Source organism: Streptomyces sp. NPDC050211 (assembly GCF_040656035.1).
GTDB lineage: Bacteria > Actinomycetota > Actinomycetes > Streptomycetales > Streptomycetaceae > Streptomyces.
Genome location: NZ_JBFALC010000017.1, coordinates 75,307 through 131,375, shown reverse-complemented (window position 1 = coordinate 131,375; position 56,069 = coordinate 75,307). Strand labels below are relative to the sequence as shown.

Genomic DNA, 56,069 nt, shown 5'->3' with positions numbered 1-56,069 from the left:
ACAGAACGGGGGGTTTTGATGTTTGCAGCCCTGAGTGAACACGACATCGCTCCCCGCACGGCCGCGGCGCAAGGCGGTACGGTGGGGCGTGAAGGATGCGGCTACGCGGTCCGAGGAGGGAGCCACCGATGATTCTGCTCCGTCGCCTATTGGGTGACGTGCTGCGTCGGCAGCGCCAACGCCAGGGCCGTACTCTGCGCGAAGTCTCCTCGTCCGCCCGAGTCTCACTCGGCTATCTCTCCGAGGTGGAGCGGGGGCAGAAGGAGGCTTCCTCCGAGCTGCTGTCCGCCATCTGCGACGCGCTGGACGTACGGATGTCCGAACTCATGCGGGAAGTGAGCGACGAGCTCGCACTCGCCGAGCTGGCCCGGTCCGCTGCGGCCACTTCGAGCGAGTCCGTACCCACGTCGGTACGTCCGATGCTGGGTTCCGTATCGGTGACCGGTGTGCCACCGGAACGGGTGACCATCAAGGCGCCCGCCGAGGCCGTGGACGTGGTTGCCGCGTGAGTCATGCGCCTTGGCGCATGAGCTGACGAAGTGTGTGAAGCCCCGGTCGGGGCTCCGCCGGGAAGATCCGGGGGAGCGCTGCCGGGGTTTTCTCGTCCCTTGCATGTCCCTTTTGGTCCGTTTGCCGGTGTCGGGTGGGGCGGTCATGGTGGAGAGATGTGACGGGGCGACCAACGGAGGTTCGGATGTACGTCGTCAAGAGCCCGCTGTCCGACGCGGATCTGAAGACCGTGTCCGAGGCGCTGCAGGGCGCCCTCGTCGACCTGGTCGACCTCGCCCTGGTGGCCAAGCAGATCCACTGGAACGTGGTCGGCCCGCGCTTCCGCACCGTCCATCTTCAGCTCGACGAGGTGGTGGCCCTGGCCCGGACGCACTCCGACACCGTCGCCGAGCGCGCCTCGGCCCTGGGTGTCTCGCCGGACGGGCGCGCGGCGACCGTGGCGGTCGGCAGCGGCATCGGTCCGGTGCGCGAGGGCTGGGTCACGGACAGCGACGCGGTGTCCACACTGGTCGATGCCCTGGGTGCGGTGATCACTCGTATGCGGGAACGGATCGGGGCGACCGCCGAGCCTGATCCGGTCAGCCAGGACATCTTCATCGGGATCACCGCGGACCTGGAGAAGCATCACTGGATGTTCCAGGCCGAGAACGGGTGACGTGCTGGTGCTTGCAGGATGTTCCGCGCCGCAGCTCTGTGACGTGGTCGTGCTCTGAGGATGATCCGGGCCGCGAGCTTGAGGGTGCCGTGCCTGACGGGGCGCGCCTCCTGGGTGTGACGGCATTGGCCTGTGCTGCATCCGTGTGCCGTGGGTGCGCCCTTCCGGCGGGTGAGGCGGCCCCCTAGCGTCGGGCTGGAGGTGCTGCCATGACGGGGTCGATAGTGCGCTGGGGGGCAGCCCTCGGGCTCGGGGCGCTGTGGTGGTGGGCCGTGCTGCGGCTCGCGCTGGCGCCCGATGCCGGGGTGCTGGAGGGTGCCGTCGCCGCCGGGGGATGGGGGCTGAGCCTGCTGCCGGTGCACTGTGTGCCGAAGGCGCGGGCGGCAGGCGCCGTGCGGGCCGGGCGCTGGCGCGAGGCCTGGCGGGTGGCCCTCGCTACCAGGGCATCGCCACCCCGCCGTTAGGGCGCAGGATCTGGCCCGTCGTGAACGCCGACGCGTCCGACGCCAGATGCAGGACCGCGTGGGCCACGTCCTCCGGCTCGCCGACCCGGCCCAGCGGCGACCTCCGGGCCATCAGCGACTCGGTGTGCGCCTGGGCCTCGTTGTCGTGGCGGTCTGTCATGGGGGTGCGGATCCAGCCCGGAGCGACCGCGTTGACGCGAATGCCGTGCCGGCCGACCTCGGCCGCCAGAGTCTTCGTCAGCTGGACCACGGCCGCCTTGGCGGCGCCGTAGCAGAGCAGACCGGGGCCGCCGGTGTCGACGGCTCCCGACGCCATGGTGATGATGCTGCCCCTGATCTGCTGGGCGAGCATCAGCCGGGCGGCCTCCTGGCAGGCGTACAGCACGCCTTTGAAGTTGACGTTCAGTACGCGGTCGAGGTCTTCGTCCCTGGTGTCCAGGACAGGGCTGCTGTGCATGATTCCGGCGATCGCGGCCATGACGTGCAGATGCTCGCAGGAGTGGACGGCCTGCTGGAGCTGTGTGCGGTCGGTGACGTCGAGGGCGTGGGTGTGGGCGGTGCCGCCTTTGTCTTTGATCAGGGTCGCCGTCTCGTGCAGGCCCTGTGCGTCGCGGTCCGCGCAGTGCACGGTGGCTCCCGCCTCCGCGAGCAGGACCGCCGAGGCCCGGCCGATTCCGCCGGCGGCCCCGGTGACGAATGCGGTGCGTCCGGTGAGGTCGTACGCCTTGACGGGCATGAAGGGACGGTACGAGGGTTTCTGACGGGTCGTCAATTAGTAGAGCGGGGCCGGGTTCCGTCGCATCGGCCGGTTTGTTCAGTCGTACGAGGGTGGGTTCCGTCTCCTGCGAGCGGTGCCGGGCGCCGGGGCGGGGCCGGCCTGGCACGTCGGGCACCAGTACGTGGGGCGTTCGCGGCGGCCGTCGCCCTGGTCGGCCACGCGGATCGGGGTGTGGCAGCGGAGGCAGGGGCGGGGTGCGCGGCCGTACACGAAGAGGTCCTGGCCGCGGAGGCCCGTGGTGGCGCGGACAGGGCGGTCGCGGTTGGCCTCCAGGAGCTTTTTGGCGAGGGCGGGCAGGTGGGCGGCGTGCTCGCTGGGGAGGGCGCCGATGGGGAGCCAGGGGGTGGCGCCGAGCAGGAAGCAGAGCTCGCTCTTGTAGACGTTGCCGATACCGGCCAGATTGCGCTGGTCGACCAGGGCCTCGCCGAGCGGGCGGGCGGGGTCCGCGAGGACGTTGACCAGGGCGCGGTCGGGGTCCCAGTCCGGGCCCAGGAGGTCGGGGCCGAGGTGGCCCACGGCCCGGTGCTCGTCGGTCGTGCGGAGGAGCTCCAGGACGGGGAGGCGGTAGCCGACGGCTGTGTGGGCGGTTGCGCCGAGGATGGCGCGGATCTGGTGGGCGGGGCCGCCGGTCCAGCGCTGGCCCTCGTCGAACACCTTCCAGGAGCCGTCCATCCGTAGGTGCGAGTGGAGGGTCAGGCCGCCTTCGATGCGGGCGAGCAGGTGCTTGCCGCGGGGAGCGACCTCCAGGACGGTGCGGCCGGTGAGGTCGGCGGTGGCGAATTTGGGGACCCGGAGTTCGCTCCGGGTCAGTATCTGGCCCGCGAGCGCGCCGTGCAGGCGCCTTGCGGCTTGCCAGACGGTGTCTCCTTCGGGCATGTGGTCCGTTTCTCCTTCGGGGGCCTCGTCCTTGACGGGGTTGCCTTGGTGCGCCGACGAGGGGTGCCGTCGTGGTGCTCTGGTGAGAGCTGCCGTCGTGGTGCTCTGATGCCGTGCCCGTGCGTGTGGGTGGGTCAGGCCCGCAGCCTGAGGCCCCTGGGGGTGGCGATGAAACCGGATCCTTCCAGGAGGCTGCCGAGGGGGGAAGTCAGGGCCGAGGCGCCGTTGACGCGTTCCACGGTGACCGTGCCGAGGGAGCCCGCGCGGGCCGCCGCGGCGAGCGCGTCCGCGGCCTCCCGCAGGCGTGGGTCGTCCGTGGCCGCGCTGTCCGGGGTGGAGGGCCAGGCCAGGAGCGTCTTGCCGCCGCGCTCCATGTAGAGCGTCAGCTCGCCGTCGACGAGGACCACGAGGGAGCCCGCCTTGCGACCCGGCTTGTGCCCGGCGCCGGTCGGTGGCTCGGGCCAGGGAAGCGCGGCACCGTACGCGTTCGCGGGGTCGGCGGCGGCGAGGACGACGGCTCGGGAGTCGGAGGTGGTGCGGGTGCGGTGCGGGGTCGTACGGGGTGGGGGGAAGTCGCGCGGTGATGTGTACTCGTCGCGGGAGCGGGGGGAGTTGGGGCGGGAGGCGTGGGAGCGGGGGGTGCCGAAGCCGTCTTCGAAGCCGGGGGTTCCGAAGTCATGGCCGGGAGCAGAATCGTGGTGACGGCCGGGGGTGGAGCCGTCGGTTTCCTCGAAGCCGTCCGCTGTGGAGCCGTCGGGCGCGTCGAAGCCCTCCGGCGTGAAGCCGTCCAGCGGATCGAAGGCACCGGGCGGGAAGTCGTGGGAGGCGGCGTGCGGCTGGGGCGGGAGGGCCTCGCCCCGTTCTCGGGCGGACGCCACCGCGCGGAGGCGGTCGATCGCGCCGTCCATGGCGAACTGGGCGGCGCCGAGGCCCTCCACCACGTAGCCGCGCCGTGCCTGGCCGCTGTCCTCGAAGGCGGACAGGATGCGGTACGTCGCCGAGAAGCCCCCCTCGACGCCTTCTGCGGAGACGGCTCCCCGCGTCACCACGCCGTGCCGGTCGAGGAGGGTCCGGGCCAGGGCGTGGGCGCGGACGGTGGGGTCGGCCTCGCGCTCCGGCAGCAGGGACCAGCGGCCGGCGACCGTCGGAGGGCCGGTGCGGGAGGCGGGGCGGGCAGCGGCGGTCAGCGAGCCGTAGCGGCCGCGCGGGATCGTGCGCTTGGCGCGGTGGGCCGTGGAGCCCGCGGTACGTCCCGAGCCCAGGAGGGAGCGCATGGGGGTGAGGGTGTCGTTCGTCAGACGGCCCGACCAGGCGAGGTCCCAGATGGCGTCGGCCAGTTGGGGGTCCGTGGCGTCGGGGTGGGTGGTGGCCCGGACCTGGTCGGCGATCTGACGGAAGAACAGGCCGTAGCCCCCCGAGAGGGCGTCCAGGACGGACTGGTGGAGCGCGGTCAGTTCCAGGGGGTGCGGGGGCGGCAGGAGCAGTGGGGCCGCGTCCGCGAGGTAGAGGGACACCCAGCCGTCCTTGCCGGGGAGCGCGCCCGCGCCGGCCCAGACGATCTCTCCGGCGGTGGTGAGTTCGTCGAGCAACGCGGGCGTGTAGTTCGCGACGCGGGACGGCAGGACGAGCTTCTCCAGAGCCGATGCCGGTACGGACGCGCCCTGCAACTGCTCCACGGCACGCACCAGTCCGTCGACGCCGCGCAGTCCGTGGCCCTTGCCGATGTGCTGCCACTGGGGCAGGAACTGGGCCAGCGCGGGCGGCGACACCGGCTCCAGTTCATGCCGCAGCGCGGCCAGCGAACGGCGCCGGAGACGGCGCAGGACCGCCGCGTCACACCACTCCTGACCGATACCGGCGGGGTGGAATTCGCCCTGTACGACACGGCCGTTCGCCGCCAGGCGCTGCAACGCGCCCTCGGTGACCGCCACGCCAAGACCGAAGCGGGCCGCCGCGGTGGCCGATGTGAACGGACCGTGGGTGCGGGCATACCGGGCGAGAAGGTCGCCGAGCGGGTCCTTGACCGGCTCGGTGAAGGCCTCCGGGACGCCGACCGGCAGCGCCGTGCCCAACGCGTCACGCAGGCGGCCCGCGTCCTCGATCGCCGCCCAGTGGTCGGCGCCGGCGATCCTGACCCGGATGACGCGGCGCGCGCCGGCCAGCTCCTGGGCCCACTGCGGTTCGGCGCCCCGCTCCGCCAACTCGGCCTCCGTCAGCGGGCCGAGCAGGCGCAGCAGGTCGGCGACGCTCTCGGCGTCCTTGGCGCGGCGGTCCTCGGTGAGCCACTGGAGTTCCTTCTCCAGCTCGGTGAGAACCTCTGCGTCGAGCAGCTCGCGCAGCTCCGCCTGGCCGAGCAGCTCGGCCAGCAGTCGCGAGTCCAGGGAGAGGGCGGCGGCGCGGCGCTCGGCGAGCGGGGAGTCTCCCTCGTACAGGAACTGGGCCACGTACCCGAAGAGGAGAGAGCGGGCGAAGGGGGAGGGCTCGGGGGTGGTGACCTCGACCAGGCGGACCTTGCGGGCCTCCAGGTCGCCCATCAGCTCGACGAGTCCGGGGACGTCGAAGACGTCCTGGAGGCACTCGCGGACCGCTTCCAGGACGATCGGGAACGAGCCGAACTCGCTGGCCACCTGGAGCAGTTGGGCGGCGCGCTGGCGCTGCTGCCACAGGGGGGTGCGCTTGCCGGGGTTGCGGCGCGGCAGCAGCAGCGCGCGGGCGGCGCACTCGCGGAAACGGGACGCGAACAGCGCCGAGCCGCCCACCTGGTCGGTGACGACCTGGTCGACCTCGCCCTTGTCGAAGACCACGTCCGCCGCGCCGACCGGCGCCTGTTCGGCGTCGTACTCCGTGCCTGCTTTCATCGGTGCCTGGTCGAGCAGGTCCAAGCCCATGATGTCGGCGTCGGGCAGGCGCAGCACGATGCCGTCGTCGGCGTGCATGACCTGGGCGTCCATGCCGTACCGCTCGGAGAGCTTGGCGCCGAGCGCCAGCGCCCAGGGGGCGTGCACCTGGGCGCCGAAGGGGGAGTGGACGACGACCCGCCAGTCGCCGAGCTCGTCGCGGAACCGCTCCACGACGATCGTGCGGTCGTCCGGGATGTGGCCGCAGGCCTCGCGCTGTTCGTCCAGGTAGGACAGGACGTTGTCTGCGGCCCAGGTGTCCAGGCCCGCGGCGAGCAGACGGAGGCGGGCGTCGTCCTTGGGCAGGGAGCCGACCTCGCGGAGGAACGCGCCGACCGCGCGGCCCAGTTCGAGCGGGCGGCCCAGCTGGTCGCCCTTCCAGAAGGGGAGCCTGCCCGGTACGCCCGGCGCGGGGGAGACCAGAACGCGGTCGCGGGTGATGTCCTCGATGCGCCAGGAGCTGGTGCCGAGGGTGAAGACGTCCCCGACGCGGGACTCGTAGACCATCTCCTCGTCGAGCTCGCCGACCCGGCCGCCGCCCTTCTTGGGGTCGGCTCCGGCGAGGAACACCCCGAAGAGGCCCCGGTCGGGAATCGTGCCCCCCGAGGTGACGGCGAGACGCTGGGCGCCGGGGCGGCCGGTGATCGTGCCGGCGACGCGGTCCCACACCACGCGCGGACGCAGCTCCGCGAAGGCGTCGGACGGATAGCGGCCCGCGAGCATGTCGAGCACGGCGGTGAACGCCGACTCCGGGAGCGAGGCGAAGGGTGCGGCCCGGCGGACCGTGGCGAGGAGGTCGTCGAGCTGCCAGGTGTCCAACGCCGTCATGGCGACGATCTGCTGGGCGAGGACGTCCAGGGGATTGGCCGGCACCTTCAGCGACTCGATCGAGCCGGTGCGCATGCGCTCGGTGACCACGGCCGCCTGGACGAGGTCGCCGCGGTACTTCGGGAAGACCACGCCGGTGGAGACCGCGCCCACCTGGTGTCCCGCGCGGCCCACGCGCTGGAGGCCGGACGCGACGGACGGCGGGGATTCCACCTGGACGACGAGGTCGACGGCGCCCATGTCGATGCCGAGTTCGAGACTGGAGGTGGCGACCACGGCCGGGAGCCGGCCTGCCTTGAGGTCCTCCTCGACGAGAGCGCGCTGTTCCTTGGAGACCGAGCCGTGGTGGGCGCGGGCGATGACGGGTGGGGCGCCCTGGGCGGCTCCCGATCCGCCCATGAGTTCGGCGGGGGCGTGGTGCTCGTCCAGGGGTTCGCCGGTGGCCCGCTCGTAGGCGATCTCATTGAGCCGGTTGCACAGCCGCTCCGCGAGGCGGCGGGAGTTGGCGAACACGATCGTCGAGCGGTGGGCCTGCACCAGGTCGGTGATGCGCTCCTCCACATGCGGCCAGATCGACGGGCGTTCCGCCCCTTCGCTGCCATCGGCCACCGGGGAACCGCCCAGTTCGCCCAGGTCCTCGACCGGGACGACGACCGACAGGTCGAACTCCTTGCCGGACTTGGGCTGGACGATCTCCACCTTGCGGCGGGGGGAGAGATAGCGGGCCACCTCGTCGACCGGGCGGACCGTGGCGGAGAGGCCGATACGGCGGGCGGGCCTCGGGAGCAGCTCGTCGAGGCGCTCCAGGGAGAGCGCTAGGTGGGCGCCGCGCTTGGTGCCGGCCACCGCGTGCACCTCGTCCAGGATCACCGTCTCGATGCCGGTCAGCGCGTCGCGGGTGGCCGACGTCAGCATCAGGAACAGGGACTCCGGGGTGGTGATCAGGATGTCCGGGGGGCGGGTGGACAGGGCGCGACGCTCGGCGGCCGGGGTGTCGCCGGAGCGGATGCCCACCTTGACCTCCGGCTCGGGCAGGCCGCGGCGCACGGATTCCTGCCGGATGCCGGTCAATGGACTGCGGAGGTTGCGCTCGACGTCGACCGCCAGGGCCTTCAGCGGAGACACATAGAGGACACGGCAGCGCTTCTTCGGGTCGGCCGGCGGGGGTGTCGAGGCGAGCTGGTCGAGGGCGGCCAGGAAGGCGGCCAGGGTCTTGCCGGAGCCGGTGGGGGCCACCACCAGCACGTCCGAGCCCTCCCCGATGGCCCGCCACGCGCCCGCCTGGGCCGCGGTGGGCGCGGAGAAGGCCCCCGTGAACCAGCCGCGGGTCGCGGGGGAGAAGCCGTCCAGGGCTCGATGTGCGGAGCTGACCATGCGTCCATCCTGCACCCGGCCACTGACAATCGCTCTGACCTGCGACGACATAACCGGCGGCGGGCTGGGCGGGGGCCTGGTGAGAATGGGGGCATGGCCGGATCGGGTGAGCGGGCGCGGCACTGGCAGTACGCGGAGCTGCCCGGTGTCGATCTGCTGCGGGCCCGGTACATCCACAAGACCTTCGTGCGGCACACGCACGAGAACTTCGTCATCGCCGCCATCGCCGAGGGCGTCGAGGTGTTCCACCACCGCGGTGCCGACGAGTACGCGGGCCCCGGCGCGCTCGCGCTGGTCAACCCGGACACCGCGCACACGGGCCGTGCGGGCGTGCCCGAGGGATGGCGGTACGGCGCCGTCTATCCCTCTCCGGAGGTCGTGGCCGAGATCGCCGCGGAGACCACGACGATCCGCGGTACCCCCGGCTTCATCAGCCCCGTGGTCGACGATCCGTACACCGTGAGCCTGGTGCATCAGGTGCTCCGAGCCGCCGACGAGGGCAACGCGCTGGCCGCCGACACCCTGTTGAGGGTCGCGGTGACCCGGCTGCTCAGGCTGAACGGCGGGCTGCTGCCGCGGCGAGACCCGCGGACGGCTGGCGCTCGGATCGCGGCACGCGCGCGTGCCGTACTGGAGGAGCGGATGGCCGAGCCGCCGACTCTGGAGCGGCTGGCGGCCGAGTTCGGATCCAGTCCCTTCGCCCTGCTTCGGGCTTTCCGGGACGCCTACGGGATGCCGCCGCACGCCTGGCTCACCGACGCGCGTGTGCGGCGGGCGCGGCGCCTGCTGGACGCGGGTTCGACGCCCGCCGAGGCGGCCGTGGCGGTGGGGTTCACCGATCAGCCTCACCTGAACCGTCACTTCAGCCGGATCGTGGGGGTCCCTCCGGGGGCGTACCGGCGTGAGCGCAAGAACGTACAAGACGCACAGCAGGGGCTGCGCCTACCGTCCCAGGCGTGGCAGACCAGACAGCTCTCCCCGAGATACGCGCCGGAGCAGAAGACAGGGCCGACGCCGCCGTCGTCCGCGACGCCCTCGGAGTCGGGGTCGCCGTAGGACTGTCCGGGTTCGCCTTCGGGGTGACCTCGGCCGGAAGCGGGCTCACGCTCCTGCAGACCTGTGCGCTGAGCCTTCTGGTGTTCACCGGCGCGTCCCAGTTCGCGCTGGTGGGGGCACTGGCGGCGGGCGGCAATCCGCTCACGGCAGCCGCGGGTGCCTTCTTCCTCGGCGTGCGCAACGCCTTCTACGGGCTGCGGCTGTCGCAGTTGCTGGCACTCCCGCGCGCGGTGCGGCCGTTCGCCGCTCAGTGGGTCATTGACGAGACGGCGGCCGTGGCGCTCGCGCAGCCGACCCGACACAGCGCCCGTATCGGCTTCGCCGTCACCGGACTGACCCTGTACGTGCTGTGGAACCTCACCACGCTGCTCGGCGCGCTGGGAGCCGAAGCCATCGGCGACACGGACGCGTGGGGGATCGACGCGGCAGGGCCGGCCGTCTTCCTGGCCCTGCTCGCGCCGATGCTGAAGTCCACCACCGAGCGGGCCGTGGCCGCTCTCGCCGTCCTCCTGGGCCTTGGCCTACTGCCCGTCCTGCCCGCCGGGGTGCCGGTCCTGGCAGCCGCGCTCGCGGCACCGGTGGTGCTCTTCCTGGAGGGGCGGCGCAGGGGCACCGTGCGCGACGAGGCGGAAGAGGAGGCCCGTTGAACATCTGGATCGCGATCGCCGCGACGGCCGTGGGCTGCTACGCCGTCAAGCTCGCCGGACTGCTCGTGCCCGCGGGAGCCCTCGAGAGGCCGCTCGTCAGGCGCCTGGCAGCCCTGCTGCCCGTCGCCCTCCTCGCCGCGCTCACGGCCCAGCAGACCTTCGCCGACGGCCGTGCTCTGGTGCTGGACGCCAGGGCCGCCGGTCTCGCCGCAGCCGCTGTCGCACTGGTGCTGCGCGCTCCGTTCCTGTTGGTCGTCGCGGCGGCCGTGGTGGTGACGGCCGGGATGCGCGCCGTGGGCGGGTGACCGGGCTCAGCCGATGGTCCGGCCGTACGCCCTGAGGGTGCGCAGTGCCTCGATCGTCACCATGGGGCGTGCCTCCAGTGCCGTGCCCGGTGCCCACTGGCGCCAGGTGATCGGCCAGCCGCCGTCCTCCTGCTGCCGGCTCGCCAGGTGGTCCAGGGAGCGTTCCATCTCCTCGTCCGTGAACCACGCGCGCGAGAGAGAGTTCGGGGTCCTGGCGTAGTCGTACGGGAAGTGATGCTCGCCCGGGGCGTAGCCGGGCGCGACCGGGAAGGCGTCGAGGTGCTCCGGGTCCAGTGCCGCGAGCCGGTTCTCGCGCACCAGGCGGCCGAGACGGTCGGCGGCCGCCTCCGCGCGCGGGCGGTCGGGCGCGGAGTCCAGGAAGGCCACGGCCGCCTCGATCTCGTACGGATGGGACTGCTTCAGGGACTCGACCGTGTGCCAGCAGAAGTCCGTGGCCCGGAACAGCCAGGCGTGCCACACCTCGTTGCGGTGCAGCAGGCCGACCACCGGTCCGGTGGCCAGGAGTTCGCTGGGTGGGTCGTCGACGATCGGCACGAACGGAGCAGTGGGGTAGCCGCGCTGGGCGGGATGGACGGACGGCAGTGCGCCGTCCGGAGTGGAGACGGACGTCAGATAGCGGCACACGCGCTCCACCCGCTGCCCGGCGCAGCGTGCGATGGAGTCCAGCACGCGCAGGGCGTGACCGGTGTGCAGGGGCTGGCTCACGGGGCCGCGCAGATCGGGTTCCAGCGCGTGGCCGTAACCGCCGTCCTCGTTGCGGTAGGCGTCGAGCGCGGTCTCCACGGGGTCGGGGCTGCCGTTCAGGAAGTGGTGGGCGAACAGGCGCTGTTCCAGCACGCGCGCGGTGAGCCAGACGAACTGCTCGGCGCGGAACAGCGGGGAGTGCGCCGGGGGCGTCGGGGGGAGTGGGGAAGCTCCGGATTCGGCCATGCGACAGACCGTAGGGCGCAACGCGGTCCCGGCGAGGGCTCCCGGCCGAGGCCCACTCTCAGGGGCGGGATACTGGAGTCATGCGGTTGACGGTCTTCTGGCAGCGGATGGCTGACCACTTCGGTCAGGGATACGCCGATACGTTCGCGCGCGACCACGTCATGGCGGAACTCGGCGGGCGCACGGTGTACGGGGCGCTCGATGCCGGCTGGGAGGCCAAGGACGTATGGCGCGTGGTTTGCGCGGTCATGAACGTGCCACAGGACAGGCGCTGACAGGTCACGAAGATCGCAGGACGGGGTTCGATTGTCGGTGCCGTGGGCGAGACTTGCTCCGTGGCACGCACTGACGAGACCGGCCAGGTCACCCCGCAGGCATCCCCGTTGGGCACGACGCCGCCCACCCGGCCCCCGGCCGGCGGCGCCGGGTCGAACGCCCGCATGCCGCGCTGGCTGCCGCGCGCCATGCTGCTCGCGCTTGCCCTCTTCGCCGTGTTCCAGCTGGGCAGTTGGGCCTTCCATGAGCTCACCGGCCTGCTGATCAACATCCTCATCGCGTTCTTCCTGGCCCTGGCCATCGAGCCCGCGGTGAGCTGGATGGCCGCGCGCGGGATGCGCAGGGGACTGGCCACCTTCCTCGTCTTCTTCGCCGTGATGATCGCGGCCGCGGGGTTCGTCACGCTGCTCGGTTCGATGCTCGCGGGGCAGATCATCAAGATCGTCGAGGACTTCCCGAACTATCTCGACTCCGTGATCAACTGGGTCAACGCGCACTTTCACTCCGATCTGAAGCGGGTGGACGTCCAGGAGGGCCTGCTCCGTTCCGACTGGCTGCGCAGCTACGTGCAGAACAGCGCCACCGGGGTCCTGGATGTATCCACCCAGGTCCTGGGAGGCCTGTTCCAGCTGCTGACGATCGCGCTGTTCTCGTTCTACTTCGCCGCGGACGGCCCCCGGCTGCGGCGCGCGATCTGCTCGGTGCTGCCGCCCGCCCGGCAGGCCGAGGTGCTGCGCGCGTGGGAGATCGCCGTCAACAAGACCGGTGGCTACATCTACTCACGCGGACTGATGGCGCTCGTCTCCGGAGTCGCGCACTACATCCTGCTCCAGATACTGGACGTGCCGTACGCGCCCGTGCTCGCCGTGTGGGTGGGCCTGGTCTCGCAGTTCATCCCCACCATCGGCACCTATCTCGCGGGCGCCCTGCCGATGCTGATCGCCTTCACCGTCGATCCCTGGTACGCGCTGTGGGTGCTGATCTTCGTCGTGATCTACCAGCAGTTCGAGAACTACATGCTGCAGCCCAAGCTGACTTCGAAGACCGTCGACATCCACCCCGCGGTCGCCTTCGGCTCTGTCGTCGCGGGGACCGCCCTCCTCGGTGCCGTCGGCGCGCTGATCTCCATCCCGGCGGTCGCCACGCTGCAGGCGTTCCTCGGGGCCTATGTGAAGCGGTACGACGTCACGGACGACCCCCGTGTCCATGGGCATCGGAAAGGGCAGTCCGGGCCCGGCCTGTTCATGCGGGCGCGTGAGCTGTGGGCGGGCAGGCCCGGGACGAGCACTGACTCCCGGACGAGCACTGACTCCCGGACGAGCGCTGACTCTCGGACTGGCTCTGACGCCCGGACGGAGCGCTGAATCCCGGGCGGATCCGTCGCATTCGGGGCGTTGTCGGGCCGTGAACGTAGGCTCGGAGGTGTCACGTGGTGCGCTTGACACGAAAATCGAACATCCATTCTTATGGAAGCTCCGGCGAGGCTCTCGACGGGGATTTCCATCGGGTTTGGATGGAGAAGTGCCCGAGTTATCCACAGGCCGGACGGGCGTCGGGGCGCATTGTCAGTGGCAGGCGTTAGCGTCTTTGACGTGAAGCGATCGACTCAAGCAAACCGGGTGGAACCCATGGCAGGTACCGACCGCGAGAAGGCACTGGACGCCGCGCTCGCACAGATTGAACGGCAATTCGGCAAGGGCGCGGTGATGCGCCTGGGCGAGCGGCCGAACGAGCCCATCGAGGTCATCCCCACCGGGTCGACCGCGCTCGACGTCGCCCTCGGCGTCGGCGGCCTGCCGCGCGGCCGCGTGGTGGAGGTGTACGGACCGGAATCCTCCGGTAAGACCACGCTGACCCTGCACGCGGTGGCGAACGCTCAGAAGGCGGGCGGCCAGGTCGCCTTCGTGGACGCGGAGCACGCCCTCGACCCCGAGTACGCCAAGAAGCTCGGTGTCGACATCGACAACCTGATCCTCTCCCAGCCGGACAACGGCGAGCAGGCACTGGAGATCGTGGACATGCTGGTCCGCTCCGGCGCCCTCGACCTGATCGTCATCGACTCCGTCGCCGCGCTCGTCCCGCGCGCGGAGATCGAGGGCGAGATGGGCGACAGCCACGTCGGACTGCAGGCCCGTCTGATGAGCCAGGCGCTGCGGAAGATCACCAGTGCGCTCAACCAGTCGAAGACCACCGCGATCTTCATCAACCAGCTCCGCGAGAAGATCGGCGTGATGTTCGGCTCGCCGGAGACCACGACCGGCGGCCGGGCGCTGAAGTTCTACGCCTCGGTGCGGCTCGACATCCGTCGCATCGAGACCCTGAAGGACGGCACCGACGCGGTCGGAAACCGCACTCGCGTCAAGGTCGTCAAGAACAAGGTCGCGCCGCCCTTCAAGCAGGCCGAGTTCGACATCCTCTACGGCCAGGGCATCAGCCGCGAGGGCGGCCTGATCGACATGGGCGTGGAGAACGGCTTCGTCCGCAAGGCAGGCGCCTGGTACACGTACGAGGGCGACCAGCTCGGCCAGGGCAAGGAGAACGCGCGCAACTTCCTCAAGGACAACCCCGACCTGGCCAACGAGATCGAGAAGAAGATCAAGGAGAAGCTGGGCGTCGGCGTACGCCCGGAGGAGCCGGCCGCCGAACCGGGCGCGGACGCCGCGGTCTCCGCCACGGCTGACGCCGCGAAGACGGTGCCCGCGCCGGCTGCCGCCAAGGTCACCAAGACCAAGGCCGCGACCGCCAAGAGCTGACGCCGTGACACGACGAACCGACTGGGCCGAGTACGTCTACCCGGAGGCTCCGCGTGAGCGGCAGAGACCGGGTGACGGAGGCTCCTGCGCGGCGGACGACCGCGGGGACCGCGACGGGGCCGTGCTGTACGACCACGTGGAGCGGTACGGCACGGGCGGGGAGTACGGCGCCGAGCCGGGCGGTGCGGCGTGGCCGGACGGGGGAGAGCCGCCGGACGGTGGCGCGGTGTCCGGCACGGGTTCGGCGGGCCGTTCGCGCCGCCGTGGCCGGTCTCGTGGCGCGGGCGGTGGGGCTCGGGACGGAGGCAGTGGGGCTTGGGACTCGGGCAGTGAGGCTTGGGACGCGGATGGCGGGGGCCGCGACATGGGCGGCGGAGCTCGCGCCGGGGGTGGTGGGCGCGGGCGCCGACGGCGTGGTCGCGTGGAGCCGTCCGGTGAGGACGAAGGTGCCTTCTCCTCGTCGAGGGCCGAGCGGGAGGAACCTTCAGGGGACCCGGTGGAGCGGGCGCGGGCGATCTGTCTGCGCCTGCTCACCGGGACCCCGCGCACGCGAAAGCAACTCGCGGACGCCCTGCGCAAGCGCGAGATTCCAGACGACGCCGCCGAGGAGGTGCTGTCGCGGTTCGAGGAGGTCGGGCTGATCAACGACAGCGCGTTCGCGGACGCCTGGGTGGAGTCCCGGCATCACGGCAGGGGCTTGGCCCGGCGCGCTCTCGCCCAGGAGCTGCGGACCAAGGGCGTCGACTCCACACTGATCGACGCGGCCGTGTCGCAGCTCGACTCCGAGCAGGAAGAAGCGACCGCACGCGAACTCGTCGCCCGCAAACTGCGCGCCACCCGCGGCCTCGACCGCGACAAGCGACTCCGCCGCCTCGCGGGCATGCTCGCCCGCAAGGGCTACCCCGAGGGCATGGCCCTACGGGTGGTCCGGCAGGCGCTCGAAGAGGAGGGCGAGGACACGGAGTTCCTCGGCGATGCGGGGTTCTGAAGAGGAACGGGTTCTGAAAGCGACGAGTTCTGAAGGGGGCTCTCCGCGGGGGAGGGCTCCTGGCACGTCGGCCCAGGACACGGTGGACGCGCGGGGGCGCCCATCGCGTCCAGGGCCGCACATGCCGTACCAACTCGCCCAGCGGTTCCGCGTGATGGACGGCATCGCATGTCGCTCAACCCCGCCGCGACGTCACCGGAAGCCCCGCATGCCGCCAAGCCTGGAAACCGCCCACCAGATCAGTGGCCCGCCGCAACCCCAGCCGATGCAGGGATGCGACCGCCAGACTGGAGGCGTATCCCTCATTGCACACCACGACCACACGCAGGTCATGGCTCGTGGCCTCGGGTGCCCGGTGGCTGCCCTGGGGATCGAGGCGCCACTCCAGTTCATTGCGTTCGACGACCAGCGCGCCCGGAATCAGACCGTCCCGCTCGCGCAGGGCCGCGTACCGGATGTCCACCAGCAGCGCCTCACCGGCCTGGACGGCGTCGTAGGCGTCCTGCGGCTCGATGCGGTCGTAGCTCTCGCGGATCCGCTGCAGCAACTCGTCGATGCCGACCGGCCGTTCGCTCGTACTGCTGCCGCCGCTCACTGCCAGTCCTCCGGGCGCTCGACCTGCTCCAGGCGCAGGATCGGCCCGGTGCGGCTGTAGCGGCGGATCTGTGGCAGGGGCGGGTAGTAGGCGTGAACGGAGATGGCGTGCCGGTCCGGCGACTCGTTGAGGACTTCGTGGACGTGGTGGTGGCCGAAGGAGCGGCCCTGGCCGGCCGGCAGTCGGCGCTCCCGGTCCACGTCCTCGCTGAGTTCCAGGGTCTTCCAGCCGTCGGTGGGGAGCCGGGCGGCGAGCGAGTTCTCCTTGAGCTCGCCGGCGGCGGTCAGGAAGGCACCGACCGAGTCGGCATGGTCGTGCCAGCCGGTGCCTGTGCCGGGCGGCCAGCCGATCAGCCAGGCCTCACTGCCGCCGGGCCCCTCCAGACGCACCCAGGTGCGGCCTTCGGGGTCGAGTGGAAGCGAGGCGATCAACACGGCGTCGGCCGCTGTGCGCCGTACGAAATCGAGAAGGTCCGCCTGGGTGGGCGCAGTAGGCGCTGAGGCAGGGACAGAGCTGGAGAGAGAGGGGGAGACAGACACGTACACCGTCCTGATGAGCGTTCGCGGGAGCGCGCGGCTGCATTTCGGCGGCGCGCGCAGGTGAAGAGGGATGCGAATTCAGCAGGACCGGGTACACATGCAGCCCGCATAGCGGACGAGGTCCATATGGACCCTCCGCCACAGGTGCACACACGTGTCGATCACGATGCGGAGTACACCATCTCGGTGTGGACCGGTCAACTCACCGTCACTATGTGGACCGGACGGCGCCGGGTGCCGCTCAGCGCGACCCCGCCGTGGCCTCCGCTTCTGCCTCTGCCCCCGCCCCCGCCTGTACCGGCCCGCCCAGTGTCGCCTCGGCCGCTGTGTACAGGTCGGCCGGGCGCACGCCGTTCAGCGCGGTGACCAGGTGTCCGTCGGGCCGCACCAGCAGCACCGTGTGCGCGGCCGCTCCCGGGTAGCTCTCCGTGACCAGCAGCTCGGCCGGGTGAGGCAGCGCCGTCACCGCTGCCGCCAGCCGGGGCATGATCCCGGCGGTCACCCAGTGCCGCCGCTCCCACACGCCCGTGCCCGGCGCGACCAGCACGACGAGCAGCGCGCCACGGCCGAGCCGGTCCCGCAGCCGTACGAAGGAGCCGTCCTCCGCGGTGACCCGGACGTCGGTGACCTGTGCGCCGGGCAGTGTGTCCACGACGGTCTCGCCCTCGAGGGGCCGGGGCGCGAGCGGTGAGCGGTCGTACGCCCCCCTCGCGCCCAGTGCTCCCTGCCCCAGGTGGCCGTCGGTGAGCAGGGCGTCATGGCCCCGGGCCGATCCGGGGACGTACGACCGCAGCCCTCCGCCACCGCGCACCAGGGGCAGAGCCTGGTCGGCGGCGCGCAGCCGGGCGGCGACGATGCCGCGCCGCTCGGCCTGGTAGCTGTCGAGCAGTGCCTCGTGCGGCCCGTGGTGCCAGGCCAGCGCCAGCTTCCAGGCGAGGTTGTCGGCGTCCCTCAGCCCCTCGTCCAGCCCGTGCGTGCCCAGCGCGCCGAGCAGATGGGCGGCGTCCCCCGCGAGGAAGACCCGGCCCGCCCGCCACCGCCGGGCCAGGCGGTGATGGACGATGTGGACTCCGGTGTCCAGCAGCTCGTACGGCGGTGTCGAACCGCCCGTCCAGCCCGCGAGCGTCTCCCGGACGCGGGCCACCAGCAGCTCCGGCGTGACCAGGTCCTTGCCGGGCGGCAGCAGCCAGTCCAGCCGCCAGACACCGTCCGGCAGCGGGCGCCCGGTCACCTCCCCGCCGGAGGGTCCCGACGTCCGCCACGGCGGCATCCGATGGAGCAACGCTTCATCGGGCCACGGAAGTTCCGCACGCAGCGCGGCCACGGCGTGTCGCTCCACCGCCGTACGGCCGGGGAAGCGAATGTCCTGGAGCTTGCGCACGGTCGAGCGCGGGCCGTCGCAGCCGACCAGATAACTGCCGCGCCACCATGTTCCCTTGGGGCCGCGGGTGTGGGCGGTGACGCCTGAAGGTTCCTGCTCGATGGTGTCGAGGCGGCTGTCCGTCGCGATGTTGACCAGCCGTTCGCCGGTGACGGCCGCGCGCAGGGAGGCCGTCAGCACGTGCTGTGCGATGTGCAGCGGGGCGGCCAGCCTTGTCTCGGTCTCGGTCTCGGTCTCGGTCTCGTCGAAAGTGACCGCCCGCATCACCTGCTTGCGGCGCATCGACCGCCATCCGGCCCAGCGGCAGCCCGCCTCGGCCGACGGGACACCAGTGAGGCGCTCCACAAGGGCGGCGGTGTCCTCGCGCAGCACGACCGTGCGTGCGGGACGCGGTTCGTCCTTGCCCGGGCCCTCGTCCAGGACCACCGACGGCACTTCCTGACGCGCCAGCGCAAGCGCGAGCGTGAGCCCGACAGGCCCCGCCCCGACGATGATCACCGGGTCCACGGCGCGGCGCCCCCTGCCCGCAGTGGTGTCCTCAGGGACGTGTGTGAACAGGAAGTTGGAGCAGGGTGCACGATCACAGAACGTATGCAACCTATTGCTGGTGCTTGCGTCAAGTGACGGAGGGCAGTGGCGATCAAGCCACTGCCCTCCGTGCGGTCGTGCCACTTGACGGTTGATCAGATGCCGCCCCCGAAGCCGCCGCCGGCGCCGGTCCCGTAGGAGCCGCCCACCTCGGCCGCGTTGAGCTCCTCCACGTCGTCCTTGCCGAGCACCGCACCCGTGCTGCGCTTGCTGCGCCGGAGCCTCTGCTCCAGCCAGCCTGCGAAGCTCGTCAGGATGAAGTTCAGGACGATGTAGATGGCCGCCACCACGATGAAGCTCGGGATGACGGTGGCGTAGAACGCCGCCATGGTGCCGCGCGAGTTGAGCAGCTCGGTGAAGCCGATCATCACGCCACCGAGCGCGGTGTCCTTCACGATGACGACCAGCTGGCTGACGATGGCCGGCAGCATCGCGGTGACGGCCTGCGGCAGCAGGACGCTGGTCATCGTCTGGCCCTTGCGCAGTCCGATCGCCTGGGCCGCCTCCGTCTGCCCCTTGGGCAGGGAGAGGATGCCGGCTTTGACGATCTCGGCGAGGACCGAGGCGTTGTAGAGCACCAGGCCCGTGACGACCGCGTACAGCGGACGGTCTTCGGAGCTGACGTCCGTGTAGCTGGAGTAGAACTGGTTGGCGAACAGCATCAGCAGCAGGACCGGGATCGCCCGGAAGAACTCGACCACCGCACCGGCCGGGATCCGTACCCACCGGTGGTCGGACAGACGGGCGATGCCGAAGAACGCGCCCAGCGGGAGGGCGATGATCATGGAGAGCCCCGCTGCCTTCAGGGTGTTGGCGAGGCCGGGCAGCAGATACGTCGTCCAGGCTTCGGACTCGGTGAACGGCTCCCACAGGGCCCACTCCAGCTGGCCCTTGTCGTCCAACGTCTTGTAGATCCACCACGCGAGCAGGGCGAGGAGGACGAAGAACACCACCGAGAGAATGATGTTGCGCCGCTTGGCCCGGGGGCCGGGAGCGTCGTAGAGGACCGAGGTCATCGCTTCACCGCCAGTCGCTTGCTCAGCCAGCCGAAGAAGAGGCCGGTGGGCAGGGTCAGAACCACGAATCCGAACGCGAAGACGACGCCGATGAGCACGACCTGCGCCTCGTTCTCGATCATTTCCTTCATCAGCAGGGCGGCCTCCGCCACACCGATCGAGGCTGCCACGGTGGTGTTCTTGGTCAGCGCGATCAGCACGTTGGCCAGCGGGCCGATCACCGAACGGAAGGCCTGGGGCAGCACGATGAGCCAGAGGATCTGGGCGAAGCTCAGCCCGATGGCACGGGCCGCCTCGGCCTGCCCGACGGGCACGGTGTTGATGCCCGAGCGGATCGCCTCGCAGACGAAGGCCGCGGTGTAGGCGATGAAACCGAGGATCGACAGCCGGAAGCTCAGGGCCTCGAAGTCGTCGGCGGCGCCCAGCGTCACCCTGAAGATGTCGGCGAGGCCGAGTGAGGCAAAGACGATGATGACCGTCAGCGGGATGTTCCGGACGATGTTCACGTACGCGGTGCCGAACCCGCGCATGAGCGGGACGGGACTGACCCGCATGGCCGCCAGCACAGTGCCCCAGATCAGCGAGCCGATGGCGGAGAGGACGGTGAGTTGCACCGTCGTCCAGAACGCCCCTAGGACGTCGTAACCTTCAAGAAAATCGAACACGATCTCCCGCGCTTCCGGGTGTAGAGATGCCCGGGTGCGCCGCCCCGCCGGGCGGCGCACCTGTCAGGCGCTGCTTCAGCTCTTGATGTCGCCGATCTTCGGGGCAGGCTCGTTCTTGTAGTTGGCCGGGCCGAAGTTCTCCTTCACCGCCGTGTCCCAGGCGCCGTCGCTGACCATCTTCTCGAGGGCGGCGTTGATCTTGTTGACCGTCTCGGTGTCGCCCTTCTTGACGCCGATGCCGTAGTTCTCGTTGCTGAGCTTGAGGCCCGCAAGCTTGAACTGGCCCTTGTACTGCTCCTGCGCCGCGAAGCCCGCGAGGATCGAGTCATCGGTCGTCACCGCGTCCACGGCGCCGCTCTGCAGACCGGCGATGCACTCCGAGTACGTGCCGTACGAGCGCAGCTGGGCCTTGGGGGCGATCTCGTCCTTGACGTTCTGCGCCGAGGTCGAGCCGGTCACCGAGCACAGCTTCTTGCCGTTGAGGTCGGTGGCCTCGGTGATGTCCGAGTCGGCCTTGGTCAGCAGGTCCTGGTGGGCCAGCAGGTAGGGGCCCGCGAAGTCGACCTTCTGCTTGCGCTCGTCAGTGATCGAGTAGGTGGCCGCGATGAACTGCACGTCGCCGCGGGCCAGCATGGTCTCGCGGTCGGCGCTCTTGGCCTCGACGAACTCGATCTTGTCGGGCTCGTAGCCGAGTTCCTTCGCCACGTACGTGGCCACGTCGACGTCGAAGCCGGAGAATTCGCCGCCGGCTTCCTTCAGGCCGAGACCGGGCTGGTCGTACTTGATGCCGACCTTGATCGTGCCGCCGCCCCCGGCGGTGGAGTCCGACCCGGCGTCGCCGTTGCCGTCGTCGCCCCCACAGGCCGTCGCGGTCAGGGAGAGGACGAGCGCAGCCGCGGCCGCTGCGGTGACCTTGCGGAGCTTCATGGTGAACATCCCTTGGTGTGATGAGGAGAATGCCGTTTGGTGCGGGTGACGCAGCTCGTCGCGCGGGCGCGACGGGTGGGGGTCAGTGGTGGAGGATCTTCGACAGGAAGTCCTTGGCACGGTCGCTGCGCGGGTTGCTGAAGAACTGGTCCGGCACAGCTTCTTCGACGATCTTGCCGTCGGACATGAAGACCACCCGGTTGGCGGCCGAACGGGCGAAGCCCATCTCATGGGTGACGACGATCATGGTCATGCCGTCGCGGGCGAGCTGCTGCATGACCTCGAGGACCTCGTTGATCATCTCCGGGTCGAGAGCCGACGTCGGCTCGTCGAAGAGCATGACCTTGGGGTCCATGGCGAGGGCGCGTGCGATGGCGACACGCTGTTGCTGGCCACCGGAGAGCTGCGCGGGGTACTTGTCGGCCTGGTTGGCCACCCCGACCCGGTCGAGCAGCGCGCGGGCCTTCTCCTCGGCCTTCTTCTTGTCCGCCTTGCGGACCTTGATCTGGCCCAGCATCACGTTCTCGAGCACGGTCTTGTGCGCGAAGAGGTTGAAGGACTGGAAGACCATTCCGACGTCGGCGCGCAGTCGGGCGAGCTCCTTGCCCTCCGCGGGCAGCGGCTTGCCGTCGATGGCGATCGCACCGGAGTCGATCGTCTCGAGGCGGTTGATGGCGCGGCACAGGGTGGACTTCCCGGACCCGGAGGGCCCGATGACCACGACGACTTCGCCGCGGGCGATCGTCAGGTCGATGTCCTGGAGTACGTGCAACGCGCCGAAATGCTTGTTGACGCTCTTCAGGACGACCAGGTCGCCGGTTGCGGCCACATCTTCCTTGGCCACCGATACTTTGGTCATCGCACTCAGGCTCCGTCCTCCTCGGTTTCCGGAGGACAGTAATAACCCTACGCGACCTGCGTCTCTACATCTGAGGGGAATCTGAGCATCACGATCCGATAGCAATCGGACACCTGTCGTAGCAGTTGTGACCTGGGCGGGTTTCTTCCGGGTAACGGATACGCCGCGCAACCGGAACCCTCTTGACGCCGTCCTCATCCATCAGCGTGACTGCAACGTGCGCACGCGCGCGTGCCCGCGTTTTTCTACACACCCTCACCGTACGGCCGATGAACTGAAGGGAGCCGGGATGAGACTGCTCCTCGTCGAGGACGACAACCACGTCGCCGCCGCTCTGTCCGCGGTCCTGGCCAGGCACGGCTTCGACGTGACGCACGCCCGCAGCGGCGAGGAGGCTCTCCAGGCGCTCGTTCCCGAGGGCGCCGGTTTCGGTGTCGTACTGCTCGACCTGGGCCTGCCCGACCAGGACGGCTATGAGGTGTGCGGCAAGATCCGCAAGCGCACCAGCATCCCGGTGATCATGGTCACCGCGCGCTCCGACGTCCGCTCCCGCATTCACGGCCTCAACCTGGGCGCCGACGACTACGTGGTGAAGCCGTACGACACCGGAGAACTGCTCGCCCGTATCCACGCCGTCAGCCGGCGCACCGTCCACGAGGACGCCGCGGCCGGCGGCGAGAGCGTGCTGAAGCTGGGCTCCATGCACATCGACCTGCCCACGCGACGGGTCAGTGTGGACGGTTCGGTTGTCCAACTGACCCGCAAGGAGTTCGACCTCCTCGCCCTGTTGGCCCAGCGCCCCGGGGTGGTCTTCCGGCGTGAGCAGATCATCAGCGAGGTATGGCGCACCAGCTGGGAGGGGACCGGGCGCACCCTGGAGGTGCATGTCGCGTCCCTGCGCGCCAAGCTGCGCATGCCGGCCCTGATCGAGACCGTGCGCGGCGTCGGCTACCGGCTCGTCGCCCCCACCTCGTAGCGGGCAAGGTGCGCACTCGTCTCCTCCCGCTGCTCATCGTCCTGATGGCGGCCGTACTGCTCGCCCTCGGCTTCCCGCTCGCCGTCAGCGTGGCCGGAGCCCAGCAGCAGAAGGTGGTCGTCGACCGGATCGACGACACGGCACGCTTCGCCGCTCTCGCCCAGTTCGTCACCGACACGCCCAGCGGGCGGACCGGCACGACGGTCGTCGACGAGCGCCAGGAGGTCCTCAAGCGCGAGCTGCTCAGCTACTACGAGGTCTACGGCATTCGTGCCGGTGTCTTCTACCGCAACGGCACCCCCATGGCCAGTGCGCCGACTAGTTGGGACCAGCCGGAAAAGGGTGAGGTGCGTGATGCCTTCGGTGAGGCGCTGCTCAGCCGCCGCAGTCACGACCCGCGGCAGGTGTGGCCCTGGCAGCGCAATCGGCTGGTCGTCGCGTCCCCGGTGATCAGGGACGGTGACGTCGTCGCCGTCGTCGTCACCGACTCGCCCACCGGGCAGATGCGTTCGCGGATCCTGCACGGCTGGCTGATCATCGCCGCGGGCGAGAGCGCCGCGATGCTGCTGGCGGTCGGCGCGGCGCTACGCCTGACCGGCTGGGTGCTCCGGCCGGTACGGGTCCTGGACTCCACCACCCACGCGATCGCGAGCGGCAGCCTGAAATCCCGGGTCGCGGTGGCCGGCGGGCCGCCGGAACTCCGCAGGCTGGCCCGGTCGTTCAACGAGATGGCGGACAACGTCGAGGGCGTCCTGGAGCAGCAGCGCGCCTTCGTCGCCGACGCCTCGCATCAGCTGCGCAACCCGCTCGCGGCGCTGCTGCTGCGGATCGAGCTCCTCGCCTTCGAGCTGCCCGAGGGCAATGAGGAGATCGCCTCCGTCCAGGCCGAGGGCAAGCGGCTGGCCCAGGTCCTGGACGACCTGCTCGACCTAGCCCTGGCCGAGCACGTCGAGGCGGACCTCAGGCTCACCGACATCGGCGAGCTGGCCGCCGAGCGCGTCGCGGCCTGGTCGCCGACCGCCGAGGCCAAGGGCGTACGGCTGGTGGGGGACTGCCCGCCCACCACGGCGTGGGTCGACCCCGTCACCCTGTCCAGCGCGCTGGACGCGGTGATCGACAACGCGGTGAAGTTCACGCCGAAGGACGAGCGGGTGGAGGTGACCGTCACGGCCAACGGCGACACCGCGACCGTCGTCGTCACCGACAACGGCCCCGGCCTCACGGACGAGGAGCTGGCCCGCATCGGCGACCGCTTCTGGCGCAGTGGCCGCCACCAGAACATCAAGGGCTCCGGCCTCGGCCTGTCCATCACGCGTGCGCTGCTGGGGGCGGCAGGCGGCTCGATCTCGTTCGGCCATCACGAGCCGCGGGGACTGACGGCGACGGTGACGGTGCCGCGGTCGGAGCCGGTGTCCTAGCGGGTCCTGCTGATGGTGGGCCCTACGGCTTGACGGACCGGTAGTAGCGCCGCGCGCCCTCATGCAGCGCCAGCGGGTCCGTGTAGATCGCGGTGCGTACGTCGACCAGCTGGGCCGAGTGGACGTGGTTGCCGATGCCATCACGGCTGTTGATCACGGTGCGGGTCAGCCAGTCGGTGAGCCGGGGATCCATGTCGGCCCGGGTGATCAGCAGGTTGGACACGGCCATCGTCGGCACGGCGTTGCCCTTCTGGATGCTGGGGTAGGCCGACTCCGGCATCTCGGTGGCGCGGTAGTAGCGGGTGGCGCCGCCCATCGCGTGCACCTTGGCGACGAGGTCGGCGTCGATCGGCACGAACCGGTAGGCCAGGCTGTCGGCAAGATTCAGCAGGCCCTCCGTCGGCAGCCCGCCGGACCAGAAGAACGCGTCGATCTCGCCCTTCTCGAGCCGGGCGGGCCCGGTGTCGATGCCGTCGGACAGCGGCGTGATGCCTTTCTCCGGGTCGATACCCGCCGCCTCGAGCACGCGGTTGGAGATCAGCCGTACGCCCGAGTGAGCCGGCCCTATGGCCACCCGCTTGCCCCGCAGGTCCGCCACCGAGTCGATGCCCGAGCCCGGACGGGCGACGAGCTGCACGTAGTCGTCGTACAGCCGCGCGACACCGCGCAGCCGGTCGGCGCCGGGCCTGCCGGCCAGCTCGTACGTCTCCACGGCGTCGGCAGCCGCGATCGTGAAGTCCGCCTTCCCGGTCGCCACGCGCGCGACGTTCTCCTGCGAACCGTCGCTGGTCGTGAGCCGCACGTTCAGGTTCGGCATGTCCTTGTCCAGCTCGGTGCGCAGCAGCTCGCCGTACTTCTGGTAGACGCCAGCGGGTGTCCCGGTGCTGAACGTGATCGTCCCACCGGGCGGATCCTCCCCGAGCGGCAGCAGCCACCACAGGAGCAGCCCGAACGCGACAAACCCGGCAGCCGCGCCCTGCAGGGCCCGGCGCCTGTCGATACGGGGGAAGACCTGGGACATGCGGGCGATCCTGCCAGCACGGATGCGGTGCTGACCAGCGCCGGGGTCACAGGTGGGGCGACGGCGCCGCCCCCAGGGACTGTCAGTGGCGGTCGCTACAGTTCCCCGCATGAGCTCTTCGCCCGCCGACCTGGTCCGTGCCTTCCATCGCGCCGTCGGGCTGGACGCCCGCAGTACCCCGACCGAGGTGTCTCCCGAACTGGCCGCCCATCGGGGCGAGTTGCTCGCCGAGGAGGCCGCGGAGGTCGCCGAGGTCTCGGTCACCGGCCCGCTCGACCGGCTCGCGCACGAGCTGGCGGACGTGGTCTATGTGGCGTACGGCACGGCGCTCGTCCATGGGATCGACCTCGACGCGGTGATCGCCGAGATCCACCGCTCCAACATGAGCAAGCTGGGCCCCGAAGGCCACGTCGCCCGCAGAGCCGACGGCAAGGTCCTCAAGGGCGAGCACTACGAGGCACCGGACGTGTCGGGGGTACTGCGCCGCCAGGGGTGGGCGCCCGGCGCCGCGTGACGGCAGGGGCGCGCTGCCGTGTACTGCGGCCCCGACGAACCCCGGCCCCAACCCCTCAGCGGCCCGTCCCCGTGTCCAAGGCATCCGCCGCAGCGGTCGCCCCCGGCGATTCCGTCGCCGTAGGCGGACTCTCCCGTGCGTCCCGGCGCTTGGCCCGACGGCCGCCCCACCACATGGCCACCGGCTCGGTGTAACGCGCGGTCAGCGGCCCGAGGACGACCAGGATCAGGACGTACGCCGTCGCCAGTGGGCCCAGGGACGGTTCGATGCCCGCGCTGACCGCCAGCCCGGCGATGACGATCGAGAACTCGCCGCGGGCCACCAGGGCGCCGCCCGTGCGCCAGCGGCCCTTGACGGAGATGCCGGCGCGGCGGGCCGCCCAGTAGCCGGTGGCGATCTTCGTCGCGGCGGTGACGAGGGCGAGCGCGAGGGCGGGGAGCAGGACGGGCGGGATGCTGGCGGGGTCCGTATGCAGCCCGAAGAAGACGAAGAAGACGGCGGCGAACAGGTCACGCAACGGACTCAGCAGCGTGTGCGCGCCCTCCGCGACCTCCCCGGACAGCGCGATGCCGACCAGGAACGCGCCCACGGCCGCGGAGACCTGGAGCTGCTGCGCCACGCCCGCGACCAGGATCGTCAGCCCGAGCACCACCAGCAGCAGCTTCTCCGGGTCGTCGCTCGACACGAACCGGGAGATCACCCGCCCGTACCGCACCGCCACGAACAGCACCAGCCCCGCCGCGCCCAGCGCGATCGCCAGCGTCACGCTGCCCGCCAGCAGCCCGGCCCCGGCCACCAGCGCGGTGACGATCGGCAGGTACACCGCCATCGCCAGGTCCTCCAGAACCAGCACGCTCAGGATCACCGGGGTCTCGCGGTTGCCGACCCGGCCCAGGTCGCCGAGCACCTTCGCGATCACCCCGGACGACGAGATCCAGGTGACACCGGCCAGCACGACGGCGGCCACCGGACCCCAGCCCAGCAGCAGCGCGGCCAGGGCACCCGGCAGGGCGTTCAGGGCACCGTCGACCAGCCCGGCCGGGTAGTGGGACTTGAGGTTGGTGACCAGATCGCCGGCCGTGTACTCCAGGCCGAGCATCAACAGCAGCAAGATGACGCCGATTTCGGCACCGGTGGCGATGAACTCCTCGCTCGCGCCCAGCGGCAGCAGCCCGCCCGTGCCGAAGGCGAGACCGGCGAGCAGGTACAGCGGGATGGGCGAGAGCCGGAAGCGGCCGGCGAACCGGCCGAGCAGGCCGAGGCCGAGGATGATGGAACCGAACTCGATGAGCAGGACCGCGGAGTGCACCCGTTCACTCCCGCCCGAGTATCGCCGCGGCCGCGTCGACGCCCTCGCGGGTGCCGACGACGATGAGCGTGTCACCGCCCACGAGCCGGAAGTCCGGTGCCGGGGACGGGATCGCCTCGGCCCGCCGCAGCACCGCCACGACGGACGCGCCGGTCTCGGTCCGCATCCGGGTGTCGCCCAGCACGCGCCCGTTCCAGCGTGAGGTGGCGGCCACCTCGACCCGCTCGGCGACCAGCCCCAGGTCCGAGGTGTAGAGCAGGCTCGCACTGTGGTGGGACGGCTTGAGCGCATCGATCAGCGAGCCCGCCTCGGCGCCGGTCAGCCGGAGCGACTGGGCGCAGGAGTCGGGGTCGTCGGCCCGGTACACGCTCACCGTGCGGGCGCCGTCGCGGTGTGCCACCACCGACAGATGGCGGTTCTCTCGCGTCATCAGGTCGTACTGGACCCCGATGCCCGGCAGCGGCGTGGCCCTCAGGCGTGGAGCGGACACGTTTCTTCTCTTTCTCTCGTCCCGGTTCTTGCTCTCGTCCCGGTGCCGGCCGGCTTGATCGGCTTCAGACCGACGCCGCCATGCTGTCACTCGCACATACGGTGGCGACATGGGTGTTGTGACGGATATACGTGGCCGCGGGCGGTCGGCGAGTCTGGTACGGGCACAGAAGTGCCGACGGATCGGACGGAGCGGAGCCGGGAACGTGTCGCTGTTCTGGCGGATCTTCTCGCTCAACGCCGCGGGCCTGATCGTGGCCGCCGCCCTGCTGCTGGGCCCGGTCACCGTCTCGACCCCCGTCCAGCCCGCCGAGGCCCTCGTCGTCGCTGCCGGACTGGCCGTGCTGCTGGCCGCCAACGCCGTCGTCCTGCGCGTCGGGCTGGCCCCGCTCCAGCGGCTGGGCCGGGCCATGGCCACCGCGGACCTGCTGCGCCCGGGCGCCCGCGCGGTGGTCGCCGGTCCCGCGGAGACGGCAGAGCTCATCACGACGTACAACACGATGCTCGACCGCCTGGAGGCCGAGCGCGCCGCCGGTGCCGCCCGTGCGCTGTCCGCGCAGGAACGGGAACGCCATCGCATCGCCCGGGAACTCCATGACGAGGTCGGCCAGACCCTGACCGCGGTCCTCCTCCAGCTCAAGCGCGTCGCCGACCGCGCACCCGAGGACCTGCGCGCTGAGGTCGGCCAGGCCCAGGAAGCCACCCGCGCCGGCCTCGACGAGATCCGCCGCATAGCCCGCCGGCTGCGCCCGGGCGTCCTGGAGGAGCTGGGCCTGTCCAGCGCCCTGCGCTCGCTGGCGACGGAGTTCACCGCGCACGGTCTCGCGGTGCGCCACCACATTCCCGGCGACCTGCCCGCCCTGCCCGAGGAAGCGGAACTCGTCGTCTACCGCGTCGCCCAGGAGGCCCTCACCAACACCGCCCGGCACGCCGGAGCCGATCGCGCCGAGATCCGGTTCCGGCGGATCGCGGACGGCGTCGAGCTGGTCGTGGGCGACAACGGCAAGGGCGTCGGTACGGCGGCGGAGGGCGCCGGGATCGGGGGCATGCGCGAACGGTCGCTGCTGATCGGCGCGGACCTCGCCGTGCGGCCGGGGTCCGAGGGCCGGGGGACGGACGTACGCCTGTGCATACCGGCCGGAGGCCGCTGATGTCCGCATCGGAACACCGAATTCCCGCATCGGACCACGGCATGCCGGCATCGCACGACCGCATCCGCGTCCTGCTCGCCGACGACCACACGCTCGTACGCCGTGGTGTGCGGCTGATCCTCGACGGCGAGGACGATCTGACGGTCGTGGCGGAGGCCGGCGACGGCGCCGAGGCGGTCGCGCGGGCCCGTGACACCGAGGTGGATCTGGCCGTCCTGGACATCGCCATGCCGCGGATGACCGGCCTGCAGGCGGCCCGCGAACTCTCGCGCCGCATGCCGGGGCTGCGGATCCTCATCCTCACGATGTACGACAGCGAGCAGTACTTCTTCGAGGCCCTGAAGGCGGGGGCCAGCGGCTATGTCCTGAAGTCCGTCGCCGACCGGGACCTGGTCGAGGCGTGCCGGGCGGCGATGCGCGACGAGCCGTTCGTCTACCCGGGCGCGGAACGGGCCCTCGTCCGCTCCTACCTGGACCGTCTGCACCGGGGCGACGACCTGCCCGCGCGGGCCGTCACCGACCGCGAGGAGGAGATCCTGAAGCTGGTCGCCGAGGGGCACACCTCCAAGGAGATCGGCGAACTCCTCTTCATCAGCGCGAAGACGGTCGAACGGCACCGGGCCAATCTGCTGCAGAAGCTGGGGATGCGGGACCGGCTGGAATTGACGCGGTATGCGATACGGGCGGGGCTCATCGAGCCCTGAGCGCTTAGGTATGGACTAAGTCCGGGCGCCGCGTCATCATGACGCTGCCATGACAATGCGGATGCGCTTCCTCAAGGCGGCACTGGTCGCCGTACTCCTCCTGGTGCCTCTGACGTCCGTCCCCGCACAGGCGGCCGAGGCGGACTGGACGGGTCCGCTCAGCACCCGCGGCCGCTGGATCGTCGACGCCGACGGCGACCGCTTCAAGCTGCGCTCCGGCAACTGGCACGGCGCCAGCGGCACCTGGAACGGCTCGGGCAGCACGGCGGACGACGCCAACCACCACGCCGGCGAGAACTCCGGCCGGATCCCGCTCGGCCTGGACCGCGCGCCCATGGCCGAGATCATCGCCGGTTTCCAGGAGATCGGGATCAACAGCATCCGCCTCCCCTTCTCCAACGAGATGATCCACGACACCGTTCCCGTCACGGACGACGCCGTCGCGGCCAATCCGTCCCTGCGCGGAAAGACACCGCTCCAGGTGTACGACGTCGTAGTGCGCGAACTCACCGGCGCCGGACTCGCCGTGATCCTCAACAACCACACCAACACCACCCGTTGGTGCTGCGGAGTCGACGGCAACGAACGCTGGAACGCCAGCCAGTCCGCCGGAACCTGGGAGAACGACTGGCTGTTCATGGCCCGCCGCTACCGGGACAACGATCGTGTCGTCGGCGCCGACCTCTACAACGAGGTCCGCCGCAACATCTGGGACGACCCCAACTGGGGCCTCGGCGAGGGCCACGACTGGTTCGCCGCCTCCCAGCGCGTCGGCGACCGCATCCTGACGGAGGCCAACCCCGACCTGTTGATCATCGTCGAGGGCATCAACTGGACCGGCATCCCCGTCGACGGCTTCGCGCACGAACGCCCCACCCTGGAGCCCGTACGCCGCCTCTCGCACACCCTCGTCGACTCCGGAAAGCTCGTGTACTCGGCCCACTTCTACGACTACACGGGCCCGAACCACAGCGGGGCGACCGGGACGGGCGAGACCAGCGACCCGCGCTACCGGGACTTCAGCCCCACCGAGCTGATCGACGTGCTGAACCGCCAGGCCTTCTTCGTCACCGCCGAACAGGACCAGCACTTCACCGCACCGCTCTGGATCAGCGAGTTCGGCATCGGCGGCCGTGACGAGACGGGTGCCAAGCAGCGCGCCTGGTTCGAGAACTTCGTCGACCAACTCATCCGAACCGACGCCGACTTCGCCTACTGGCCGCTCGTCGGCTGGCACGAGGACCGCAAGGGCAACGGCTGGGCCCTGCTGCGCTGGGACGCGGCGGGCCACCGGATGGGCGTGTACGACGGTGACGACTGGCGCGCGGCGGCCTGGACCCGGCTCGTCCAGGCGCAAGGGCGTACGGGCCACGTCGCGCCGGTCGCGGAGTGGTCGATGCTCAGCCCCGACCACGGTGACTTCGTGCAGTCCCGGCGGATGCGGGCGCTGCCCGACTTCGACTCCGGTGCCCGCAAGGCGGTCTGCCCCGACGGACAGCGGCTGCTCGGCATCGCCCACACCGGCAACCGTGGCCTGTGCTCGGACATAGGGTCCTCGTGGGGCGCGGCCGGTCATGAGGTGGTCGTCAACGAACGGCATGTGACGCCGGGCAACGACTGGGCCTCCGGCTACACCAAACTCCAGTGCGCCGACGGCGACTTCCTGATCGGGTACAGCGCGCGCGGGGCGGCCGTGTCCTCCGCCCTGTGCGCGGTCGGCTCCATCCCGAGCACAAGCGGCCGTACGGTCTGGTTCGACCGGGGCGACAACCGGGGATCGGCCCCCAAGGGCGGCGATTTCGCCCAGGGCCACTACAAAGGGCAGTGCGCGGACGACGAGTACGCGGCCGGGATCGCGTTCACCGGCCGGGTGGGGTCGGCTCGAACGCCGGACGCGCTGTACTGCCGGAAGGTGAGCTGAGCAGCGGCAGCGGGTCGAAGGCGTGGTGCTGCCAGAGGAGGCGTGAGGTCTCTTCCGGGTAGCGGGTGACGGTCGGCCGGGCGTCGTAGAGCTGCACCAGGCGCTGCTCCGTGTCGTACGTGGGCCAGCCGGGGTCGCCTTCTGCGGCGAACCGCGTCCACGCCGCGCGCATGCGTGCGGACAACGCCTCCGCCTCGGGGGACGGGCCGTCGCCGAGCAGCATGGCAGGCTGGCCGCGGTCCAGGTTCCCGAAGACGAGCGGTACGTCCAGGCCGTGGCAGGCGCCGAGGACGCCGCCCATGCCCGGGGCGGGCCAGGTCAGCTCGTAGACGTGCGCCCGGCCGCCCACGGCCTGCTGCTCGTGGGCGAGGCGGAGGCTCGGCATGCGGAACAGCCAGTCCGAAAGGACCAGTTCGTGCAATGCGTCGGGGCCTGCGTCGGGGAAGCCGTCGCGGAAGCGGCGCGTGCCGTCCGGCCCCGGGGCGAGCATGTGCAGCGCCGCCTCGGCCTGCTCCTCCGTGACCTGACCGAGCGTTCCGTCGAGCAGGCTGAGCAAGCGCTGCTCCTCGCGCGCGTGCCCGACGAGGAGGTCGATGCCCCGGCCCGCGCCGTCGGCCAGGGCCTGCCAGGGCGTCACGGGAAGGACGTCGCCGTCGACGACGGGCGCGTACATGATCGACCGGTACGCGGCCCGGCCCCACCGCTCGACCGACGCGGGCATCCGGGCGATGACCGCGTCTCCGGCGGCGGCCAGCAGCTGCGGGTCCACCGTGGACAGCTCGGCGGCCGTGGGACGCAGGCCCAGCTCGGACGCGCATGCGGCTGCTATGTCCGCGGCGAGTTCCGGTGAGAAGAACGTGCCCTGCACGCTCTGCGCGACCGCCCTCCGGAAGAGCCCGGCGGCATGCGGCATGGCCAGCAGCGCGGCGACGGAACCGGCGCCCGCCGACTGACCGAAGACGGTGACACGGTCGGGGTCGCCGCCGAAGCCCCGGATGTTGTCGCGCACCCACTCCAGGGCCGCGACCTGGTCGAGCAGTCCGCGGTTGGCCGGTGCGCCCTCGATCTGCGTGAAACCCTCCACGCCGACCCGGTAGTTGAAGGTCACCACGACGACGTCCTCGGCGAGACGCGCACCGTCGTACTCGGGAAGGCCGGACATGCCGAACGTATAGGCGCCGCCGTAGATCCACACCATCACCGCACGCCCCGCACCCGGGTCCGGCTCGGGCGTCCAGACGTTGACCGTCAGCCACTCGTCGCCCCGCGAGTCCGCCGCGGTCGTGTCCATGCCCTGCGGGGGCGGCGGCCCGAAGTCCAGGGCGGGCCGCACTCCGTCCCACCCGCGCGCGGGCTGAGGTGCGGCGAATCGGAGGGCGTCGACCGGCGGTTCGGCGAAGGGGATGCCGCGGAAGACCGCCACATCGCCCTCCTGGATGCCGCGCACCGTGCCGGCGGTCGTGCGCACCAGTACGGGCTGAGGTTCGGCTACGGGCTGAGGCTCGGGCGAGGCGAAGGCCATGCACGGATCATTCCGGCGTGCCGCGCGGTGTGCCATTCATTTACGGCGGCCCAGGGCTCCGGCTCCCTGCCCTCGGCACTGGGGCCAAGGGTTCTGCCGGGACCGCCTACCCTTGAGGAATGACCAGCAGCAGCGACCGGAGCCAGGCAGTGGACGTGAAGACCTACGAAGTGCGCACCTACGGGTGCCAGATGAACGTCCACGACTCCGAGCGATTGTCCGGGCTGCTCGAAGAGGCCGGTTACGTGCGCGCCCCCGAGGGCTCCGACGGCGACGCGGACGTCGTCGTCTTCAACACCTGCGCCGTCCGTGAGAACGCCGACAACAGGCTGTACGGCAACCTCGGCCGCCTCGCCCCGAGGAAGGCCTCGCGCCCCGGCATGCAGATCGCCGTCGGTGGCTGCCTGGCGCAGAAGGACCGCGACACGATCGTGAAGAAGGCGCCCTGGGTGGACGTCGTCTTCGGCACGCACAACATCGGCAAGCTCCCGGTCCTGCTGGAACGCGCGCGCGTGCAGGAAGAGGCGCAGGTCGAGATCGCCGAGTCGCTGGAGGCGTTCCCGTCGACGCTGCCGACCCGGCGCGAGAGCGCGTACGCGGCCTGGGTGTCGATCTCCGTCGGCTGCAACAACACCTGCACCTTCTGCATCGTCCCGGCCCTGCGCGGCAAGGAGAAGGACCGCCGGACCGGCGACATCCTCGCCGAGATCGAGGCCCTGGTCGCCGAGGGCGTCTCCGAGATCACGCTGCTCGGCCAGAACGTCAACGCGTACGGCTCCGACATCGGTGACCGCGAGGCCTTCAGCAAGCTGCTGCGGGCCTGCGGAAAGATCGAGGGCCTGGAGCGCGTCCGCTTCACCTCCCCGCACCCGCGCGACTTCACCGACGACGTCATCGCCGCCATGGCCGAGACGCCGAACGTGATGCCGCAGCTGCACATGCCGCTGCAGTCCGGCTCGGACACGGTCCTGAAGGCGATGCGCCGCTCCTACCGCCAGGAGCGCTACCTGGGGATCATCGAGAAGGTCCGCGCCGCCATCCCGCACGCCGCGATCACCACCGACATCATCGTGGGCTTCCCCGGCGAGACGGAGGAGGACTTCGAGCAGACGCTGCACGCCGTCCGCGAGGCCCGGTTCGCGCAAGCGTTTACGTTCCAGTACTCCAAGCGGCCCGGCACGCCCGCGGCGACCATGGACAACCAGATCCCCAAGGAGGTCGTCCAGGCGCGCTACGAGCGTCTCGTCGCCCTCCAGGAGGAGATCTCCTGGGCGGAGAACAAGAAGCAGGTCGGCCGCACCCTGGAGCTCATGGTCGCCGAGGGCGAGGGCCGCAAGGACGGCGCCACCCACCGGCTCTCCGGCCGCGCCCCCGACAACCGCCTGGTCCACTTCACCAAGCCCGACCAGCAGGTCCGCCCCGGCGACGTCGTCACCGTCGAGATCACGTACGCCGCCCCGCACCACCTCCTCGCCGAGGGCGCCGTCCTCGACGTGCGCCCCACGCGCGCGGGCGATGCCTGGGAGAAGCGCAACGCCGCAGAGGCGGCCGAACCGGCCGGCGTGATGCTCGGCCTGCCGAAGATCGGTGTCCCCGAGCCGCTGCCGGTCGCCACGGCCAGCGGCTGCGGCTGCGACTGACCTGGGGCGGCGGTCCTGAGCGAGGCGCGCAGCTCGGTCCCAGCTCTACGGGGCTAATCTGCCGACCATGTTTGTCGCCGCCGCCGTCTGCCCCTGCCCACCGCTCCTCGTGCCGGAGGTCGCCGCGGGCGCCGCGCCCGAGATGGACGCCGCGCGCGCGGCGTGCACGAACGCGCTCGGCGTCCTCGCCGCCGCCCGGCCCGACCTGCTCGTGGTGCTCGGGCCGGCGGAGCAGAGCGGGCACGGAACGCACCCGGAGGGCACACGCGGCTCCTTCCACGGCTTCGGCGTGGATCTCGACGTACGACTGGGCCGCGCGAAGGGCGACGACGACACCGCACCGGGGGAGTCGGAGCGCCGGCTTCCGGCCTCGCTCGCCGTGGCCGGATGGCTGCTGGAGCGCATCGGATGGTCGGGCGCCCCGATCGAGGGACTCGGTGTGGGGGAACCGCTGGCGGCCGAGCGGTGTATGGAAATGGGAAGGGCGATCGCCGCGCGTGCCGAGCGGGTGGCGCTGCTGGTGATGGGCGACGCCAGCGCGTGCCGCACGCTGAAGGCCCCCGGCTATCTCGACGAGCGGGCGGCGCCCTTCGACGCGGAGGTCGCGTGTGCGCTCGGGACGGCGGACGTGGCGGCGCTGAAGGCGCTCGACGTGGAGCTGGCGTATGAGCTGAAGGCATCGGGGCGGGCCCCCTGGCAGGTCCTCGCGGGCGCGGCCCAGGAGGCGCGGCTGGAGGGTGCGCTGCTGTACGAGGACGCGCCGTACGGCGTGGGGTATGTGGTCGCGACCTGGTCGTAGAGCCGTATCGGCACGGCAGGGCGGCAACGGCTCCGCGCGGATGAAACGGCGGACGGCCGGGAGCTCATCCGCTCCACGGCCGTCCGTCGGTGTGCCGTTCAGGAAGTCGGCGGCGGCGAGTCCGGCGGCGGCGTCGTGGGTGCGTCGCCCGTGCCGGTGTCGTCCTTGTGCGCGAGTCGGTCCATGGCTCCCTTGGCCTTGCCCGTACCCGACTGGATCTTGTCGCTGTACTTGCCCTTGGTCTTCTTGTCGACAGTCTCTGCGGCCTTGTCGAGGCCGTGCGTGATCTTGTCCCCGTGCTGCTGCGCGAGGCCCGAGACCTTGTCCTTGGCCGGGGCGAGTTTGGCCTTCATCTTGTCCAGGAGACCCATGGTCCACCTTCCCTCGCGGGAGCAGTTACGTGCGGGCGCCCTCGCCGGCCTCCCGGTCGGCGGCCTCCTCCGAGGACTGCTTGGGGATGTCGTGCTTGGGGGCCTCGACACCCTCCGCGGCGGTGGCCTCGGCGGTCTCCGCCGCTTCCTCCGTGGCCTCGGACGGCACCTTCGGCTCCGCCGCCTCAGTGGCCTCCGTCACGTCCGCCGCGGTGTCGGCCGTCGGTGTGTCGGCCTGTGCCTCGGTGGTTGACGTCTCCTCCGTAGTCTTCGACCTTCGGAGAAGTCGTGCAAAAACGCCCATATCCACTCCATACGTTACTCGTGCGGGCGAATTCCCGCGTAGCCCGGTGCGTCCGTTCGTGCCGCCCGGGTCACCGCCTCTCGAAATCGGCGGCGAAAACCTCGCAACAGGGAACGACCCCGGGCCCGTGCCGTCACGTAACTCGTTCGAGAGGGCGGCCGGAGGTTTGCGAGACTGGGTCGGTGAGCAGTGCACCCCCCGCCCCCCGCGTCATCGCCGTCGTCGGACCCACCGCGGCCGGAAAGTCCGATCTGGGCGTCTTTCTGGCCCAGCGTCTCGGCGGCGAGGTCGTCAACGCCGACTCCATGCAGCTCTACCGAGGGATGGACATCGGCACCGCCAAGCTGACGCCCGAGGAACGCTCCGGCGTCCCGCACCACCTCCTGGACATCTGGGACGTGACCATCACGGCGTCCGTCGCCGAGTACCAGAGACTCGCGCGAGAACGGATCGACACACTGCTCGCCGCCGGACGCTGGCCGATCCTGGTCGGCGGCTCCGGCCTGTACGTCCGCGGCGCCGTCGACAATCTGGAGTTCCCCGGCACGGACCCCGACGTCAGGGCCCGCCTGGAGGAGGAGCTCACGCTCCGCGGCTCCGGCGCGCTGCACGCCCGGCTGGCCGCCGCCGACCCCGAGGCCGCGTACGCGATCCTGCCCAGCAACGGCCGCCGTATCGTCCGGGCCCTCGAGGTGATCGAGATCACCGGCAGGCCTTTCACCGCCAACCTTCCCGGCCATGACTCGATCTACGACACCGTCCAGATCGGCGTGGACGTGACACGCCCCGAACTCGACGACCGCATCGCCCGCCGGGTCGACCGGATGTGGGAGGCGGGGCTCGTCGACGAGGTGCGCGCCCTCGAGGCGCATGGGTTGCGGGAGGGGCGTACGGCCTCGCGCGCGCTCGGCTACCAGCAGGTGCTCGCGGCGCTCGCGGGGGAGTGCACGGAGGAAGAGGCGCGCGCCGAGACCGTCCGTGCCACCAAGCGCTTCGCGCGCCGTCAGGATTCATGGTTCAGACGCGATCCCCGGGTGCACTGGCTGAGTGGGGCGGCGGCGGATCTCACAGAACTTCCGCACCTCGCGCTGGCCTTGCTCGAACGACCGGTTACAGCCTGATCACGTCATGGCATCGGGACGCTCCGGCCACCATCCCGGCCTCCGGCGCCGTGCCATCATCGAGCTTCGATCGACCAAGTGGAGTCCGAGTTGGGAGGGCGCGTGGCGATGGAGGCCGGCCCTCGCGACACCGCACAAGACACCGAACCCCTCACCGCCGAGAGCGGTGAGCAGGAGCCGGACGGCGACGGTCTGAGCCCGGACGGGCTCGACGAGGACGGTGTGACCGACGACGGCCCTGAACCCGACGAGATGCTCGCGGGCGGCCCGGAGGTCGAGGTCGAGCTGCGGCCGCAGCGCCGACTGCGCATCTGGCAGCTCGCGCCCATCGTCGCCCTGGCCGCGGTCGGCTCCTTGATGTTCGGGTTCCCGCTGGCCTTCGACTTCGGCGACAGCGGCGCCGTGATCGCCATGCTGGGGCTGCTGATCTGCTCCTGCGCGGCCGGCTGGGGCATGATGGCCGCCCGCCGCGTCGGCTACACCTGGCCCGGCCTGCCCCAGCGCGGCTCGGGCCGCCGCCCGGACTGGCGGGTCGTGATCGCGTACGTCGTGGTGGTCGCGGCCGTTGTGGTGCTGGCCGTCTGGCGAGTGGCCCGGCTGCGCTGAGCCCGGTGTCGTACCCACCCCTTACGATCGAGGAATGAGCACGCGGATCGCCTTCCTCAAGGGGCACGGTACGGAGAACGACTTCGTGATCGTCCCGGACCCCGAGAACGCCATCGATCTGTCCCCGGCCGCTGTAGTCGCCCTGTGCGACCGCCGCGCGGGCATCGGCGGCGACGGGCTGCTGCATGTCGTACGGTCCGCCGCGCACCCCGAGGCCAAGGACATGGCGGCCGAGGCGGAGTGGTTCATGGACTACCGCAACGGCGACGGCTCGATCGCCGAGATGTGCGGCAACGGAGTGCGGGTGTTCGCGCGCTACCTCCAGCGCGCCGGACACGTCTCTGAAGGTGACCTCGCCGTCGCCACGCGCGGGGGCGTGAAGACCGTGCACATCGCGAAGGACGGTGCCGTCACGGTCGGCATGGGCAAGGCGCGTCTGCCCGAAGGGGACGTCACCGTGAGGGTCGGCGAGCGCAGCTGGCCCGCGCGGAACGTGAACATGGGCAACCCCCACGCGGTCGCCTTCGTGGAGGACCTCGCGCACGCGGGCAACCTGTTCACCCCGCCGCCCTTCAACCCGGCGTCCGCCTACCCGGACGGGGTGAACGTCGAGTTCGTGGTCGACCGCGGCCCGGCCCACGTCGCGCTGCGGGTGCACGAGCGCGGCGCCGGCGAGACCCGCTCGTGCGGCACGGGCGCGTGCGCCGTCGCCGTGGCCGCCGCCCGCAGAGACGGCGCCGACCCCGCGGTCACCGGCACTCCGGCGACGTACACCGTCGATGTCCCCGGCGGGACCCTGGTGATCACCGAGCGGCCCGACGGCGAGATCGAGATGACCGGTCCCGCGGTGATCGTGGCCGAGGGAGAGATCGACGCGGAATGGCTGGAAAACGCGGTTCGGTGACGGTCCGTAGCGCAACCCTCGATACCGGAAGTCCTGGTTTCAGGGGCTCCTGAGGTCCGGAACTGCCGTCGGTCGCAGGTCACATGGCCTGAAATCGCAAACGTCCAGACCATCGCTCGAATGGGTGATCCGTTTCACGCTCGGCGAGAGGCGGTCAGTCGCGCGTGATGGGCTCGGTAGCATCAAGCACCGGCCCGGACGGGGGAACGAAGCCATCCCCTGAGCCGCCGTCCGCCATGGGGCAACCCCGTCCGCCGGTCCACGCAGCCGGAGGTGCCCATGAGTGCGGAGGCAACGAACCCTGCCGCAGGTCCCGTAGCCCCCACGGGGCCCCGCAGGAGGTCGCTCCCCAGGATCGACCTGCGCCGCCTGGGCCGTGCCGCGCTGCTCGGCCCCACCGCCCGTGACCGGCTGCCCGACGCCATCGGCCATGTCGTAGAGGCCCACCGCGCGCACTACCCCGACGCCGACATCGAACCCCTGCGCCGCGCCTATGTGCTGGCCGAGTCCTCGCACCGCGGGCAGATGCGCAAGAGCGGTGAGCCGTACATCACACACCCGCTCGCCGTGACCCTGATCCTCGCCGAACTCGGCGCCGAGACCACGACCTTGACGGCCTCTTTGCTCCACGACACCGTCGAGGACACCGAGGTGACCCTCGATCAGGTCGGCGAGCAGTTCGGCGCCGAGGTCCGCTATCTCGTCGACGGCGTCACGAAGTTGGAGAAGGTCGACTACGGCGCCGCCGCCGAACCCGAGACCTTCCGCAAGATGCTCGTCGCCACCGGCAGCGACGTCCGTGTGATGTCGATCAAACTCGCCGACCGGCTGCACAACATGCGCACCCTCGGCGTGATGCGCCCCGAGAAACAGGCACGCATCGCCAAGGTGACCCGGGACGTGCTCATCCCGCTCGCCGAACGCCTCGGCGTCCAGGCCCTGAAGACCGAACTGGAAGACCTCGTCTTCGCGATCCTGCACCCCGAGGAGTACGACCACACACGCAAGTTGATCGCCGACAACGCGGCGCTCCCCGACGACCCGCTCGCCGAAGTCGCCCAAGACGTGCGCACCGTTCTGCGCGACGCGGGCATCCAGGCCGAAGTCCTCATCCGGCCCCGGCACTTCGTCTCCGTACACCGCGTGTCCCGCAAACGGGGGCGCCTCAGGGGCTGCGACTTCGGCCGGCTGCTGGTGCTGGTGGGCGAGGACGCGGACTGCTACGGCGTCCTGGGCGAGCTGCACACCTGTATGACGCCCGTCGTCTCGGAGTTCAAGGACTTCATCGCCGTCCCCAAGTTCAACCTCTACCAGTCGCTGCACACCGCCGTCGCCCGGCAGGACGGCCAGGTCGCCGAAGTCCTCATCCGCACGCACCAGATGCACAAGGTCGCCGAGGCCGGCGTCGTCGCGCTCGGCAACCCCTACGCCCCCGCCCCCGAGGACCCGGCCGACGGCGAGCGCGTCGACCCCACCCGGCCCGGCTGGCTCTCCCGCCTGCTCGACTGGCAGGAGGGCGCTCCCGACCCCGACACCTTCTGGTCCACCCTGCGCGAGGACCTCGCCCAGGACCGCGAGATCACCGTCTTCCGGCCCGACGGCGGCACGCTCGGTCTACCCGACGGCGCGACCTGCGTCGACGCCGCGTACGCGCAGTACGGCGAGGACGCGCACGCCTGCATGGGCGCCCGCGTCAACGGCCGCCTGGCGACGCTGAGCACCGTCCTGCGGGACGGCGACACCGTCCAGCTCCTCATGGGGCAGGACCCGGCCTCCGAGCCCTCCAGAGAGTGGCTGGAGCACGCGCACACACCGGCGGCCAGGATCGCGATCCAACGGTGGCTCGCGACCCACCCTTCGCCGGCCGAACCCGAGGCCGAGAGCGGCCGCGAGACGCCGTCCGCGGCCCCGCGGCCCGCCGCCGACGTCCCCGCCACCCGGCCCGGCGCCGCGAACGCGGTCGTCGACCAGCCCGGCGCGACCGCACGGCTCGCCGGCTGCTGCACGCCCGTACCGCCCGACGAGGTCACCGGATTCTCCGTCCGCGGGGGAGCGGTGACCGTGCACCGCGTCGAGTGCGCCGCGGTGGCGCGCATGAAGAGCTCGGGGCGCGCGGAGGTCGGCGTGCGCTGGGGCGACACCACCGAGTGCCGGGTCACCCTGGTCGCCGAATCGTTCGGCCGCCCCCATCTCCTGGCCGACCTCACGGAAGCCATCGCCCTGGAGGGCGCGGAAATCGTGTCGGCGACCGTCGAACCCCCGAGCCAGCAACGCGTCCGCCACACCTACACCCTCCAACTCCCGGACGCCGCCCACCTCCCCGCCCTCATGCGGGCCATGCGGAACGTGCCAGGGGTGTACGACGTGGGACGGGCCCAGACACCGGGGGCGTAAGGGGCGGGACGTCGGCCCACGCGCGCGTGCCGCACCGTACGACCTCCTTCAGCACCCCATTCGAGTGGGCCGGACGCGCGTCGTCGCCGTGCTCCGGGTGAGCCCTGGTAGCCGTGGTCCATGCTGCTCACCCCCCGCACCCCCCGACGGCTGAAGGCGGCCCTGCTCGCCTCTGCCGTGTCCGTCTGCCTCGTCGCGGCAAGCGCCCCGCCGGCCCCCCTCGGCGTCGGCGACCGCCTCTTCCCGCACCTGGGCAACCCCGGATACGACGTGGCGTCGTACGACCTCGCGTTCACCTATCCCGGCACCAACAGCAAGCCCCTCCAGGCGGTCACGACGATCAGTGCCTGGACGACCACCGCGCTGGACCGCGTCAACCTCGACTTCGCGCACAGCGAGGTCAAGTCGGTCGAGGTCAACGGGGAAAAGGCAGCCTTCTCCAGCGCGGAGGAGGACCTGGTGGTCACCCCGGCGAATCCGCTGCCCGCCGGCAGCTGGATGCGGATCACCGTGCGGCACACCAGCGATCCCCGGCCGGCGGCCGGGGGCCGGGACGGAGGGTGGGTGCGGACCGCCGACGGGCTCGTCATGGCCAATCAGGCCGACGTCGCGCACCTGGTGTTCCCGTGCAACGACCACCCCTCGGACAAGGCGATGTTCACCTTCCGGGTCACCGCCCCCGACGGCCACACCGCCGTCGCCAACGGGATGCCGGCCGGCGTCGACCGCGCGCGCGGGAAGACGACATGGACGTACCGGACCCGGCACCCCATGGCCACCGAACTCGCCCAGGTCTCCATCGGCCGCTCCACGGTGCTGCACCGCACCGGGCCGCACGGCATGCGGATCCGGGACGTCGTCCCCACCAAGGACCGCAAGCTGTTCGAGCCGTGGCTGAAGAAGACCCCTGCGCAGATGAAGTGGATGGAGGGCAAGGTCGGGCCGTACCCCTTCGAGACCTATGGGCTACTCATCGCCGAGGCGGACACCGGGTTCGAACTCGAGACGCAGACCCTCTCTCTCTTCGAGAGAGACCTGTTCACCGGGTCCGGCTTCCCCGAGTGGTTCGTCGACTCGATCATGGTCCATGAGCTGGCCCACCAGTGGTTCGGCAACAGCGTCGGCCCCCGCACGTGGTCCGATCTGTGGCTCAACGAGGGGCATGCCACCTGGTACGAGGCCCTTTACGCGGAGGAGAAGGCGAACAAGAAGGTACAGACCAGGATGAAGGCCGCGTACCGCTCCTCCGACGGATGGCGTGCCGCCGGCGGACCACCGGCCGCGCCCAAGGTGCCCGAGCCCGGCCAGAAGATCGGCATCTTCCGCCCGAACGTCTACGACGGTGCCGCGCTCGTCCTGTACGCGCTGCGCGAGAAGATCGGCCGCCCGGCCTTCGACCGCCTGGAGCGGACCTGGGTGCAGCAGCACCGGGACGGCTCGGCGACCACGGCCGAGTTCGTGCAGCTCGCCTCCGAGGTGTCCGGACGCGACCTCGGCGGTTTCTTCCAGGACTGGCTGTACGGCACGAAGACCCCGCCGATGCCAGGTCACCCGGACTGGAAGTCGGAAGCGCCCGGCGCCTAGCGCCTGACCCGGGGCGCCCGACGAATAACACAGTGACGAGACGCCCCGTACCGTGCGACCATCGTCAGGTCGGCGGGTACGGGGCGCGGGAATCTCGCGGGGTGCTCGTACGTTGTGCTCAATGACCGCCGAAATGGCATTCCAACGACGTAAGGACCCAATGACCTCCTCTTCTTCCCCTTCCCAGGACACTGAGCGCCTCGCGCACGCCTATCCCGAAGGTCTTCGGGCCGATGCCCTGATGGAAGAGGACGTCGCCTGGAGCCACGAGATCGACGGAGAGCGGGACGGCGACCAGTTCGACCGCTCCGAGCGTGCGGCCCTGCGCCGCGTCGCCGGCCTCTCCACCGAGCTCGAGGACGTCACCGAGGTCGAGTACCGACAGCTCCGTCTGGAGCGGGTCGTGCTCGTCGGCGTCTGGACCACGGGCACCGCGCAGGACGCGGAGAACTCCCTGGCAGAGCTCGCCGCTCTCGCGGAGACCGCGGGCGCGCTCGTGCTCGACGGTGTGATCCAGCGCCGCGACAAGCCCGACGCGGCCACCTTCATCGGCTCCGGCAAGGCTCTCGAGCTCCGCGACATCGTCGTAGAGTCCGGCGCGGACACCGTCATCTGCGACGGTGAGCTCAGCCCGGGCCAGCTCATCGCCCTCGAGGACGTCGTCAAGGTCAAGGTCATCGACCGTACGGCCCTGATCCTCGACATCTTCGCTCAGCACGCCAAGTCCCGAGAGGGCAAGGCGCAGGTCGCGCTCGCGCAGATGCAGTACATGCTGCCGAGGCTGCGCGGCTGGGGTCAGTCGCTGTCCCGGCAGATGGGCGGCGGCAAGGGCGGCGGCCTCGCCACCCGTGGTCCCGGTGAGACCAAGATCGAGACGGACCGGCGCCGGATCCGCGAGAAGATGGCGAAGATGCGCCGGGAGATCGCGGAGATGAAGACCGGCCGCGAGATCCAGCGCCAGGTGCGCCGGCGCAACAAGGTGCCCTCGGTCGCCATCGCGGGCTACACCAACGCCGGCAAGTCCTCTCTGCTCAACCGCCTCACCGGCGCCGGCGTCCTGGTCGAGAACGCCCTGTTCGCGACCCTGGACCCGACCGTGCGCCGGGCCGAGACGCCGAGCGGTCGGCAGTACACGCTGGCGGACACCGTCGGCTTCGTCCGGCATCTGCCTCACCACCTGGTCGAGGCGTTCCGCTCCACCATGGAAGAGGTCGGCCAGTCCGACCTGATCCTGCACGTGGTCGACGGTTCGCACCCGAACCCGGAGGAGCAGCTGGCCGCCGTACGCGAGGTGGTCAGGGACGTCGGTGCCACGGACGTACCCGAGATCGTCGTGATCAACAAGGCCGATGCGGCGGACCCGCTGACGCTCCAGCGGCTGCTGCGGATCGAGAAGCGCTCCATCGCCGTCTCGGCCCGCACCGGCCGGGGCATCGCCGAGCTGCTGGCACTCATCGACAACGAGCTGCCGCGGCCGTCGGTCGAGATCGAGGCGCTTGTGCCGTATACCCACGGCAGGCTGGTCGCCCGCGCCCACACCGAGGGCGAGGTGATCTCCGAGGAGCACACCCCGGAGGGCACCCTGCTCAAGGCGCGGGTGCATGAGGAACTGGCGGCGGATCTCACGCCGTACGTTCCGGCACCGCTCGCCTGACGCCGGTACGAAACGGAAGGCCCGCCCCTGCTTCTTGCGGGGGCGGGCCTTCCGCGTGCGCGGGCGGCTCGGGTCATTGACCGTCGTACGCCTTCGGGGCGGAGAGGTCGACGTCCAGCGCGGCGCCGACCGTTTCCCGACGTGGAGCCGCCGTCGCGCGTCACTGGCCGGCGAACTTCTCGCTCACCGAGTCGTACACGCCCTTGGCTTCCTCACCCAGCCGCGGACCCGCCAGCCAGCCCGCGGTCACTGGGCCGATCGAGGTGTTGGACACCAGCGTCTCCTCGCCGTCCGCACCCGTGGTGACCCAGCCACCGCCGGACGAACCGCCGGTCATGGTGCAGCCGATGCGGTACATCGTCGGGTCGGAGGCGTTGATCGACAGCCGCCCGGGCTTGTCCTGGCACTGGTACAGGGTCTGGCCGTCGAACGGCGCTCCCGCCGGGTAACCGGTCGCCGTGATGGTCTCCACCTGCTGCACGGCCGGAGCCTGGAAGTCCACCGGCAGCGCCGAACCGACCGTCTCCTCCAGCGACTTGCCGTCGCCGCTCTCGGGCGTCACATGGATGACGGCGAAGTCGTACGACGCACCGTCCCCACCCGTCGCACCGCCCTGCTCGATCCACTGATCCGAGGTCTGCGCCCAGTCGCCCCACCAGACACCGTAGGGAGCGACCTCCTCCTTGGTGGCGTTCTCCAACTCCGCGGCCGACTTGCCCGAGTCGTTGTACGACGGCACGAACGCGATGTTGCGGTACCAGCCGCCGCTCTTGCCCGCGTGCACACAGTGGCCCGCCGTCCACACCATGTTGGACTTGCCGGGGTTGGCCGGATCCTGCACGACCGTCGCCGAGCAGACCATCGTGCCCTCGGGGGAGTCGAAGAACACCTTTCCTGCCGTGGCGGCATTGTCGTGGTACGTAGGCGGTACGGCCTTGGCGTCCACCGGCTCGGGCGTCGGGTCGGTCACACCCTGGTCACCGGCGAGGTCGCTGTCGTCGACACCCTGGTCCGGCTCTTCGGCGTCCCGCATCCGGTCCGGGTTCCACAGGTCCGCGATGATGGGGTTGACGAAGTCCTCGGCCTCACGCAGCCAGTCGTCCTTGTTCCAGTCCTTCCAGGCGCCGTTCTTCCAGTTGTCTATGTCGATCCCGTGCTCTTTGAGCCGGTCCTTGATGTCGTCCGGGATCGTGATCTTGCCGTCGCCCTCGGCGGAGGCCGAGGCCTGGCCGCCCGCATCGGCGTCGCCCGAGTCGCAGGCGGTCGCGGTGAGCAGGAGCGCGGAGGCGAGCGCAACGGCGGTCAGTACGGGGGAGGTTCTGCGGCGCGCGCTCCCTTCTCGGCGAGCGGTGAACGAAGGCCTTGTCGATCGCATGATCTGACTCCCCCTGAGGTAAACGAATGCGGCGCTGCGGCGTGCTCTCGCGCGGAGCCCACGTGGTGCCGGCTGACGCCACGGCGTCCAGGAACGGCAACTCACACTATGCGCTCGCTGTGGGGGACTTCCGACGGAACAGCAACAGTTCCGTCACGGGAAGGATCTTGAGGCAACCCGTAACCCGGTCAGCAGTGCGCGGTTGTAGCGGTGGGGGGCGGCCTGCTGTCCGCGTGTGCGGTCCCCAGCGCTGAATGCGCAGTGCCAAGTGTGCGAAAAATGCCGGGTGTCGGGTGTCGGGCGGTTGATGCCGGGACCCGGGCACCCCTGGACAGCGGGAGGACAGGGAGCCGTGACCGTGACCGAGTCTGCGCCCGGGGGGACTGCGGAGCCGGCGGGGGTGTCTGGGACGCGTCATGCCGCGGGGACGCGCTCCGTGCACGAGGGGATCCTGCGGCGCCAGTCGGCACGCGAGTCGGCGGCACGCACCTACGCGCGTGCCCTGCCGATCGTGCCCGTGCGGGCACGCGGGCTCACCATCGAGGGTGCGGACGGACGCCGTTACCTCGACTGTCTCTCCGGCGCCGGAACCCTCGCCCTGGGGCACAACCATCCGGTCGTCCTGGAGGCCATCCGCAAGGTTCTCGACTCCGGCGCACCCCTGCACGTCCTCGACCTGGCGACGCCCGTCAAGGACGCGTTCATCACGGAGCTGTTCCATACCCTGCCGCCGGGCCTCGCCGACCACGCGCGCGTGCAGTTCTGCGGACCGGCCGGCACGGACGCGGTGGAGGCCGCCTTCAAGCTCGTACGGTCCGCCACCGGGCGCACCGGGATGCTCGCCTTCACCGGCGCCTACCACGGGATGACCGCCGGCGCCCTCGAAGCGTCCGGGCACGCCTTCGACGTACGGGTCACACGGCTGCCCTACCCGCAGGACTACCGCTGTCCCTTTGGCATCGGCGGTGCACACGGTGCCGAACTCGCCGCTCGCTGGACCGAGTCCGTCCTCGACGACCCCAAGTCCGGCGTGCCGCGCCCCGCTGGGATGATCCTCGAACCCGTGCAGGGCGAGGGCGGGGTCATCCCCGCGCCCGACACCTGGATGCGCCGAATGCGGGAGATCACCGCCGCCCGGTCCATCCCGCTCATCGCCGACGAGGTCCAGACGGGTGTCGGGCGCACCGGTGCTTTCTGGGCGGTCGAGCACAGCGGAGTCACCCCCGACGTGATGGTCCTCTCCAAGGCCATCGGCGGCAGCCTGCCCCTGGCGCTCGTGGTCTACCGCGACGACCTCGACGTCTGGCAACCCGGCGCCCACGCAGGCACCTTCCGCGGCAACCAACTCGCCATGGCAGCGGGGACGGCGACGCTGGCCCACGTCCGCGAGAACCGACTCGCCGAACGGGCGGCCGATCTCGGCACCCGAATGCTTTCCCAACTTCGCTCCCTTGCTGATGAGTTCTCCTGCGTGGGTGATGTGCGGGGACGGGGGCTGATGATCGGCGTCGAGGTGGTGGATCCGGAGGCGGGTGCGGCGCCGGAGCGTGGGGCTGACGGTGAGGTGGGTGGAGGCGCCGCTTGGGCGGGACTTGACTCGGCGGGAGGCGGAGGGGGACTGGCGGGTGATTCGGGTGGTTGGGGTCGTGCCGGTGATGAGGCGTACGCGGGTGCCGCCGCGCAAGGTCGCGTGGGCACGGCAGTTGGCCCTGCGGATGCGCAGGCACCCCTTCGCGCTCCTCACCCGGCTGCTCCCCAACTCGCGGCCGCCGTACAGCGGGAATGCCTGCGTCGAGGCTTGATCGTCGAGCTCGGTGGACGGCACTCAAGCGTCGTACGGCTCCTGCCACCGCTGACGATCAGCGACGAGCAGGCGACCGCGGTGCTCGACCGACTGGCCGATGCTGTGGCCGCAGTGGCCCGGGATCGTCATCCGTCCCGACGCGAGGCACCAGTCGCGCCGACGTGATGGCGAATCCGCCCAGCGAACGGGTGGGTCGGTGACCCGGGAAGGGCTCGCCTGAACGCCCGTGCGTCCGCCGTTGCACGGGCACCGATGCGCCGCCCGGCCGGCTCTTTCGCCCATGCCATCTCCCCTCCAGAGCTCATCGCGCAACGAGCCAGAACCGCCTCATGAGGAACAGCGTTGAACACCACTCCCGCATCCGGCGTCCACGCGGCAACGGATCTGTCAGGCCCTGCCAAACCTGGGTTTCCCCTGACGGCCACGGCACAGCCGACCTCCCCGTCATCCGCCGAGCGCCCGGAACGGGTCCCGGAACAGGGCGGGGCTCCCGATGGGGAACGCCGACCCGAGCAGGACGGAGCCCTTGACGCCGGAAGGCCACACGAGGGGACCGCCGACCTTCTGGAACATCCGGACCCGCATACGGCGGCTCAGTCCGCGGCCGTGGAGAACCTGGTGCGCTGCTGGGTGCGCGAGACCAACCTCCCCTCTCCCGACAACGGCACCCTCCGCATCCCCTTGCCGGCCAGCGGCACGGCCCTGCTCGTCCCGGTCCACTACTGGTCCCCGACGGGCTGCCACCGCTTCGGCCTTCCCCGCTTTGCCAACGCCCCGGAGGCATCCCCACCGGCCGACGCCGTCACGGTCGCGGCGCTGCTCACCAGGGAGACATCTCCGGTGGAGGACCGGCCAGCCATCCCTGGTGCAGCCGATCGCACCACGCCCGACCCCGCCAGCCGCACCGACCTCGTCTCCCGTGTCGCCGACTCCGTCCGACTGACCACCTCCTTCATCAAGGACCGTCGGCAACACCCTTCCGACGCACCCGACCTCTTCCTCGCGGCTGAACAAGCGCTCCTGCTCGGCCACCCACTGCACCCGACCCCGAAGAGCCGCGAAGGGCTCTCCGAGCGCGAAGCACGGTGCTACTCACCCGAGTTGCGCGGCTCCTTCCCCTTGCACTGGCTGGCTGTCGCCCCCTCCGTCCTCGCCACCGACTCCGCCTGGACCGAACGAGGCCGCCCTGTCCGGGCTCTGCAGCTCACCGCACGACTGGCCGAGGCGGAACTGCCTCTGCCCGACGGCCATGCCGTCCTCCCGCTGCACCCCTGGCAACTGCGCGAAGTCCAGAGGAGCCCCGAGACCGCCGCTCTGCTCGACGCAGGACTGCTCCGTGACCTCGGCGAGCACGGCACCCCGTGGCATCCCACCTCCTCCGTGCGAACCGTCTACCGTTCCGACGCCCCAGCGATGCTCAAGCTGTCCCTGGGCCTGCGCATCACCAACTCCCGCCGGGAGAACCTCCGCAAGGAGCTCCACCGCGGCGTCGAGGTCCACCGTCTGCTGCGCAGTGGCCTGGCCAAGCAGTGGCAGGCGGTCCACCCGGGCTTCGACATCGTCCGCGACCCGGCCTGGCTCGCCGTCGACACGCTGGACGGCAACCCCGTGCCCGGCCTCGACGTGATGATCCGGCACAATCCGTTCAGCTCCTCGGACGACGTCTCCTGCGTCGCATCACTTGTCTCCCTCCGGCCGTACCCTCCATCGGACACGGTCGCAGGCTGCTCCGAGTCCGGCGGCGCCCCATCGCGTCGGCCATGCGTCAAGTCCCGTCTGGCAGAGGTGGTCACGCGTCTCGCCGACCGGACCGGCCGACCTCTCGGCGCGGTTGCCGCCGAGTGGTTCCTCCGCTACCTCGAGCAGGTCGTCCGGCCCGTCCTGTGGCTGGACGCGGAGGCGGGCATCGCACTGGAGGCACACCAGCAGAACACGCTGCTTCTGCTGGACGCCGACGGCTGGCCGACCGGCGGTCGCTACCGCGACAACCAGGGCTACTACTTCCGTGAGTCCCGGCGCGCGGAACTCGAGGCCCGGCTGCCCGGACTCGGCCGGCACAGCGACACCTTCGTCTCCGACGAGGTCGCCGACGAGCGCTTCGCCTACTACCTGGCGATCAACAACGTACTCGGCCTCATCGGTGCGTTCGGCTCCCAGCGCCTCGTCGACGAGCAGTTGTTGCTCGCCGCCTTCCGCCGCTTCCTCGGCGAGGTCGCTGTCGGCCCAGCCCGCTTGCGCAGCTCATTGCCCACCCAGCTGCTCGACTCACCCGTGCTGCGCTGCAAGGCCAACCTGCTGACCCGGCTGCACGGCCTCGACGAGCTGATCGGCCCGGTCGACACCCAGTCCGTCTACGTCACCATCGCCAACCCCCTCCATTTCTGACCATCACCAACTCCCTTCACTTCCGAGGAACATGCCTCACTCCTTCTCCTGAGAGGAGCGTCACAATGCCTCCCACCGACGCGAGCGCCGACGCCGGTACCGCAGCTGTCACTGACGGTGGTGCCGCCCCCGCCGGCGAAAGCGCCACCCGTCCGAGCCCTGATGCCGACGAGAGCAGGACCGGGACGGACGCCTGCTCGGAGGCGGACTGCGAGGACACCCTCGACCTGCGCCTGCCCGACGAGTTCATCGCCCTTCTGGCGAAGGATCGGGCCGGCGCGGAGGATCGGGCCGTCACGGGGGATCGGGCCGCCGGGGAGGAGCAGACCGCTGTGCACGAGCAGGCTGGCGTCGGGGAGCAGTCCCGCGCGCGGGAGCAGGTCGGCGCCGGGCGGCAGACGGACGCGGGGGAGCACGGCGACGATGACTGGCAGACGGACACGCAGGAGCGGGCCGACGCCGACTGGCAGACAGACGCGCACGGGCTGACCCATCGGTCCGGCCCCGAGATGCGAGCGGACGCGCTTGTGGGTGCCGCGACGGGGCGGCACGCCGGCACGGATGGGAAGCGGAGCCGCGGTGGGGACGCGCCTCATTCCGTCTCTTCCGTACAGGCCGACGACGACCTGCTCGACCACGTCGCCGACTGGGGGCCGACCGTCACACCAGCAGGCGTGTTCCGGCTCGTCCCGGTGGACCTGGAGCAGGACCTGCCGCTCATCAGCCGCTGGATGAACGACCCCGCCGTGGCCGCATTCTGGGGGCTGGAGGGCGCCCAGAACACGACCGAGGACCATGTGCGTGCCCAGTTCGCCGGAGACGGACGCAGCATCCCCTGCCTCGGCGTGCTGGAGGGCACGCCGATGAGCTACTGGGAGGTCTATCGAGCGGACCTCGACCCGCTGGCCCGCCACTATCCCGCTCGACCTCACGACACTGGAATCCACCTCCTCATCGGTCGAGTCGCCGATCGCGGGCGGGGACTCGGCGCCGCCCTGCTCAGAGCTGTCGCCGACCTCGCGCTCGACAAGCGGCCCGCCTGCGCACGCGTCATCGCGGAACCCGATCTTCGCAACACCCCCTCCGTAGCCGCATTCCTGAGCGCGGGCTTCCGGTTCTCCGCCGAGGTCGACCTGCCTGCCAAGCGGGCCGCCCTGATGGTCCGAGACCGTTCCCTGCGCCATCTGCTGTAGCGCTGCGCCATCACGCTGTCACTTTTGGTACACCGCTCGAGTCGATCCGGTTCCCACTGCCACCGGACCGAGTCGGCTGCTGCCTGCCTGCCGACCTGTCTGACGCCGGTGGGCCCCCTGCTCAAGGCCGATCCGCGCCTACCCGAGGCTGGTCGATGCCATAAACCGGGGGCCGGTCTTCGGCCATCGACGCGATACCTCGGCTCGACCGGTCGGTGCGTTACCGCGGACCGGCATCGTTCCTGCACACCCCACCCAGCGGCTCCCCGACTTTCCGCAGAATCGCGCCCGCAGCTGCCCACGCGACCAAACCCGCCCCCGCTCACAACCGAACCGATCCGAGCCACCTGTGACCCACCTCCACCCCGATCAGGTCACCCCTGACCGGCAACCGAACCGATCCGATCTCCAACCGCGCAGCCCACGGTCTTGATCCAGCCCCTCGCCTCGCCTTGACCGCTCGTTTGTCAGTGGTGGGCCGTAGGGTGGTCGCGCTATGACGAAGCCCTCACTCCCCGAACTCCTGCATGCTGCCGTCACTGCCGTCGGCGGTACGGAGCGCCCCGGTCAGGTGACCATGGCCGAATCCGTCGCGAAGGCGATCGACGACGGCTCCCATCTGCTGGTCCAGGCCGGCACCGGCACCGGAAAGTCGCTCGGCTATCTCGTGCCCGCGCTCGCGCACGGAGAGCGCGTCGTCGTGGCGACCGCCACGCTGGCGCTGCAGCGCCAGCTCGTGGAGCGGGATCTGCCGCGCACGGTCGATGCCTTGCATCCGCTGCTGCGCCGCCGTCCGGAGTTCGCGATGCTCAAGGGCAGGTCGAACTACCTGTGTCTGCACCGCCTCCACGAAGGCGTTCCGCAGGACGAGGAAGAGGGCCTCTTCGACCAGTTCGAGGCAGCCGCACCCACCAGCAAGCTGGGCCAGGATCTGCTCAGGCTGCGCGACTGGTCCCAGGACACGGAGACCGGTGACCGCGACGACCTCACCCCCGGCGTGTCCGACCGCGCTTGGGCGCAGATTTCGGTTTCGTCGAGAGAGTGCCTGGGCGCCACGAAATGCGCGTACGGTGCCGAGTGCTTCGCCGAGATGGCCCGCGAGCGTGCCAAGCTCGCCGAGGTCGTCGTCACCAACCACGCCCTGCTCGCGATCGACGCTATCGAGGGCGCCCCGGTCCTCCCCCAGCACGAGGTGCTGATCGTGGACGAGGCGCATGAACTGGTTTCCCGGGTCACCGGCGTGGCCACCGGTGAGCTCACCCCCGGCCAGGTCAATCGCGCGGTGAGGCGCGCAGCGAAGCTCGTCAACGAGAAGGCCGCCGACCAGCTCCAGACCGCCGCAGAGGGCTTCGAGCGGCTGATGGAACTGGCCCTGCCTGGTCGTCTCGAGGAGATTCCGGAGGATCTCGGCTACGCGCTCATGGCACTACGCGACGCCGCCCGTACGGTCATCTCCGCGATCGGCGGGACCCGCGACAAGTCGGTCCAGGATGAGGACGCGGTCCGCAAACAGGCCCTGGCCTCCGTGGAAAGCGTGCATGACGTGGCGGAGCGGATCACCAACGGCTCCGAGTGGGACGTCGTGTGGTACGAGCGCCATGACCGCTTCGGCGCCTCACTGCGCGTCGCCCCGATGTCCGTGTCGGGCCTCCTCAGGGAGAAGCTCTTCACCGACCGCTCGGTCGTTCTGACCTCCGCGACCCTGAAGCTGGGCGGCGACTTCAACGGCGTCGGTGCCTCCCTGGGGCTGGCCCCCGAGGGCACGGAGGGCGACGATCTCCCTCAGTGGAAGGGCCTCGACGTCGGCTCACCTTTCGACTACCGCAAGCAGGGCATCCTGTACGTCGCCAAGCACCTGTCCCGCCCCGCGCGCGACGGCGACCGCGCGGACATGCTGGACGAGCTGACCGAACTGATCCAGGCGGCGGGCGGCCGCACTCTGGGCCTGTTCTCCTCGATGCGGGCCGCCCAACTGGCCGCCGAGGAACTGCGCTCCCGTATCCCCGAGTTCCCGATCCTCCTCCAGGGCGAGGAGACGCTCGGTGAGCTGATCAAGAACTTCGGAGCCGATCCCAAGACGTGCCTGTTCGGCACGCTGTCGCTGTGGCAGGGGGTCGATGTCCCCGGCCCGAGCTGTCAGCTGGTCGTCATGGACAAGATCCCCTTCCCGCGCCCTGACGATCCGCTGATGAGCGCCCGCCAGAAGGCGGTGGAGGACAACGGCGGCAACGGCTTCATGGCGGTCGCCGCCACACACGCGGCCCTGCTCATGGCCCAGGGCGCCGGCCGCCTCGTACGGGCGTCGGGAGACCGCGGCGTGGTGGCCGTACTGGATCAGCGACTGGCCACGGCGCGATACGGCGGCTATCTGAAGGCGTCACTGCCCGACTTCTGGTACACCACGGACCGCGACCAGGTCCGGAAGTCGCTGGCCGCGATCGACGCGGCAGCGCAGCAGGCGACTGCGCAACAGGCCGGATGAGAAACCGGCTCCGCCCGTCGGGGTGGAGCCGGACAGCACAGGGCCCCGGAACCGGCGCAGGGGTCCCGGGGCCCGGTCAGGGGGCGGGCTGGTCGGCCCGCCCGCCGCAGCCGTCACACGCGCCGCAGCACAGCCACCACCTTGCCGAGGATGGTGGCGTCGTCGCCCGGGATCGGCTCGTACGCCGAGTTGTGCGGGAGGAGCCAGACATGGCCGTCCTCGCGCTTGAAGCGCTTGACGGTGGCCTCGCCCTCGAGCATGGCGGCCACGATGTCGCCGTTCTCGGCGACGGGCTGGCGGCGGACCGTGACCCAGTCGCCGTCGCAGATCGCGGCCTCGATCATCGAGTCGCCGACGACCTTCAGCACGAACAGCTCACCGTCACCGACCAACTGGCGGGGGAGGGGGAAGACGTCCTCGACCGACTCCTCGGCGAGGATCGGGCCACCGGCGGCGATGCGGCCGACCAGCGGCACATACGACGCGGCGGGCTTGCCCGCGGTGTCCGTGGGCTGCACGGAGGCGGCCTGGTCCGAGCCTCGCACTTCGTACGCGCGCGGACGGTGCGGGTCGCGGCGCAGGAAGCCCTTGCGCTCCAGTGCCATCAGCTGGTGTGCGACGGAGGAGGTGCTGGAAAGGCCGACGGCCTGCCCGATCTCGCGCATCGACGGCGGGTAGCCGCGTCGCTGCACAGAGTCCCTGATGACCTCGATGACGCGGCGCTGCCGGTCTGTGAGGCCCGAGCTGTCCGCCCGGATCCCTGGAGGTCGGCCCGGTAGGGAGCGCTTGTGCCCCTCGGGATTGGTGGCTTCGTTCATCGCATGCACCGGCTCGAGTCGGCCCTGGGAGCGGTCCTGGGCAGTGATGGTGGCACTGTCTGCGGTGGTGGTCACGTCGGCCCCTCTCGATGGTCTCCCTGCTGGACAACGGTAGTTGCTTTCGAAAGGTTGCGCCAAACACACGTTCGAGTGAAAAATCGCGAATCACCCGCCGCGATCCTGTGTCTGGGTGTATTGCTAACGCGACACCTGGCGGACAAAAGCGCCCATTGTTGTACTCTTCGCCACCGAGGAACGACCTCTTGGGTCGTTGCCCCAGTCTGCCATCCGGCATCCGGTCAACACGGAACCGACCCTCATCTGTGCGGGAGTCGCACGACCTCTCCCTGCGGTGCCCACGGTATCCCCGCATGTGCCTCGGCGGTACGGCTGTGCACGCGCGCGTGCCGACGTGGCGGTGTTGCCGTACGGCATGTGCCCCTGTGGGCGCGACACGCGCGAACGGTGTGCATGTATGAGCCAATCCCCACATCTAGTGGTTGGATTGCAGCAGCAGCCCAGAAGTTGTGGTCCCGGGGTCTTCTGGCCCTCGATCATCGCCTATGCTTGGGGCTGCTTCGAGGGGCCCAAGTGGTCTTTCGAGGCTATTGAGTCTGCTGTGAGGAGGGTTGGAAGATCATGCACTGCCCCTTCTGCAGGCACCCCGACAGCCGTGTCGTCGACAGTCGTACGACCGATGACGGCACGTCGATCCGCAGGCGCCGCCAGTGTCCGGACTGCTCCCGTCGTTTCACGACCGTGGAGACGTGTTCGCTCATGGTGGTCAAGCGGTCCGGAGTCACCGAGCCTTTCAGCCGTACCAAGGTCATCAATGGCGTACGCAAGGCATGCCAGGGACGACCTGTCACCGAGGACGCGCTCGCCCAGCTCGGCCAGCGGGTCGAGGAGGCGGTGCGGGCCACCGGAAGCGCCGAGCTGACCACCCACGACGTGGGGCTGGCCATACTCGGCCCGTTGCAGGAGCTCGACCTCGTCGCCTATCTGCGATTCGCCTCCGTCTACCGGGCGTTCGACTCGCTGGAGGACTTCGAGGCCGCCATCGCGGAACTCAGGGAAGAGACGCGACGTCCCGGCGCCGACGACGACGAAGACGCGCGCGCGGGGAGCCAGGAAACCAATCGCGGGCCCGGAGGGACCACTCAGGTCCCCGTGCCCGCCAACGCCGCCGACTGACAGGCGGACCGGCCCCGGACCCCAGGGCTCCGGGCCGGTCGGTCGACGGCGAGCGAAGACCTGTTGCGGGCGGCAGCGAGAGGTGCCCGCAGCACCAGACAGAACACCGTGCCACGGGAACATCGTGGCACTTCAGGGCGTTTTAGCCCGTACAGGGAGGCGGCATGACAGAGACGGCGAGCGGTCCGGCACGGGGTTCCCGAACCAAGGGCACCAAGGCGAGCAAGGGCCTGCGTATCGAGCGCATCCACACGACCCCCGGCGTACACCCGTACGACGAGGTGGCCTGGGAGCGCCGTGACGTCGTCATGACCAACTGGCGCGACGGCTCGGTCAATTTCGAGCAGCGTGGCGTCGAGTTCCCCGACTTCTGGTCGGTGAACGCGGTCAACATCGTCACCAGCAAGTACTTCCGCGGTGCCGTCGGCACCCCGCAGCGCGAGACCGGCCTCAAGCAGCTGATCGACCGCATCGTGAAGACGTACCGG

52 protein-coding genes (2 of these 52 only partly in view) are annotated in these 56,069 nt (G+C 70.7%); 31 read left to right on the top strand and 21 right to left on the bottom strand.

Annotation, left to right across the window (positions count from 1 at the left end):
* From AB0I98_RS19760 to AB0I98_RS19745, 4 genes are all read left to right on the top strand, one after another.
* Positions 1-19, top strand: the final stretch of a protein-coding gene (locus tag AB0I98_RS19760) for a nicotinamide-nucleotide amidohydrolase family protein (protein WP_362943248.1). It extends 527 nt beyond the left edge of the window; only the last 19 of its 546 coding nucleotides appear in the window; the start codon falls outside the window, past its left edge; the stop codon is at positions 17-19.
* A 109-nt stretch (positions 20-128) separates the two neighbouring features.
* Positions 129-509: a helix-turn-helix transcriptional regulator gene (locus AB0I98_RS19755; RefSeq protein ID WP_328355504.1), complete on the top strand. Its 381-nt coding sequence runs from the start codon at positions 129-131 to the stop codon at positions 507-509.
* 185 nt (positions 510-694) lie between these two features.
* Positions 695-1,165: a DNA starvation/stationary phase protection protein gene (locus AB0I98_RS19750; RefSeq protein WP_362943245.1), complete on the top strand. Its 471-nt coding sequence runs from the start codon at positions 695-697 to the stop codon at positions 1,163-1,165.
* Positions 1,166-1,374: 209 nt separating this feature from the next.
* Positions 1,375-1,629: a hypothetical protein gene (locus AB0I98_RS19745; RefSeq protein ID WP_362943242.1), complete on the top strand. Its 255-nt coding sequence runs from the start codon at positions 1,375-1,377 to the stop codon at positions 1,627-1,629.
* Here the strand turns inward: AB0I98_RS19745 and AB0I98_RS19740 are convergent.
* The 3 genes from AB0I98_RS19740 to AB0I98_RS19730 form a co-directional block, all read right to left on the bottom strand.
* Complete coding sequence (locus AB0I98_RS19740; RefSeq protein WP_362943239.1) at positions 1,601-2,365, bottom strand: SDR family NAD(P)-dependent oxidoreductase; 765 nt, start codon at positions 2,363-2,365, stop codon at positions 1,601-1,603. The two genes, AB0I98_RS19745 and AB0I98_RS19740, sit on opposite strands and share 29 nt — an antisense overlap.
* Before the next feature lie 78 nt (positions 2,366-2,443).
* Positions 2,444-3,283 carry a DNA-formamidopyrimidine glycosylase family protein gene (locus AB0I98_RS19735; protein ID WP_362943236.1) on the bottom strand — a complete coding sequence of 280 codons (840 nt, stop codon included), beginning with the start codon at positions 3,281-3,283 and terminating at the stop codon, positions 2,444-2,446.
* 134 nt (positions 3,284-3,417) lie between these two features.
* Entirely contained in the window at positions 3,418-8,382 is a 4,965-nt protein-coding gene (locus AB0I98_RS19730; protein WP_362943233.1) for an ATP-dependent helicase, read from the bottom strand.
* A gap of 93 nt (positions 8,383-8,475) precedes the next feature.
* Here AB0I98_RS19730 and AB0I98_RS19725 point away from each other — a divergent pair, with 93 nt between their 5' ends.
* The 3 genes from AB0I98_RS19725 to AB0I98_RS19715 are packed head-to-tail and all read left to right on the top strand — an operon-like array spanning position 8,476 to position 10,390.
* On the top strand, positions 8,476-9,438 hold the full coding sequence (locus AB0I98_RS19725; protein ID WP_362943232.1) for an AraC family transcriptional regulator: 963 nt from the start codon (positions 8,476-8,478) through the stop codon (positions 9,436-9,438).
* Positions 9,339-10,085 carry an AzlC family ABC transporter permease gene (locus AB0I98_RS19720; RefSeq protein WP_362943229.1) on the top strand — a complete coding sequence of 249 codons (747 nt, stop codon included), beginning with the start codon at positions 9,339-9,341 and terminating at the stop codon, positions 10,083-10,085. Before AB0I98_RS19725 ends, AB0I98_RS19720 begins: the two co-directional genes overlap by 100 nt.
* Entirely contained in the window at positions 10,082-10,390 is a 309-nt protein-coding gene (locus tag AB0I98_RS19715; protein WP_362943226.1) for an AzlD domain-containing protein, read from the top strand. The genes AB0I98_RS19720 and AB0I98_RS19715 overlap by 4 nt, the downstream gene beginning before the upstream one ends.
* Positions 10,391-10,396: 6 nt before the next feature.
* Here the strand turns inward: AB0I98_RS19715 and AB0I98_RS19710 are convergent, their stop codons facing one another.
* The gene (locus AB0I98_RS19710) at positions 10,397-11,341 is read right to left on the bottom strand and encodes a hypothetical protein (RefSeq protein WP_362943223.1); all 945 of its coding nucleotides are present in this window, start codon (positions 11,339-11,341) and stop codon (positions 10,397-10,399) included.
* 80 nt (positions 11,342-11,421) lie between these two features.
* Between AB0I98_RS19710 and AB0I98_RS19705 the strand changes: the two genes are divergently transcribed.
* The 4 genes from AB0I98_RS19705 (at position 11,422) to recX (ending at position 15,358) form a co-directional block, all read left to right on the top strand.
* Positions 11,422-11,616: a DUF3046 domain-containing protein gene (locus AB0I98_RS19705; RefSeq protein WP_210576824.1), complete on the top strand. Its 195-nt coding sequence runs from the start codon at positions 11,422-11,424 to the stop codon at positions 11,614-11,616.
* A 60-nt stretch (positions 11,617-11,676) separates the two neighbouring features.
* Complete coding sequence (locus tag AB0I98_RS19700; RefSeq protein ID WP_362943220.1) at positions 11,677-12,981, top strand: AI-2E family transporter; 1,305 nt, start codon at positions 11,677-11,679, stop codon at positions 12,979-12,981.
* 264 nt (positions 12,982-13,245) lie between these two features.
* Positions 13,246-14,370 carry a recombinase RecA gene (recA, locus tag AB0I98_RS19695; RefSeq protein ID WP_362943217.1) on the top strand — a complete coding sequence of 375 codons (1,125 nt, stop codon included), beginning with the start codon at positions 13,246-13,248 and terminating at the stop codon, positions 14,368-14,370.
* Between the two features lie 4 nt (positions 14,371-14,374).
* A complete protein-coding gene (gene recX, locus AB0I98_RS19690) occupies positions 14,375-15,358 on the top strand; it encodes a recombination regulator RecX (protein ID WP_362943214.1) in 984 nt (327 codons plus the stop codon).
* Between the two features lie 175 nt (positions 15,359-15,533).
* On the opposite strand, the gene AB0I98_RS19685 is transcribed toward recX, so the two are convergent.
* The 8 genes from AB0I98_RS19685 to AB0I98_RS19650 all read right to left on the bottom strand — a co-directional run bounded on the left by AB0I98_RS19685 (position 15,534) and on the right by AB0I98_RS19650 (position 21,928).
* The gene (locus tag AB0I98_RS19685) at positions 15,534-15,953 is read right to left on the bottom strand and encodes a rhodanese-like domain-containing protein (protein ID WP_362943211.1); all 420 of its coding nucleotides are present in this window, start codon (positions 15,951-15,953) and stop codon (positions 15,534-15,536) included.
* Positions 15,950-16,492, bottom strand: a complete 543-nt coding sequence (locus AB0I98_RS19680; RefSeq protein WP_362943208.1) for a cysteine dioxygenase — start codon at positions 16,490-16,492, stop codon at positions 15,950-15,952. Before AB0I98_RS19680 ends, AB0I98_RS19685 begins: the two co-directional genes overlap by 4 nt.
* A 78-nt stretch (positions 16,493-16,570) precedes the next feature.
* On the bottom strand, positions 16,571-16,642 hold the full coding sequence (locus AB0I98_RS19675; protein WP_328288302.1) for a putative leader peptide: 72 nt from the start codon (positions 16,640-16,642) through the stop codon (positions 16,571-16,573).
* Positions 16,643-16,733: 91 nt separating this feature from the next.
* Positions 16,734-18,380, bottom strand: coding sequence for an FAD-dependent monooxygenase (locus AB0I98_RS19670; RefSeq protein ID WP_362943205.1), 1,647 nt, complete (start codon positions 18,378-18,380; stop codon positions 16,734-16,736).
* 176 nt (positions 18,381-18,556) lie between these two features.
* Positions 18,557-19,477: an amino acid ABC transporter permease gene (locus AB0I98_RS19665; protein WP_362943202.1), complete on the bottom strand. Its 921-nt coding sequence runs from the start codon at positions 19,475-19,477 to the stop codon at positions 18,557-18,559.
* Entirely contained in the window at positions 19,474-20,142 is a 669-nt protein-coding gene (locus tag AB0I98_RS19660) for an amino acid ABC transporter permease (RefSeq protein ID WP_362943199.1), read from the bottom strand. The genes AB0I98_RS19665 and AB0I98_RS19660 overlap by 4 nt, the downstream gene beginning before the upstream one ends.
* Before the next feature lie 75 nt (positions 20,143-20,217).
* Positions 20,218-21,069 (bottom strand): glutamate ABC transporter substrate-binding protein, encoded by an 852-nt coding sequence (locus tag AB0I98_RS19655; protein WP_362943196.1) that lies wholly within the window; start codon positions 21,067-21,069, stop codon positions 20,218-20,220.
* Positions 21,070-21,151: 82 nt separating this feature from the next.
* Positions 21,152-21,928 (bottom strand): amino acid ABC transporter ATP-binding protein, encoded by a 777-nt coding sequence (locus tag AB0I98_RS19650; protein WP_210576832.1) that lies wholly within the window; start codon positions 21,926-21,928, stop codon positions 21,152-21,154.
* Positions 21,929-22,217: 289 nt separating this feature from the next.
* On the opposite strand from AB0I98_RS19650, the gene AB0I98_RS19645 reads away from it, so the two are divergent.
* Together AB0I98_RS19645 and AB0I98_RS19640 are read left to right on the top strand one after the other, a co-directional pair.
* Positions 22,218-22,904 carry a response regulator transcription factor gene (locus tag AB0I98_RS19645; protein ID WP_210576833.1) on the top strand — a complete coding sequence of 229 codons (687 nt, stop codon included), beginning with the start codon at positions 22,218-22,220 and terminating at the stop codon, positions 22,902-22,904.
* A gap of 8 nt (positions 22,905-22,912) precedes the next feature.
* Complete coding sequence (locus AB0I98_RS19640; RefSeq protein WP_362943193.1) at positions 22,913-24,322, top strand: HAMP domain-containing sensor histidine kinase; 1,410 nt, start codon at positions 22,913-22,915, stop codon at positions 24,320-24,322.
* Positions 24,323-24,344: 22 nt separating this feature from the next.
* Here the strand turns inward: AB0I98_RS19640 and AB0I98_RS19635 are convergent, their stop codons facing one another.
* A complete protein-coding gene (locus tag AB0I98_RS19635) occupies positions 24,345-25,343 on the bottom strand; it encodes a TAXI family TRAP transporter solute-binding subunit (RefSeq protein WP_362943190.1) in 999 nt (332 codons plus the stop codon).
* Positions 25,344-25,452: 109 nt separating this feature from the next.
* Here AB0I98_RS19635 and AB0I98_RS19630 point away from each other — a divergent pair, with 109 nt between their 5' ends.
* On the top strand, positions 25,453-25,857 hold the full coding sequence (locus AB0I98_RS19630) for a MazG nucleotide pyrophosphohydrolase domain-containing protein (protein WP_362943187.1): 405 nt from the start codon (positions 25,453-25,455) through the stop codon (positions 25,855-25,857).
* Between the two features lie 55 nt (positions 25,858-25,912).
* Here the strand turns inward: AB0I98_RS19630 and AB0I98_RS19625 are convergent, their stop codons facing one another.
* Entirely contained in the window at positions 25,913-27,166 is a 1,254-nt protein-coding gene (locus AB0I98_RS19625; RefSeq protein ID WP_362943184.1) for a cation:proton antiporter, read from the bottom strand.
* A 4-nt stretch (positions 27,167-27,170) separates the two neighbouring features.
* Positions 27,171-27,656 carry a TrkA C-terminal domain-containing protein gene (locus tag AB0I98_RS19620; protein WP_328438176.1) on the bottom strand — a complete coding sequence of 162 codons (486 nt, stop codon included), beginning with the start codon at positions 27,654-27,656 and terminating at the stop codon, positions 27,171-27,173.
* A 205-nt stretch (positions 27,657-27,861) separates the two neighbouring features.
* On the opposite strand from AB0I98_RS19620, the gene AB0I98_RS19615 reads away from it, so the two are divergent.
* The 3 genes from AB0I98_RS19615 to AB0I98_RS19605 are packed head-to-tail and all read left to right on the top strand — an operon-like array spanning position 27,862 to position 31,431.
* Complete coding sequence (locus tag AB0I98_RS19615) at positions 27,862-28,806, top strand: sensor histidine kinase (protein WP_362943181.1); 945 nt, start codon at positions 27,862-27,864, stop codon at positions 28,804-28,806.
* 41 nt (positions 28,807-28,847) lie between these two features.
* The gene (locus AB0I98_RS19610) at positions 28,848-29,510 is read left to right on the top strand and encodes a response regulator transcription factor (RefSeq protein ID WP_362943284.1); all 663 of its coding nucleotides are present in this window, start codon (positions 28,848-28,850) and stop codon (positions 29,508-29,510) included.
* Positions 29,511-29,565: 55 nt separating this feature from the next.
* Positions 29,566-31,431, top strand: coding sequence for a cellulase family glycosylhydrolase (locus AB0I98_RS19605; protein ID WP_362943281.1), 1,866 nt, complete (start codon positions 29,566-29,568; stop codon positions 31,429-31,431).
* Here AB0I98_RS19605 and AB0I98_RS19600 read toward each other — a convergent pair.
* Entirely contained in the window at positions 31,370-32,953 is a 1,584-nt protein-coding gene (locus AB0I98_RS19600; RefSeq protein WP_362943178.1) for a carboxylesterase family protein, read from the bottom strand. The two genes, AB0I98_RS19605 and AB0I98_RS19600, sit on opposite strands and share 62 nt — an antisense overlap.
* 119 nt (positions 32,954-33,072) lie before the next feature.
* On the opposite strand from AB0I98_RS19600, the gene miaB reads away from it, so the two are divergent.
* Together miaB and AB0I98_RS19590 are read left to right on the top strand one after the other, a co-directional pair.
* Positions 33,073-34,593, top strand: a complete 1,521-nt coding sequence (miaB, locus tag AB0I98_RS19595; protein WP_362943175.1) for a tRNA (N6-isopentenyl adenosine(37)-C2)-methylthiotransferase MiaB — start codon at positions 33,073-33,075, stop codon at positions 34,591-34,593.
* A gap of 67 nt (positions 34,594-34,660) precedes the next feature.
* Complete coding sequence (locus AB0I98_RS19590; RefSeq protein ID WP_362943172.1) at positions 34,661-35,392, top strand: class III extradiol dioxygenase subunit B-like domain-containing protein; 732 nt, start codon at positions 34,661-34,663, stop codon at positions 35,390-35,392.
* Positions 35,393-35,490: 98 nt separating this feature from the next.
* Here AB0I98_RS19590 and AB0I98_RS19585 read toward each other — a convergent pair whose 3' ends face one another.
* Together AB0I98_RS19585 and AB0I98_RS19580 are read right to left on the bottom strand one after the other, a co-directional pair.
* Entirely contained in the window at positions 35,491-35,763 is a 273-nt protein-coding gene (locus AB0I98_RS19585; RefSeq protein WP_301984758.1) for an antitoxin, read from the bottom strand.
* Between the two features lie 25 nt (positions 35,764-35,788).
* Positions 35,789-35,965, bottom strand: a complete 177-nt coding sequence (locus AB0I98_RS19580) for a gliding motility protein (protein ID WP_362943169.1) — start codon at positions 35,963-35,965, stop codon at positions 35,789-35,791.
* Positions 35,966-36,249: 284 nt separating this feature from the next.
* On the opposite strand from AB0I98_RS19580, the gene miaA reads away from it, so the two are divergent.
* The 6 genes from miaA to hflX all read left to right on the top strand — a co-directional run bounded on the left by miaA (position 36,250) and on the right by hflX (position 44,330).
* Positions 36,250-37,188, top strand: a complete 939-nt coding sequence (gene miaA, locus AB0I98_RS19575; RefSeq protein WP_362943166.1) for a tRNA (adenosine(37)-N6)-dimethylallyltransferase MiaA — start codon at positions 36,250-36,252, stop codon at positions 37,186-37,188.
* A gap of 108 nt (positions 37,189-37,296) precedes the next feature.
* Positions 37,297-37,794: a hypothetical protein gene (locus tag AB0I98_RS19570; protein WP_362943278.1), complete on the top strand. Its 498-nt coding sequence runs from the start codon at positions 37,297-37,299 to the stop codon at positions 37,792-37,794.
* Positions 37,795-37,828: 34 nt separating this feature from the next.
* A complete protein-coding gene (gene dapF / locus AB0I98_RS19565; RefSeq protein WP_362943163.1) occupies positions 37,829-38,698 on the top strand; it encodes a diaminopimelate epimerase in 870 nt (289 codons plus the stop codon).
* Positions 38,699-38,977: 279 nt separating this feature from the next.
* Positions 38,978-41,092, top strand: coding sequence for an HD domain-containing protein (locus AB0I98_RS19560; RefSeq protein ID WP_362943160.1), 2,115 nt, complete (start codon positions 38,978-38,980; stop codon positions 41,090-41,092).
* 120 nt (positions 41,093-41,212) lie between these two features.
* Positions 41,213-42,676 (top strand): M1 family metallopeptidase, encoded by a 1,464-nt coding sequence (locus tag AB0I98_RS19555; RefSeq protein ID WP_362943157.1) that lies wholly within the window; start codon positions 41,213-41,215, stop codon positions 42,674-42,676.
* Positions 42,677-42,836: 160 nt separating this feature from the next.
* Entirely contained in the window at positions 42,837-44,330 is a 1,494-nt protein-coding gene (hflX, locus tag AB0I98_RS19550; RefSeq protein ID WP_362943154.1) for a GTPase HflX, read from the top strand.
* 160 nt (positions 44,331-44,490) lie between these two features.
* Here hflX and AB0I98_RS19545 read toward each other — a convergent pair whose 3' ends face one another.
* Complete coding sequence (locus AB0I98_RS19545; RefSeq protein WP_362943151.1) at positions 44,491-45,705, bottom strand: hypothetical protein; 1,215 nt, start codon at positions 45,703-45,705, stop codon at positions 44,491-44,493.
* Positions 45,706-46,057: 352 nt separating this feature from the next.
* Between AB0I98_RS19545 and AB0I98_RS19540 the strand changes: the two genes are divergently transcribed.
* Positions 46,058-47,674 (top strand): diaminobutyrate--2-oxoglutarate transaminase family protein, encoded by a 1,617-nt coding sequence (locus AB0I98_RS19540; protein WP_362943148.1) that lies wholly within the window; start codon positions 46,058-46,060, stop codon positions 47,672-47,674.
* Between the two features lie 279 nt (positions 47,675-47,953).
* Here AB0I98_RS19540 and AB0I98_RS19535 read toward each other — a convergent pair whose 3' ends face one another.
* The gene (locus tag AB0I98_RS19535) at positions 47,954-48,082 is read right to left on the bottom strand and encodes a hypothetical protein (protein ID WP_362943290.1); all 129 of its coding nucleotides are present in this window, start codon (positions 48,080-48,082) and stop codon (positions 47,954-47,956) included.
* Between AB0I98_RS19535 and AB0I98_RS19530 the strand changes: the two genes are divergently transcribed.
* The 3 genes from AB0I98_RS19530 to AB0I98_RS19520 all read left to right on the top strand — a co-directional run bounded on the left by AB0I98_RS19530 (position 48,074) and on the right by AB0I98_RS19520 (position 53,569).
* Positions 48,074-49,894 (top strand): IucA/IucC family protein, encoded by a 1,821-nt coding sequence (locus AB0I98_RS19530; RefSeq protein WP_362943275.1) that lies wholly within the window; start codon positions 48,074-48,076, stop codon positions 49,892-49,894. The genes AB0I98_RS19535 and AB0I98_RS19530 overlap by 9 nt on opposite strands.
* 509 nt (positions 49,895-50,403) lie before the next feature.
* Complete coding sequence (locus AB0I98_RS19525) at positions 50,404-51,087, top strand: GNAT family N-acetyltransferase (RefSeq protein WP_362943272.1); 684 nt, start codon at positions 50,404-50,406, stop codon at positions 51,085-51,087.
* 496 nt (positions 51,088-51,583) lie between these two features.
* A complete protein-coding gene (locus AB0I98_RS19520; RefSeq protein ID WP_362943145.1) occupies positions 51,584-53,569 on the top strand; it encodes an ATP-dependent DNA helicase in 1,986 nt (661 codons plus the stop codon).
* Positions 53,570-53,682: 113 nt separating this feature from the next.
* Here the strand turns inward: AB0I98_RS19520 and lexA are convergent, their stop codons facing one another.
* Positions 53,683-54,462, bottom strand: coding sequence for a transcriptional repressor LexA (gene lexA / locus AB0I98_RS19515; protein WP_301984767.1), 780 nt, complete (start codon positions 54,460-54,462; stop codon positions 53,683-53,685).
* 564 nt (positions 54,463-55,026) lie between these two features.
* Here lexA and nrdR point away from each other — a divergent pair.
* On the top strand, positions 55,027-55,581 hold the full coding sequence (gene nrdR, locus AB0I98_RS19510; protein WP_362943142.1) for a transcriptional regulator NrdR: 555 nt from the start codon (positions 55,027-55,029) through the stop codon (positions 55,579-55,581).
* 164 nt (positions 55,582-55,745) lie between these two features.
* On the top strand, positions 55,746-56,069 hold the beginning of the coding sequence (locus AB0I98_RS19505) for a vitamin B12-dependent ribonucleotide reductase (protein WP_362943139.1). Its footprint extends 2,583 nt past the window's final position; 324 of the gene's 2,907 nt are visible here — the first part of the coding sequence; its start codon is at positions 55,746-55,748; its stop codon lies off the right edge, out of view.

Excerpts from the sequence above, each read along its gene's own strand:
- AB0I98_RS19755 (WP_328355504.1), top strand. The coding sequence starts at position 129 with ATGATTCTGCTCCGTCGCCTATTGGGTGACGTGCTGCGTCGGCAGCGC.
- AB0I98_RS19750 (WP_362943245.1), top strand. The coding sequence starts at position 695 with ATGTACGTCGTCAAGAGCCCGCTGTCCGACGCGGATCTGAAGACCGTG.
- AB0I98_RS19745 (WP_362943242.1), top strand. The coding sequence starts at position 1,375 with ATGACGGGGTCGATAGTGCGCTGGGGGGCAGCCCTCGGGCTCGGGGCG.
- AB0I98_RS19740 (WP_362943239.1), bottom strand. The coding sequence starts at position 2,365 with ATGCCCGTCAAGGCGTACGACCTCACCGGACGCACCGCATTCGTCACC.
- AB0I98_RS19735 (WP_362943236.1), bottom strand. The coding sequence starts at position 3,283 with ATGCCCGAAGGAGACACCGTCTGGCAAGCCGCAAGGCGCCTGCACGGC.
- AB0I98_RS19730 (WP_362943233.1), bottom strand. The coding sequence starts at position 8,382 with ATGGTCAGCTCCGCACATCGAGCCCTGGACGGCTTCTCCCCCGCGACC.
- AB0I98_RS19725 (WP_362943232.1), top strand. The coding sequence starts at position 8,476 with ATGGCCGGATCGGGTGAGCGGGCGCGGCACTGGCAGTACGCGGAGCTG.
- AB0I98_RS19710 (WP_362943223.1), bottom strand. The coding sequence starts at position 11,341 with ATGGCCGAATCCGGAGCTTCCCCACTCCCCCCGACGCCCCCGGCGCAC.
- AB0I98_RS19705 (WP_210576824.1), top strand. The coding sequence starts at position 11,422 with ATGCGGTTGACGGTCTTCTGGCAGCGGATGGCTGACCACTTCGGTCAG.
- recA (WP_362943217.1), top strand. The coding sequence starts at position 13,246 with ATGGCAGGTACCGACCGCGAGAAGGCACTGGACGCCGCGCTCGCACAG.
- AB0I98_RS19665 (WP_362943202.1), bottom strand. The coding sequence starts at position 19,477 with ATGACCTCGGTCCTCTACGACGCTCCCGGCCCCCGGGCCAAGCGGCGC.
- AB0I98_RS19655 (WP_362943196.1), bottom strand. The coding sequence starts at position 21,069 with ATGAAGCTCCGCAAGGTCACCGCAGCGGCCGCGGCTGCGCTCGTCCTC.
- AB0I98_RS19650 (WP_210576832.1), bottom strand. The coding sequence starts at position 21,928 with ATGACCAAAGTATCGGTGGCCAAGGAAGATGTGGCCGCAACCGGCGAC.
- AB0I98_RS19645 (WP_210576833.1), top strand. The coding sequence starts at position 22,218 with ATGAGACTGCTCCTCGTCGAGGACGACAACCACGTCGCCGCCGCTCTG.
- AB0I98_RS19635 (WP_362943190.1), bottom strand. The coding sequence starts at position 25,343 with ATGTCCCAGGTCTTCCCCCGTATCGACAGGCGCCGGGCCCTGCAGGGC.
- AB0I98_RS19630 (WP_362943187.1), top strand. The coding sequence starts at position 25,453 with ATGAGCTCTTCGCCCGCCGACCTGGTCCGTGCCTTCCATCGCGCCGTC.
- AB0I98_RS19610 (WP_362943284.1), top strand. The coding sequence starts at position 28,848 with ATGCCGGCATCGCACGACCGCATCCGCGTCCTGCTCGCCGACGACCAC.
- AB0I98_RS19605 (WP_362943281.1), top strand. The coding sequence starts at position 29,566 with ATGCGGATGCGCTTCCTCAAGGCGGCACTGGTCGCCGTACTCCTCCTG.
- AB0I98_RS19600 (WP_362943178.1), bottom strand. The coding sequence starts at position 32,953 with ATGGCCTTCGCCTCGCCCGAGCCTCAGCCCGTAGCCGAACCTCAGCCC.
- miaB (WP_362943175.1), top strand. The coding sequence starts at position 33,073 with ATGACCAGCAGCAGCGACCGGAGCCAGGCAGTGGACGTGAAGACCTAC.
- AB0I98_RS19590 (WP_362943172.1), top strand. The coding sequence starts at position 34,661 with ATGTTTGTCGCCGCCGCCGTCTGCCCCTGCCCACCGCTCCTCGTGCCG.
- AB0I98_RS19585 (WP_301984758.1), bottom strand. The coding sequence starts at position 35,763 with ATGGGTCTCCTGGACAAGATGAAGGCCAAACTCGCCCCGGCCAAGGAC.
- AB0I98_RS19570 (WP_362943278.1), top strand. The coding sequence starts at position 37,297 with ATGGAGGCCGGCCCTCGCGACACCGCACAAGACACCGAACCCCTCACC.
- dapF (WP_362943163.1), top strand. The coding sequence starts at position 37,829 with ATGAGCACGCGGATCGCCTTCCTCAAGGGGCACGGTACGGAGAACGAC.
- AB0I98_RS19560 (WP_362943160.1), top strand. The coding sequence starts at position 38,978 with ATGAGTGCGGAGGCAACGAACCCTGCCGCAGGTCCCGTAGCCCCCACG.
- AB0I98_RS19555 (WP_362943157.1), top strand. The coding sequence starts at position 41,213 with ATGCTGCTCACCCCCCGCACCCCCCGACGGCTGAAGGCGGCCCTGCTC.
- hflX (WP_362943154.1), top strand. The coding sequence starts at position 42,837 with ATGACCTCCTCTTCTTCCCCTTCCCAGGACACTGAGCGCCTCGCGCAC.
- AB0I98_RS19545 (WP_362943151.1), bottom strand. The coding sequence starts at position 45,705 with ATGCGATCGACAAGGCCTTCGTTCACCGCTCGCCGAGAAGGGAGCGCG.
- AB0I98_RS19535 (WP_362943290.1), bottom strand. The coding sequence starts at position 48,082 with ATGTTCCAGAAGGTCGGCGGTCCCCTCGTGTGGCCTTCCGGCGTCAAG.
- AB0I98_RS19525 (WP_362943272.1), top strand. The coding sequence starts at position 50,404 with ATGCGAGCGGACGCGCTTGTGGGTGCCGCGACGGGGCGGCACGCCGGC.
- AB0I98_RS19520 (WP_362943145.1), top strand. The coding sequence starts at position 51,584 with ATGACGAAGCCCTCACTCCCCGAACTCCTGCATGCTGCCGTCACTGCC.
- nrdR (WP_362943142.1), top strand. The coding sequence starts at position 55,027 with ATGCACTGCCCCTTCTGCAGGCACCCCGACAGCCGTGTCGTCGACAGT.